This window comes from Klebsiella sp. 28, from assembly GCF_018223905.1.
In the GTDB taxonomy this organism is placed as follows: Bacteria; Pseudomonadota; Gammaproteobacteria; order Enterobacterales; family Enterobacteriaceae; genus Klebsiella; species Klebsiella pneumoniae.
This window is the reverse complement of record NZ_JAGRQY010000023.1, coordinates 1-56,239: the sequence shown is the minus strand read 5'-3', so window position 1 is coordinate 56,239 and position 56,239 is coordinate 1. Positions and strand designations below refer to the sequence as shown.

The following is a 56,239-nucleotide window of genomic DNA, read 5'->3' as shown; positions in this document are numbered from 1 at the left end:
GACAAAGGCATTCCGTTCACCCTCTCTACCGTTTCCGTCTGCCCGATCGAAGAGGTCGCCCCGACCATCAAGCGCCCGATGTGGTTCCAGCTGTATGTCCTGCGCGACCGCGGCTTTATGCGCAATGCGCTGGAGCGCGCCAAAGCCGCCGGCTGCTCGACGCTGGTCTTTACCGTCGATATGCCGACTCCCGGCGCCCGCTACCGCGACGCCCATTCAGGCATGAGCGGCCCGAACGCCGCCCTGCGCCGCTACTGGCAGGCCGTCACCCATCCGCAGTGGGCGTGGGACGTCGGCCTTAACGGTCGCCCGCACGATCTGGGCAATATCTCCGCCTATCTCGGCAAACCGACCGGGCTTGAGGATTACATTGGCTGGCTGGCGAATAACTTCGATCCGTCGATTTCATGGAAAGACCTGGAGTGGATCCGCGATTTCTGGGACGGTCCGATGGTGATCAAAGGGATCCTCGATCCGGAGGACGCCCGCGACGCGGTGCGCTTCGGCGCTGACGGCATTGTCGTCTCCAACCACGGCGGCCGCCAGCTCGATGGCGTGCTCTCCTCGGCCCGCGCCCTGCCGGCAATTGCCGACGCGGTGAAAGGCGACATCACTATTCTCGCAGACAGCGGCATCCGCAACGGGCTCGACGTGGTGCGGATGATCGCCCTGGGCGCCGACAGCGTGCTACTGGGCCGCGCTTACCTGTACGCCCTGGCGACCCACGGTAAGCAGGGCGTGGCGAATCTGCTGAACCTCATCGAGAAAGAGATGAAAGTGGCGATGACCCTCACCGGGGCGAAAAGTATCCGTGAAATCAGCCGTGATTCGCTGGTGCAGAACGCCGAAGCGCTGCAGACCTTCGATGCGCTGAAGCAGAATAACGCCGCGTAATTCTCCACGTTTTCCCTTACGCCGCCCCTCTCCCTCAGGGTGAGGGTTCAACAAATATCTGCTATTCTGCCCCCCGCAATTAAGGGGGCAGTATGCTGAACATCGTGTTATTCGAACCAGAGATCCCGCCGAATACCGGGAATATTATCCGCCTGTGCGCCAACACGGGCTTCAGTCTGCATATCATTGAGCCGATGGGCTTCACCTGGGACGATAAACGCCTGAGACGCGCCGGACTGGACTATCACGAGTTCACTGCCGTGCAGCGCTATGCGGATTACGCGGCGTTTGTCGCCAGCGCGCAGCCGCAACGGTTGTTCGCCCTCACGACTAAAGGCACGCCCGCCCACAGCGCGGTAAGCTATCAGGACGGTGATTTCTTGATGTTTGGTCCGGAAACGCGCGGCCTGCCGGCCAGCATCCTCGATGCCCTGCCGCCGGAGCAAAAAATCCGTATTCCGATGATGCCGGACAGCCGCAGCATGAACCTGTCAAACGCGGTGTCGGTGGTGGTGTATGAAGCCTGGCGCCAGCTGGGGTATCCTGGCGCGGTCTTGCGCAGCTAACCTGAGCGGTTCCCGGATTACGGCGCGTTGCGCCTTATCCGGGCTACATTTCTGTGCTTAGCTGCGGCAAATGGCAATACATCAAATCCCGTCGCCGTACTCGAAGGTGTGGTGGATGCCGTTGAAATGCTGATCCATATCCATCGCCGGCTTGTCGCTCTCCGGCTTGCCGACGATACGCGCCGGTACGCCCGCCGCGGTGGTGTGCGGCGGAACCGGCTGCAATACCACCGAACCGGCGCCAATCTTCGCGCCACGCCCGACTTCAATATTGCCGAGGATCTTCGCCCCGGCGCCAATCATCACGCCTTCGCGAATTTTCGGATGACGGTCGCCGCTGGTTTTACCGGTCCCGCCGAGGGTGACCGACTGCAGAATAGAGACGTCATCTTCAATCACCGCCGTCTCGCCGACCACAATGCCGGTGGCATGGTCGAGCATGATCCCGCGGCCGATTTTCGCCGCCGGGTGGATATCCACCTGGAAAGAGACGGAGACCTGATTTTGCAGGAAAATCGCCAGCGCGCGTCGCCCCTGAGTCCACAGCCAGTGGCCGATACGATAGGCCTGCAGGGCATGGAAACCCTTCAGATAGAGCAACGGCGTGGAGTATTTATCCACCGCCGGGTCGCGCGTGCGCACCGCCTGAATATCGCAGGCGGCGGAGGCGATCATTTCCGGATCGGCGGCGTAGGCCTCTTCCACCACTTCGCGAATGGCGATCGCCGGCATAATCGGGGAAGCCAGCTTGTTGGCCAGCATATAGCTCAGCGCGCTGCCGAGATTTTCATGCTTGAGTAGCGTTGCGTGGTAAAAACTGGCGAGCATCGGCTCACAGTCAGCCAAAGCCCGGGCTTCGGCTTTAATATTATTCCAGACGATATCCAGTTCTTCACACGGCATTGCATACTCCAGGCGATATAGTAATGACCTGCCAGTTCTGCGCTGGCAGGGTCATTCAGGTGACAAAGGAAAGCTAATTGCTGCTGCGCTCGTCCTTGCGGGCGCGACCCAATAAGGTCAATGCTGCCTCGCGCGCAATTTTTCCGCAATACAATACCTGATAAATTTCCTCGGTTATTGGCATTTCGACACCTAAACGCTGTGCCAGAACGCGAACTTCCTTGGTATTGCGGTAGCCTTCAACCACCTGGCCAATCTTGTCCTGGGCGCTCTGCACGTCCATACCCTGGCCGAGCATCATGCCGAAGCGACGGTTACGGGACTGGTTGTCGGTGCAGGTGAGCACCAGGTCACCGAGGCCGGCCATGCCCATAAAGGTTTCCGGATCGGCGCCCAGCGCCGCGCCGAGGCGGGACATTTCCACCAGCCCACGGGTAATCAGCGCCGTACGCGCATTGGCGCCGAAGCCGATGCCATCCGACATACCTGCCCCGATGGCAATGACGTTTTTCACCGCGCCGCCGAGCTGCACGCCGATAAAGTCCGGGTTGATGTAGACGCGGAAGCTTTTGCCGCAGTGCAGTAGGCGCTGAAGGTCTTCCGCAAACTGCGGATCCGTGGCCGCCAGCGAAATCGCCGTCGGCAGGCCGGCGGCCAGCTCTTTGGCGAAGGTTGGCCCCGAGATCACCGCCAGCGGAATATCATCGCCCAGCGCTTCACGCGCCACGTCCTGCAGCAGACGGCCAGTTTCGGCCTCCAGGCCTTTGGTGGCCCACACCAGCCGCGCGTCGGAACGCATCAACGGTTTAATCTGGCGTAACACCTGACCGAATACATGGCTCGGCACCACGATAAGGATGTCGCGGCTGGCGGCCAGCGCGGTGGCCAGGTCGCTCTCAAGATGCAGCGTATCCGGGAAAGGCACATCGGGAAGGAACGCGGCGTTGCAGCGATCGTGTTGCAGCGTCGCGATATGTTTCGGGTCATGGCCCCACAGCACAACGTGGTGGCCATTTCTTGCCAGGGTGATGGCAAGAGCGGTGCCGTAAGAGCCGGCACCGATCACAGTCATTGCAGCATTAAGTGCGTTCATCAGGCATCCTGATGTTGTTCAGCACCTTCGCCAGCCTGCTGCTGCAGATAGTTCATGAACAGCGCGTCGAAGTTCACTGGCGCAAGGTTAAGTTGCGGGAAGGTACCGCGGGAAACCAGGCTGGTGATGCACTCGCGCGCGTACGGGAACAGAATGTTCGGGCAGTATGCGCCGAGGCAGTGCGCCATCTGGGTGCCTTCGATGCCGTCGATGGAGAAAATACCGCCCTGCTGTACTTCACAGAGGAACGCGGTTTCTTCGCCCAGCGCAGCGGTCACGGTCACACGCAGCACCACTTCATAAACGCCTTCAGCCAGCTGGGTGGAGGCGGTATCCAGATCAAGTTTAACTTCCGGCTGCCAGTCTTTCTGGAAAACTTGCGGCGCGTTCGGCGCTTCAAAAGAGATATCTTTGGTATAGATACGCTGGATCTGGAAGGTCATTTCGGTGCTGTTTTGTTCTGACATAGTAAAACCCTTTCGTGTTGTCCTTAAATACGCGCTTCCGCCAGGGAAAGCGCGCAAAAATTAGCGCAAGAGGGGATCAAGTCCACCACGTGAATCAAGCGCATACAAGTCGTCACAGCCGCCAATGTGCTGCGCATCAATAAAAATCTGCGGAACCGTCGTCCGTCCGCTGCGCTGGATCATCTCCTCACGCTTCGCGGCATCGCCATCGATCGGCAACTCATGGAACGTTACGCCTTTGCTGTTCAGCAGCGCTTTCGCGCGGATGCAGAACGGGCAGGTCGCTTTGGTGTAGATCTCAATATTGGCCATGACTTCACTCCTGTTGTTACCCTGAGGGTTTTACGCCGCAGCCTGTGTTCCCTTCACGTCAGGCGTGAAGGAGAAAACGCGGCGGCATCACCACGCGAGGTAAGTTATTTGCCGCGTACCAGAGGGAGGTTTTCGCCGCTCCAGCCAGCAATGCCCTCTTTCAGTACAAAGACTTTTTCAAACCCGGCTTTGTTCAGCGCGCTGGCGGGCTCTTGCGCCTGCATGCCGGAACCGTCTACCACAATAATGGGTTGCGATTTGTGTTTTTCCAACTCGCCGACGTTATTGGCTTTGATATCGCTGGGCAGCAGGTTAATAGCGCCGGCAATATGGCCTTTACGGAAATCGTCACGCTGACGCAGGTCGACCACCACCGCATCTTCTTTATTGATAAGACGCGTCGCTTCACCACGGGTGATGACTTTAACTTTCGACATCAGCCCCTTGAAGGTGGTGAACACTACCGCACCCAGCAGCGCGATCCACGCGATGCTCAGGACCGGGTGACGGCCGATGAATTGCATAATTTCTTGCATGGGGGGTTACAACTCCCGACTAAGTGAGAAAAAAACCAGGAAAGGAGTATACCTGTGCCTTGCGGCAATTACAGCCAGTGAGCGCGATGTAATGTATTTTCTGCGGGCGGTGGCGAAAAAAAGCCGCTCTCGCTGACCCGGCGCGGCCCGGCCGCTCCCTTTCTTTGATCTTTCACGGGGATTTAAACGATTCAGCTGTAGTAAAATTACGCAAAATTTCTGTCTTTGAGCATGAGGTTGTCGCAATGTCGGTTTCTAAAAAACCTATGGTACTGGTGATTCTGGATGGCTACGGCTATCGCGAAGACCAACAGGATAACGCCATTTATAGCGCTAAAACGCCGGTAATGGACGCGCTGTGGGCCAAACGTCCACATACCCTGATCGATGCATCCGGCCTCGAAGTCGGCCTGCCGGACCGTCAGATGGGGAACTCCGAAGTAGGCCACGTCAACCTGGGCGCCGGTCGTATCGTCTATCAGGACCTGACCCGTCTCGATGTGGAAATTAAAGAACGCACCTTCTTCGCCAACCCGGTACTGACCGCCGCGGTCGATAAAGCGGTTGCCGCCGGCAAAGCAGTACATATCATGGGCCTGATGTCGCCAGGCGGCGTCCACAGCCACGAAGATCACATCATGGCGATGGTGGAGCTGGCGGCAGAGCGCGGCGCTGAGAAGATCTACCTGCACGCCTTCCTCGACGGCCGTGATACGCCGCCGCGCAGTGCGGAAAAAACGCTGGCGACATTCGAAGCCAAATTTGCCGCGCTGGGCAAAGGTCGCATCGCGTCGCTCATCGGCCGCTATTACGCCATGGACCGCGACAACCGCTGGGATCGCGTGGAACAAGCTTATGATCTGCTGACCCTGGCCAAAGGCGAATTCCAGGCCGATACCGCCGTCGCGGGTCTGCAGGCCGCCTACGCCCGTGACGAAAACGACGAATTCGTGAAAGCCACCGTTATCCGCGCCGCCGGCCAGGCCGATGCCGCGATGGAAGACGGCGACGCGCTGATCTTCATGAACTTCCGTGCCGACCGCGCGCGTGAAATCACCCGCGCCTTCGTCAACGCCGACTTCGACGGCTTTGCGCGTAAGAAAGTGGTTAATCTCGATTTCGTGATGCTCACCGAATACGCCGCCGACATCAAAGTCGCCTGCGCCTACCCGCCCGCCTCGCTGGCCAATACCTTCGGCGAGTGGATGGCGAAGCACGATAAAACCCAGCTGCGCATCTCCGAAACTGAAAAATACGCTCACGTCACCTTCTTCTTCAACGGCGGCGTAGAAGAGCCGTTTAAAGGCGAAGAGCGGATCCTGATTAACTCGCCGAAAGTGGCGACCTACGATCTGCAGCCGGAAATGAGCTCCGCCGAGCTGACCGAGAAACTGGTCGCCGCCATCAAAGGCGGAAAATACGACACCATCATCTGTAACTACCCGAACGGCGATATGGTTGGCCATACCGGGGTGATGGAAGCAGCCGTAAAAGCGGTTGAAGCGCTGGATCGCTGCATCGACCAGGTGGCTCAGGCGGTGGAATCCGTTGGCGGTCAGCTGCTGATCACCGCCGACCACGGTAACGCCGAGCAGATGCGCGACCCGGCCACCGGTCAGGCGCATACCGCCCACACCAACCTGCCGGTTCCGCTGATCTACGTCGGTAACAAAGCGGTTAAAGCGGTCAATGGCGGCAAACTTTCCGACATCGCCCCGACCATGCTGTCGCTGATGGGAATGGAAATCCCGCAAGAGATGACTGGCAAGCCGCTGTTCATCGTGGAATAATCCTTCCCCATGAGGGGAAAGGCGATGTATTCAACTACATGGATCGCAGCGGCAGTTCGATCCGTCCTTTACGCCAGCGCGCTCAGCGCTGGCGTATTGCTGTGCGCGTCATCTGCGCATGCCGACGATCGCGATCAGCTAAAGTCCATCCAGGCCGACATCGCCGCCAGGCAGCGGGCGATTAAGCAACAGCAGCAGCAGCGCGCAAGCCTGCTCGCCCAGCTCAAAGCGCAGGAAGAGGCGATCGCCGCCGCGGCCCGCAAACTGCGCGAAACCCAGGATAGCCTGAACCAGCTCAATAAGCAGATTGACGAGATGAACGCCGCTCTCGCGAAGCTGGAGCGCCAGCGCGCGTCTCAGGAGCGGAACCTCGCCGCGCAGCTCGATGCCGCTTTCCGCCAGGGGCCGCATACCGGCATCCAGATGGTGCTCAGCGGTGAAGAGGGCCAGCGCAATCAGCGGATGCAGGTCTATTTCAGCTATTTCAACCAGGCCCGCCAGGAGACTATCGCGGAACTGAAGAAAACGCGCGAAGAGATGGCGGTGCAAAAGTCGATGCTCGAAGAGAAGCAGAGCCAGCAGCAGACGCTGGTCTACGAGCAAAAAGCTCAGCAGGCGAAGCTGGAGCAGGCGCGTAACGAACGGAAAAAGACCCTTTCCGGACTGGAATCCTCCATTCAGCAAGGTCAGCAACAGTTAAGTGAATTGCGGGCTAACGAATCGCGCCTACGCGGTCGTATCGCCCAGGCGGAGGCTGCCGCCAAAGCCCGAGCCGATCGGGAAGCACGCGATGCGCAGGCGGTGCGCGACCGCCAGCAGGAAGCATCGCGCAAAGGCACCACCTATAAACCAACGGAAAGCGAGCGTTCGCTGATGTCACGCACCGGCGGACTGGGCTCGCCGCGCGGTCAGGCGTTCTGGCCGGTTCGCGGTCCGCTCCTTCATCGATATGGCGAACAGCTGCAAGGTGAACTACGTTGGAAAGGGATGGTTATCGCCGCGTCTGAAGGCACCGAAGTCAGAGCCATTGCCGATGGTCGGGTCATTCTGGCCGACTGGCTGCAGGGCTATGGTCTGGTGGTGGTGGTCGAACATGGCAAAGGCGACATGAGCCTGTATGGCTATAACCAAAGCGCGCTGGTCAGCGTTGGCACCCAGGTGCGTGCCGGCCAGCCTATCGCGCTCGTAGGCAGCAGCGGCGGTCAGGGCCGTCCGTCGCTCTATTTCGAAATTCGCCGCCAGGGTCAGGCGGTCAATCCACAGCCGTGGTTGGGAAGATAAGTTTTGCTTCAATTTCGCGCAATTGCTCTTGCCGTAGCCGGTTCGCTGGCTCTGGCGGCGCCAGCGTTCGCTGGCAAACTCTCCATCGTTATTGACGATTTTGGCTACCGCCCGCAGACCGAGAATCAGGTGCTGGCGCTGCCGGCAACTATCTCCGTCGCCGTGCTGCCGAACGCGCCGCACGCCCGGGAAATGGCCACTAAAGCGCATAATCAGGGCCATGAAGTGCTCATCCACCTGCCAATGGCGCCGCTCAGCAAACAGCCGCTGGAAAAAGACACCCTGCGTCCCGAAATGAGCAGCGAGGAGATCGAGCGCATTATTCGCGAGGCTTACGGCAAAGTCCCTTACGCCGTCGGGCTGAATAACCATATGGGCAGCGCGATGACCTCCAACCTGTTTGGCATGCAGAAGGTGATGCAGGCCCTGGAGCGCTACAATCTCTATTTTCTCGACAGCGTCACCATCGGCAACACCCAGGCCATGCGCGCCGCGCAGGGTACCGGCGTGAAGGTGATTAAGCGCAAGGTGTTTCTCGACGATACGCAGAATGAAGCCGATATCCGCAACCAGTTCAATCGCGCCATCGCCCTGGCGCGGCGCAACGGTTCGGCGATAGCCATTGGCCATCCGCATCCGACGACGGTGCGGGTGCTGCAGCAGATGGTCTATAACCTGCCGCCGGATATCACGCTGGTGCGCCCGAGCAGCCTGCTCAACGAGCCGCAGGTCGACAACTCGACGCCAAACTACGCCCAGCCGCCTGCGCAACAAACGCAGCAGAAGCCGCGTAATCCGTTCCATGGCGTGAAGTCTTGCAAACCGAAGCGCCCGCTGGAGCCTGTGAACGCCAGCCGCTTCTTCACTATCCTCAGCGATAGCATCAGCCAGAGCGCGCTGATCCAGTACTATCGCCTCAAATGGCAGGGCTGGGACAATCCCGGCAACTAGACCACTCAGGGGTCCGTTCGCTTTTGCGCGACGGGCGCCTGGTTATCTTCGTGGGCGTACCACGCCTTAAAATATTTCAGAAAGCTGTAAAACGTCGCGTACAGGCCGGTCACCACGCCGACCTTGCCATAGCGCCACGCTCCGCTAAACAGATACCACTTAAAGAAAGCGCCAATGGCGCTGATGATCCCCCGCGTCAGCGAAGGTTTGATCTGCTGGTACTTCACCAGCCGGGTGGTATAGCTGTTCAGCTTATTAAACACTTCATGCAGCGAATAAAAGGTATCGTGGCGAACGAAGCCCGGCAGCCTGACGGAGCTCGCGTGTCCGACCACCTGGTCATCCACCGGCCGATCGTTAAACCGCGCCTGCTGGCGGTTAAAGAGGCGCACCGGATAATCCGGTGAGGAAATGGGGTAGATAGTCCGTACCTGTTTGCCTAGCACAAACCAGTAGCGCGGCAGACGCCAGGCGCAGGTCGGGTCAGGCTCCTCCCCCGCTTTTAGCGCCTGAATGGCCGTCACCACGTCATTATCAAGAATTTCGTCGCTGTCCATGCACAGCACCCAGTCATGGCTGGCCAGCCCGATGGCATAGTTCATCTGCGCGCCGTGGGCTTTATAGGCATGGTGATGGACGGTGAGACCAAACTGCTGACAAATAGCGACGGTTTCGTCGGTACTGCCGGAGTCGACGACGATACATTCATCGGCTACCTTCAGCAGAGGCGGCAGCACCTCCATCAGCAGGCGCGCAGAGTTACAGGTCAGTAAGCATACGGAGAGTTTAAGCATGATAGTTACAAAGTTAAACTGCGACTAAACACACTGTATAAGCGAATAACCGTAAAATCGATGTAGAAATTGTGCGCTTAATATTAAGCAGGCTAAAAATGTTATCCAAATCTAAATTAAGGCGCCCGCAGGCGCCTTTTTTGCTGATTTTTACGCCAGCATGGGGGGTTAGTCCCAGCTCAAAACCACTTTACCGGACTGGCCGGAGCGCATCGCGTCAAAACCTTTCTGGAAGTCATCAATGCCGAAGCGGTGGGTGATGATCGGTGAGAGATCCAGACCAGACTGGATCAGCGCCGCCATCTTGTACCAGGTTTCGAACATTTCGCGACCATAGATACCTTTGATAAACAGCCCTTTGAAGATGACCTTGGTCCAGTCGATGGACATATCCGACGGCGGGATACCCAGCATCGCGATACGGCCGCCGTGGTTCATGGTATCCAGCATGCTGCGAAACGCCGGCGGCGCGCCGGACATCTCCAGACCCACATCGAAACCTTCGGTCATCCCCAGCTCGGCCATCACGTCATTAAGGTTCTCTTTGGCCACGTTCACCGCGCGGGTAACGCCCATTTTGCGCGCCAGCTCAAGACGGTACTCGTTGACGTCGGTGATCACCACGTTACGCGCGCCGACGTGTTTCGCTACCGCCGCCGCCATCACGCCGATCGGACCGGCGCCGGAAACCAGCACGTCTTCCCCGACCAGATCGAAGGAGAGCGCGGTGTGCACCGCGTTGCCGAACGGGTCGAAGATAGACGCCAGGTCATCAGAGATATTGTCGGGGATTTTAAAGGCGTTAAAGGCCGGGATCACCAGATACTCAGCAAAGCAGCCCGGGCGGTTGACGCCCACGCCAATGGTGTTGCGGCACAGATGGGTGCGGCCCGCGCGGCAGTTACGGCAGTGGCCGCAGGTGATATGCCCTTCGCCGGAGACGCGGTCGCCAATCTTAAAACCGCGCACTTCCTGACCAATCCCCACCACTTCGCCGACATATTCGTGACCGACCACCATCGGCACCGGAATGGTCTTCTGCGACCACTCATCCCAGTTGTAGATGTGCACGTCGGTCCCGCAAATGGCGGTCTTGCGGATTTTAATCAGCAGATCGTTATGGCCGACTTCCGGTTCCGGTACGTCGGTCATCCAGATGCCTTCTTCCGCTTTCAGTTTGGATAACGCTTTCATCTCATACCCTTATTAGGCGATGACGCCCAGTTGTTTGCCGATGCGGGTAAAGGCTTCCACCGCACGCTCAATTTGTTCAGGGGTATGCGCCGCCGACATCTGGGTGCGAATACGCGCCTGGCCTTTCGGTACCACCGGATAGAAGAAGCCGGTGACATAGATCCCTTCTTTCTGCAGCTCGCGGGCAAAGTTCTGCGCCACCACCGCCTCGCCCAGCATCACCGGAATGATGGCGTGGTCGGCGCCGGCCAGCGTGAAGCCTGCCGCGGTCATTTTTTCGCGGAACAGACGCGCGTTAGCCCACAGGCGATCGCGCAGGTCTGCCCCCTCTTCAACCATCTCCAGCACTTTGATGGAGGCGGCCACGATGGCCGGCGCCAGAGAGTTGGAGAACAGATACGGACGGGAGCGCTGGCGCAGCCACTCGACCACCTCTTTGCGTGCGGCGGTGTAGCCGCCGGAGGCGCCGCCCAGCGCTTTACCCAGCGTGCCGGTGATGATGTCGACACGCCCCATCACATCGCAGTATTCGTGGGAGCCGCGGCCGTTTTCGCCGACGAAGCCGACGGCGTGGGAGTCATCGACCATCACCAGCGCATCGTATTTATCCGCCAGGTCGCAAACGCCTTGCAGGTTGGCGATCACGCCATCCATCGAGAACACGCCGTCGGTGGCGATCAGCACGTGACGCGCGCCGGCCTCGCGAGCTTCTTTCAGACGCGCCTCCAGCTCTTGCATATCGTTGTTGGCATAGCGGAAGCGCTTCGCTTTACACAGACGCACGCCGTCGATGATCGAGGCATGGTTCAGGGCGTCGGAGATAATGGCGTCTTCCGGGCCGAGCAGCGTTTCAAACAGGCCGCCGTTGGCGTCGAAGCAGGAAGAGTAGAGGATCGCGTCTTCCATACCGAGGAAATCGGCCAGCTTCTTCTCCAGCTGCTTATGCGTATCCTGGGTGCCGCAGATGAAGCGTACCGAGGCCATCCCGAAACCGTGGCTGTCCATGCCGGATTTCGCCGCGGCAATCAGTTCCGGGTGGTTCGCCAGACCCAGATAGTTATTGGCGCAGAAGTTAATCACGTGGCTGTCGCCGACGGTAATGTCCGCCTGCTGCGCCGAGGTGATGATGCGCTCTTCTTTGAACAACCCTTCGGCCCGAGCGGTCTCCAGATTGCTAGTTAACTGTTTGTAGAAATCACCACGCATTGCAACTCTCCAGATTCGGCAAAATTTGGCACATATTACCCAAAGCTATACGCTGATACGAGATGATGCAGGCCTGAATGAATTATTTGCAGCATAAATCACGTCAGCCCAGCACCTTATTCTGCGAATGGCTGTAGGCTTGCTCATGTGGTGATATGATAAGAGCATTCATGTCCGGATTGTCTCCGGGCTCCCAACTTCAAAGGTACAGTTATGATCATCGTTACCGGCGGCGCAGGCTTTATCGGCAGCAACATCGTTAAAGCGCTGAATGACAAAGGCATCACCGACATTCTGGTTGTCGACAATCTGAAAGACGGCACCAAGTTTGTAAACCTGGTTGACCTGAACATCGCTGACTACATGGATAAAGAAGACTTTCTGATCCAGATTATGGCGGGTGAAGAGTTCGGTGAAATCGAAGCTATCTTCCACGAAGGCGCGTGCTCTTCCACTACCGAGTGGGATGGCAAGTACATGATGGACAACAACTATCAGTACTCCAAAGAGCTGCTGCACTACTGCCTGGAGCGCGAAATCCCGTTCCTGTACGCCTCCTCCGCGGCCACCTATGGCGGACGCACCAGCGACTTCATCGAGTCCCGCGAGTACGAACAGCCGCTGAACGTTTACGGCTACTCCAAATTCCTGTTCGACGAATACGTCCGCCAGATCCTGCCGGAAGCCAATTCGCAGATCGTCGGCTTCCGCTACTTCAACGTCTACGGGCCGCGCGAAGGCCACAAAGGCAGCATGGCGAGCGTCGCTTTCCACCTCAATACCCAGCTGAATAATGGCGAAAGCCCGAAACTGTTCGAAGGCAGCGACGGCTTCAAGCGCGACTTCGTCTACGTGGGCGACGTGGCTGACGTCAACCTGTGGTTCTGGGAAAACGGCGTTTCCGGCATCTTTAACCTCGGCACCGGCCGTGCGGAATCCTTCCAGGCCGTCGCCGATGCGACCCTGGCGTACCACAAAAAAGGCAGCATCGAGTACATCCCGTTCCCGGACAAACTGAAAGGCCGCTACCAGGCGTTCACTCAGGCGGATCTGACTAACCTGCGCAAAGCGGGCTATGACAAACCGTTCAAAACCGTTGCCGAAGGCGTAACGGAATATATGGCCTGGCTAAACCGCGACGCGTAAGAAACAAGCATGAAAATATTGGTGGTAGGCCCGTCTTGGGTGGGCGACATGATGATGTCGCAAAGTCTTTATCGTACGCTCAGGGCGCGCTATCCCCAGGCGATTATCGACGTGATGGCGCCAGCCTGGTGCCGTCCGTTGCTTTCGCGCATGCCGGAAGTGAACGAAGCGATCCCGATGCCGCTGGGTCACGGCGCGCTGGCTATCGGCGAACGCCGTAAGCTCGGCCACAGCCTGCGCGAACGTCGCTACGATCGCGCTTACGTGCTGCCGAACTCGTTTAAATCGGCATTAGTCCCTTTCTTTGCCAATATCCCGCTGCGCACCGGCTGGCGCGGCGAGATGCGCTACGGACTGCTCAACGACGCCCGGGTGCTGGACAAAGACGCCTGGCCGCTGATGGTGGAACGCTACGTGGCGCTGGCCTACGACAACGGCGTGATGCGCTGCGCCAAAGATCTGCCGCAGCCGCTGCTGTGGCCGCAGCTGCAGGTCAACGAAGGGGAAAAGTCGCAGGCCTGCAGCGCTTTTAACCTGTCCAACGATCGGCCGATCGTCGGCTTCTGCCCCGGCGCGGAGTTCGGCCCGGCCAAACGCTGGCCGCACTATCACTATGCTGCGCTGGCGAAAAAGCTTATCGACGATGGCTATCAGATTGCGCTTTTCGGCTCGGCGAAAGATAACGAGGCCGGCAAAGAGATCATCGCCGCCCTCAGCAGCGAGCAGCAGGCCTGGTGCCGTAATCTGGCGGGTGAAACCCAGCTGGAGCAGGCGGTCATTCTGATCGCCGCCTGTAAAGCTGTAGTGACTAACGATTCGGGGCTGATGCACGTCGCCGCAGCGCTGGACCGCCCGCTGGTGGCGCTATATGGCCCGAGCAGTCCGGACTTTACCCCGCCGCTGTCGCATAAAGCGCGGGTTATCCGTCTGATTACCGGCTACCACAAGGTGCGCAAAGGCGATGCCGCCGAAGGCTATCATCAGAGCCTGATCGACATCACCCCAGAACGCGTCCTGCAAGAGCTAAACGAACTGTTAGCGGAAAAAACCGAGCACGAGGAAGCGTAACGGATGCGGGTATTGATCGTTAAAACCTCCTCCATGGGCGACGTGCTGCACACGCTGCCCGCGCTAACCGACGCCGCGCAGGCTATCCCCGGCATCCGCTTCGACTGGGTGGTTGAAGAGGGTTTCGCGCAGATCCCCTCCTGGCATGAAAGCGTCGAGCGGGTGATCCCGGTGGCGATCCGCCGCTGGCGCAAAGCCTGGTTCTCCGCGCCGATCAAAGCCGAGCGTCAAGCCTTTCGCGAGGCCGTTCAGGCGGTAAAGTATGACGCCATCATCGACGCCCAGGGGCTGGTGAAAAGCGCCGCGCTGGTTACTCGCCTGGCGCACGGCGTCAAGCACGGTATGGACTGGCAATCGGCCCGCGAGCCGCTGGCGAGCCTGTTTTACAACCGCCGCCACCATATCGCGAAACAGCAGCACGCGGTGGAGCGTACCCGTGAGCTGTTCGCCAAAAGCCTTGGCTACGCGAAACCCCAGACCCAGGGGGATTACGCCATTGCGCGCCATTTCCTGCTGCACGAGGCTAGCGCTGCCGCGCCCTATCTGGTGTTTCTGCACGCCACCACCCGCGACGATAAGCACTGGCCGGAAACCCGCTGGCAGGAGCTTCTCGACCTGCTGGCCGACAGCGGCGTCCACATTAAGCTGCCGTGGGGCGCCCCGCACGAAGAGGCGCGGGCGAAGCGGCTGGCGGAAGGCCGGGAGTATGTTGAAGTGCTGCCGCGCATGAGCCTTGAGCAGGTAGCGCAGGTTCTGGCCGGCGCCCGGGCCGTCGTCTCGGTCGATACCGGGCTGAGCCATCTGACCGCCGCGCTGGATAAACCGAACTTTACGCTCTACGGCCCGACCGACCCGGGGCTGATTGGCGGATACGGTAAAAACCAGCATATCGTGCGGCCGGAAAACAGCGCCAGCACCGGCGATATTGCGGCCAGCCGGATTCATCTTCTCCTGCAAAATCAGGGGCTGCTCTGATGGGATCCCTGTTTAAGCAGATCTACCGCTATACGCGCCCTCGCGCGTATCGCCACAATGAAAATCTGTGGCCTTTTACCCGTATTACGCGCGCGCCAAGCGGCGAAATCAGCGCGTTACGCTATAAAGGGAAAACGGTGCCGCTGGTCAGCCTGAGCGCGCTGAAAAACAGTATGCAGGGCGAAGTCCTGCTGACCGCCACCGGCCCCTCAACCCGCAATATCGATTTTTCCCTGTTGTCGAAAACGATCCCGGTGATGGGCGTCAATGGCGCCTGGCATCTTGCCGACCGGCTGCACTTTTCACTCTATACCATCGTCGACATGGAATTTTTCGATAAGAAGCCGGACATTATCCGCGCCATTGTCAGCCAGCCGGATATTTTGCTGTTCACCACCATGCACGGGATCGCCAAAATCGTCGATCGCTATGGGGACGCGCTGCGCTGCCGTTTGGCGTTGATTGAGGACGGTTGCTATAAGATTTACCAGCCGAAAGTCGCCAGCGAAGCGATAAAGCGCACTTACCAGCAGAATGCGGCGATGTGCTTTCATCCTCAGCGCCCGGATATCTGTTTTAGCACCGATATTCGCCAGGGCATCTTTGATGCCGGCACGGTGGTCTACTGGGCGCTGCAAATTCTCGCCTGGCTGGGCTTCAATACTATCCTGGTGAGCGGCCTGGATATGACCAACTTTAACCAGCCGCGATTCTACGAAACACAACAAGAAAAATTGCCTTCTTACCTGGCAACAAAAGTGGATACCCTCGTCATGCCCTCCTTTGCGCATGCCGCGCAGGTACTGCAGCAACGCCAGATTCGGGTGATTAATTTTTCCCCAGAAAGCGCTGTGCCGGATACTATCTTCGAAAAGGTTGCGTTTAATGAGTACTTTAAAAGTGAGTAACTTCGCCAGACAGGGTTACTCGATTGTCTTTCCTTTGTTTTTATTTTTCAGCGCGATTTTTTGCATGTCCACCCGGACCAATAATCTGCTGCATTTATCGATCCTGCTGCTATTGCTGTCGCTGGTACGCCAGGAAAACCGCCAGGCGCTGGCCGGGGTGTTACGCGAGCAGTGGCAGACCTGGACGCTGCTGGCGGCTTTCTTTATCTATTACGCCCTCAGTAATGTGTGGGGCCATACGCCGCAGCATATTGACTCGCCGATCACCCACGGCGTGTATCTGACCGGGTATCTGTTGCTGATGACGATGCTGCTCAGGGACGGACGAACCCGCCGACTGGCGATGCTGGCGGTGGTCGGCGGGATCACCGTGCTCTCCCTGTGGACGCTGATTATCGACCATACGCTGGTTCTCACCGAACGAGCGGTCTCCCCCGAGAACCCCGGACCAACGAACGTTATCGACCTTGCCGGTTACTGCGGCATCGGCATTTTAATTTGCGGCATGCTACTGAAAGAAAAAGCCAGCCACTGGCTCTATCTGCCGGTGGTCATCATGCTGGTGATGCTGCTGCTCACCCAAAGCCGCGGGCCGATCATCGCCCTGGTGCTGGCGGTCGGCTGTACGCTGCACCTGCACGTCTTCACCCGCCGCAACCTGCTGATCGCCGCGGCGCTGGCCGTGCTGGTAGCGCTGCTTTTGGTCATGACGCCGGTGGGCGACATGCTGCTCGCCCGTTTCGAGGAGCTGGGCACCCAAAGCGGGCTGCGCCTGAGCATCTGGCACCATACGCTGTCGGAGATGGCCAGCCAGCCGTGGCTGGGGCGCGGTTTCAGCTATGAACTGGATTTCATCAACTACAGCGGCGAGCACATCACCACCACCCACAGTGTGTATATGGGCGCCCTGCTGAAAGGCGGCATCGTGGGGTTACTGCTGCTGTTGGCGATCATTGCCTGCGGGCTATGGCAGGCGTGGCGCAAGCGCCATACCGACAGCCGCTACAGTCTGGCGATCCTGTTTTACGCGCTGGTGTTTATGGCCTCGCAGGGGATGTTTATCATCAGCAATCCCCGGGAAACCTGGGTGCTGTTCTGGCTGCCGCTGGGCATTGCGCTCAGCAAAGGGTTGGCGGAAAAACGCTAACAAAAAGGGCCGTCAGCGGCCCTTTTTATATTAACTTTTTAAATCAACTGCGGGCGGCGACCAGCCGGTCGGCCTGCTCTTTAATCACGGGCCACACCGACTCAATCGCCACATCGGCGACATTCGCTTCTTCACAGACTATCTGCTTCGCCTTGTCATAGCCCGGCGCCCAGATGTGATAGCCGGGCAGCCCGGTATTCTTGAGTTTGCGTTTGTTATAGACCGCCACCATCGGCTTATCGAAAGCCCGGGCAATATGCACGATCGAGGTGTCCGGCGTAATGACTAAATCACAGCTGCGGATCACTTCTACGGCGGAGTTGATGGTGCTGTCGGCGATGTACAGCGCCATATCCAGCCCCAGCTGGCGGATTTTTTCACTGCGCCCCACCATCACGATACAGACCCGGTAAGGCAGAGCATGTAGCCGCTCGACCAGGGTCGCTACCTGGTGACGACAGAAGTCTTTATCCTCAGAGGCGGTAAAAGGGTTAATGGCGATACGCAGTTCGACCTCTCCGGCCTGAGAAAGCAAGCGGGCCACTTTCTCCCGCTCATGGCGGCAGCCGGGGAGATGATAGTGATACGGGCGGTCGTCAACGATGCCAAACAGCTTCACCACCTGCTTATAGCGCAGGGAAATATGGCTGTTGCCGTCAAAAAAAGCGATTGAGTGATCGTAAAGTTTATAGGGCTCTTTATTAAAACCAATCACGCTGGTCGCCCGTAAATCGGCGAGTAATTTAAAGCGTTCATAGCTGGTCACGTCATCAAAATCGATAACCGCATCAAAACCCGCCGCCCGCAACGTATTTAAGGACATGCGGGGCCGATATAAATATACTTGCTGAATGAATTCTGAGCCTGCTAATATTTCGCTGCATATTGGTCCGGTTAACACCGAAACCTGATATCCCCGTTCGGCCAGTATTCTGGCGCAGCCGGTCGTGACCACCATATCACCGACTTTATCATCCAGACGCAATAGCAGCACGCGGCGCACAGCCGCTGGGTCGAAGGCTTTACGCGCCGGCTTATTTCTGTATCGATAGTTAATTAAATTAAATTTAATGCCGCGGAAAAAAGCATTCTTTTTCCGCGTTAATTGTTTAAGGATACGCATACGGTACCTTGAGCTGTGTTAGCGCTGTGTAATTTTCCGCTGGTAATATTCTGCCAGCGTCATGCCCTTCACCTGCGGCGCCAGCCAGCTAAAAAAGGCTTCGAGGTCAGCGTATAAACGCTCAATATCCCGTTCATTCTGGAACGTGGGGCTGCCGCCGGGCATATACTCTGAAGAGTGGAGCATATATTCCACGTAGTCATTGCCCTGCGTCAACGTTTGTTCGACGACTTTTTTCATCGTTTCCACATTGCCGCCCATCGGTCGCAGCCAGTGTACGGAGGGGGATCGCACTTTGCCGCGCAGGCGGTCGTAGCCCTGCTTCACGCTGTTCATCCACGCTGAGTGCTTGTACTGGATGCTCATCGGCACTTCCAGCAGCGGCGAGTGGCCCTCGCGGCTGATGTCATTTTCATCGAGGAAATAGGCATGCTGCGGAAAGCGGCGATAATCGGTCCCGCCATCGCCCTGCGGCGCCCCCTTGGCGGTCTTCCAGTTCACCCGCGGGGTCACCGAGCAATCCACCTGATACCCGTATTCCACCAGCAGACGCGCATAGCGCTCGTCAAAAGCCCAGCGCCCGGCGCGATGGCTAACCATTTTGGTCTGGAAGGTATCCTCCAGCAGACGCGTCATATAGTCGACCTTCTCACGCATCATAGCGTCGCTGTATTCAATAAGATAAGGCTTATGGCGCCAGTCATCTGCAGTCAGCGGCTCGGTCGGCGGGCTGTTCCACGCATGCAGATGCATGCCGACTTCCGCGGTGCCGCGGGCAATCACGTCTCTGGCGAATTCGATATAAAAGGGGTCGATGGCCATTTCATAGTTGGTCAAATAGACCGGTTTAAAGCCATACTTTTCGCAAAGCTGCTGAAAACGCGGAAGATAACGCGCATTCTCGGTGGTGATGCTGTCATGTTTTTGCCAGAGGTTATCGCCCTCTGTATCAATCGTGATGAGAAATGCGGGATTGTGCACGAAAACGTCCTCAGGCCATACGTATCGGGTCATGGTAGAGCAATACAACGCTTCTCTCAATCTGTCTGATCCCCTAGAATCGGAACCCTTATCCTGGATGAAGAACAGAGTATGACGCCTGAAACCCTCTCCCGCGGCCCGTTGAACCCGGCGCGGATCCTGGTCATTAAGCTGCGCCATCATGGCGACATGCTGCTGATCACGCCGCTTATTCACGCGCTGAAACAGCAGTACCCCGCCGCCAGCGTGGATGTCCTGTTGTATGAAGAGACCCGGGATATGCTCGCAGCCAACCCCGATATCCACCATATTTATGGTCTCGATCGCCGCTGGAAAAAGCAGGGAAAAAGGTATCAGCTGAAGATGCAATGGCAGCTCATTCAGACGCTGCGCCAGCAGCGGTACGATATGGTGCTTAACCTGGCCGACCAGTGGCCGAGCGCGGTTATCAGCAAACTGACCGGCGCCGCGACGCGGATTGGTTTTGATTTTCCGAAGCGCCGCCACCCGGTCTGGCGCTATTGCCACACCGCGCTGGCCTCCACCCAACAGCACAACCAGCTGCATACGGTACAGCAGAATCTCTCTATTCTCGCTCCGCTCGGTCTCCAGTTGAACGATGCGCCGGCGCGGATGGGCTACAGCGAAGCAGACTGGGCCGCCAGCCGCGCCCTGCTGCCGGAGGACTTCCGGGAACACTACATCGTCATCCAGCCGACGTCGCGCTGGTTCTTTAAATGCTGGCGCGAAGATCGGATGAGCGCCCTGATCAACGCGCTGTCCGCCGAAGGATACGCGGTGGTGCTCACCTCCGGCCCCGATGCTAGAGAGAAGAAGATGGTGGATACCATCATCGCCGGCTGCCCGCAGGCGCGACTACACTCTTTAGCCGGCCAGTTAACGCTGCGCCAGCTGGCGGCGGTGATCGATCATGCCCGGTTGTTTATCGGCGTCGACTCGGTGCCGATGCATATGGCTGCAGCCCTTGGCACTCCGCTGGTCGCCCTGTTCGGCCCCTCGAAGCTGACCTTCTGGCGTCCGTGGCAGGCGAAAGGCGAGGTGATCTGGGCCGGCGACTTCGGTCCGCTGCCCGATCCGGACGCTATCAACACCAACACCGACGAACGTTATCTTGATTTAATTCCTACCGACGCCGTGATCGCGGCGGCGAAAAAGGTACTGGCATGAGTAAATTCAGGCTGGCTCTGGTGCGGCAGAAGTACCGCCCGGACGGCGGCGCAGAACGGTTTGTCTCCCGCGCGCTGGAAGCCCTCGACAGCAGTCATCTGCAACTGAACGTCATCACCCGCGAATGGCAGGGGCCGGTGAAACCGGACTGGCAGATCCATATCTGTAACCCCCGCAAATGGGGGCGCATCAGCCGCGAGCGCGGCTTTGCCAACGCCGCGCGCGCGCTCTGGCAGCGCGAGTCCTTCGACCTGGTGCAGAGCCATGAACGTATTCCCGGCTGCGATCTCTACCGCGCTGGCGATGGCGTTCATCGCCGCTGGCTGCAGCAGCGCTCGCGCATTTTACCGGCCTGGAAAAGCCGCCTGCTGTTCGCCGACCGTTACCACCGCTACGTCATGCAGGCGGAACGCGAGATGTATGAAGACTCACACCTGCGCGGGGTGATCTGCAACGCCGAGATGATCAAGCGCGAGATTATCGAAGACTTTGGCCTGCCGGCGGAGAAGATCCACGTTATTTACAACGCCATTGACAACCAGCGCTTCCTGCCGCCGGACGAAGAGACCTTTGCCGCCTTACGCGCCAAATGGCAGCTACCGCTGCAGGCGACCTGCCTGATCTACGTCGGCTCCGGCTTTGAGCGCAAGGGACTGGCGGCGGCGATCCGCGCCATCGCTCCCACCGATCGCTACCTGCTGGTGGTCGGCAAAGATAAGGATCAGCCTCGCTATCAGGCGCTGGCGAAGAGCCTGAACTGTGAAGCGCGGGTGCGCTTCTTCGGCATGCAGTCGGAGACATTGCCCTTCTATCAAATGGCCGATGGTCTGCTGCTGCCGACCCTCTACGATCCGTTCCCCAACGTCATCCTCGAGGCAATGGCCTGCGGTCTGCCGGTGATCACCACTACCGGCTGCGGCGGGGCGGAGTTTATCGTCGACGGCCACAATGGTTACGTCTGCGACGCTCTGGATATCCCGGCGCTACAGCAGGCGGTAATGGCCCTGCCCGCGCGCGCGCTGGGCTCCGCGCAAGGCGGTCACGCCCGCGAGCGCATTATGGCCTGCACCAGCGAGCGACTCTCAACCCAGCTGCTTTCTCTTTATCAGGATCTGGTGAAATAACGATGCGCATCTTATTTGTGATTGACGGTTTACCCGGCGGCGGCGCGGAAAAAGTGGTCCTGACCCTGGCGGCACAGTTCCTGCGCGACGGCGATCGGGTGTCGCTCATTTCGCTGCGCGATGTCTGCGAGTACCCATTGCCCGAGGGGCTCGACTACCAGGTAGTTGCCGATCGCTGCCGTAAACCGTGGCGCAAGCTGACCGAGCTGTCCCGCCGCGCCCGCCAGCTGGATGCCGCAGTCGTGCGGGCCGAACAGCAGGGGCAATTTGACCTTGTGCTCTCCAACCTGCACAAAACCGACCGCATCGTCGCCCGCAGCCGGGCGCTGCGCGAGCGTAACGTCTGGTTCTGTCTGCACGGCGTATTCTCTGCCTCCTATCTCGGGCACCGCACCGGCTTTGACCGCTGGATGAAGCAGCAGAAAATTAAGCGAATTTATCAGGGTCGCAACGTGGTGACGGTTTCCGACGCGGTGGGGCGAGATCTGGTGGAAGAGTTTGCCCTGCGCCCGGCACAGCTGAAAACCATCTACAATCCCTTCGATATCACTGCCCTGCGCGCCGAGGCGGAAGCCGATAGCGAGCGCCCGGACGGTGACTACCTGATTCACGTCGGTCGCTTCCATCCGGGCAAACGCCATGACCGCCTGCTTGAAGCCTATGCGCAGAGCGGCATCGACGCACCGCTGGTGCTGCTAGGCCAGGGAAAACCGGAGCAAGAGCAGCGCCTGCGCCAGCTGGCAAAAACGCTGCACATTGACGATCGGGTGTGGTTCAAAGGTTTTCAGAAAAACCCCTTACCGTGGATCAAAGGCGCACGGATGCTGGTTTTGAGCTCCGATAGCGAAGGATTCGGCAATGTGGTGGTGGAGGCGCTGCTGTTACATACCCCTGTCGCCAGCACCCGCTGCCCCGGCGGCGTCACCGAGATCCTCACCGGCGAACTTGCCCGCGGTCTGGCGGATCTGACCAGTCCGGCGCTGGCTCAGACGATGCAAAGCATTTACCATAACCCGCCGGCCATCGACGATGCCGCGCTGGAAAAATTCAGCGTCATATCCATTTGTCAGCAGTACCGTCAGCTGCAGCGCACCTGACGCCGTTAGTTAACCAGGATCGAAGATTTATGAGTCAAACGCCTTTATTGAGCATCGTGGCTGCCGTCTACAACGGTGAGAAATTTCTAGCGCAATTCTTTGAGTGCATTGAACAGCAGCAGCTGGACAGCTATGAACTGATCCTGGTGAACGATGGTTCGACAGACAACAGCCTGGCGGTGATCGCCGAATGGCAGGAGCGGCTGCAGAACGTCCAGGTGCTGGAGCAGGAAAACCAGGGCGTCTCGGTCGCGCGCAATACCGGCCTCGCCGCCGCCAGCGGCAAATATCTCGCGTTTCCGGATATCGACGACAAACTCTATCCGGGCATGTATCGCACGCTGCTGGAGATGGCCGAGAAAGAACATCTCGATATCGCTACCTGCAACGGCACCTATGTGTACGAAAAGCGCCGCGAGAGCCACCCGATCTTCCCACTGGATCGCCTGCCCTCGACGGATGTGCTGCCGGGCCATGTCTGGCTTAAGCAGGCCCTGGACTCGCGGAAGTTTCTGCACGTCACCTGGCTTAATATTTATCGTCACGACTTTATCCGCCAGCATCACTTCCATTTCGAGCCTGGCCTGCGCCATCAGGATATCCCATGGACCACAGAAGCCCTGCTGGCCGCGGAGCGCGTGCAGTACACCAGTCAGCAGTTCTATGATTACTACATTCACTCTGAGTCGGTGTCGCATAAGCCGGACAACGACGACACGCTGATGCGTTCGGCGCGCCACTATATGAAGATTCTGGAGATGCTGGAGGCGATTAACCAGCGCTACCCGGATAAAGTACGCCATATCGCCGCCTGTCGCTGGCAGATAGCCAAAGAAGGCCTGGGAATCATCCATACCTTCGATAGCATGAAAGATGAGTCCAAAAAGCATGTTATTATTAACGAATTCTTCGACCGCGGTATCTGGCGGTTAATCTGGAAAAACGCCTGTACTTTCCGTTTACGCTGGCGCCTGGGACGCCGTTATCTGCGTATTAAGCGTTATCGCCACGCGGGATAGACCAAAAACCCGCTGTTTCCGCCAAAGAGATAGCTTTACGCGGGCTAAATGCTTAGAATTTGCCCGCCAAAACAGAGAACGGATAAATAGTTTGGAATTGCTTTATACCACCCTACTTTACCTTATTCAGCCGCTGGTGTGGCTGCGGCTGCTGCTGCGCAGTCGTAAGGCTCCTGCCTATCGCAAACGCTGGGCGGAACGCTATGGCTTCTGTCAGAACAAGGTAGAGCCGGATGGCATTCTGCTGCACTCCGTTTCCGTCGGCGAGACCTTAGCCGCCATTCCGCTGGTCCGCGCCCTGCGCCACCGCTACCCTTCTCTGCCGATCACCGTCACCACCATGACGCCGACCGGCTCCGAGCGCGCCATGTCGGCGTTTGGCAAAGATGTTCATCACGTCTATCTGCCCTACGATCTGCCCGGTGCCATGAACCGCTTCCTGAACACCGTTCAGCCGAAGCTGGTGATCGTTATGGAGACCGAGCTGTGGCCGAATATGGTGGCCGCGCTGCATAAGCGTAAGATCCCGCTGGTGATCGCCAACGCGCGCCTGTCCGAACGTTCCGCCAAAGGCTATGCCAAACTGGGCGGCTTTATGCGCCGCCTGTTGAGCCGCATTACGCTTATCGCCGCGCAGAATGAAGAAGATGGTAACCGCTTCCTCTCCCTGGGGCTGAAGCGCAACCAGCTGGCGGTCACCGGCAGCCTGAAATTCGATATCTCCGTCACGCCAGAGCTGGCGGCCCGGGCGGTGACGCTGCGTCGGCAATGGGCACCGCACCGCAAGGTCTGGATTGCCACCAGCACCCACGACGGTGAAGAACAAATCATCCTCCAGGCGCATAAAAAACTGCTGGAGGCTTTCCCGAACCTGCTGCTGATCCTTGTTCCCCGCCATCCGGAGCGCTTCCCTGACGCCCGTGAGATGGTACAAAAGGCTGGGATGAGCTTTACTCTGCGCAGCACCGGCGAGATCCCCTCCTCCAGTACCCAGGTAGTCATTGGCGATACCATGGGCGAGCTGATGCTGCTCTACGGCATTGCCGACCTCGCCTTCGTCGGCGGCAGCCTGGTGGAGCGCGGCGGCCATAACCCGCTCGAGCCGGCGGCGCACGCCATTCCGGTGCTGATGGGGCCGCATACCTTCAATTTCAAAGATATCTGCGCCAAGCTGCAGCAGGACGATGGCCTGATCACCGTCACCGACGCGAACTCGCTGGTCAAAGAGGTTTCCACGCTCCTGACCGATGAAGATTACCGCCTGTGGTATGGCCGTCACGCGGTGGAAGTGCTGCACCAGAACCAGGGCGCGCTGTCGCGTCTGCTACAGTTACTGCAACCTTACCTGCCGCAGCGGAGTCATTAATGTCGAACCGGCTTTCCGTGGTGATGATCGCTAAAAACGCCGCCGACCTGCTGCCGGATTGTCTGGGCTCCGTTAGCTGGGCGGATGAAATTATCGTCCTCGACTCCGGCAGCACCGACAACACCGTTGAGCTGGCCCGCCGCCTCGGCGCCCAGGTCTATACCCATACCGACTGGCGAGGCTATGGCATTCAGCGCCAGCGCGCGCAGGATTACGCCACCGGTGACTGGGTGTTGATGATCGATACCGATGAGCGCGTCACGCCAGAACTCAGGCAGGCTATTCTTAAGGTACTGGACGCCCCCCAGCGCGGCGCCATCTACAGCATCGCCCGCCGTAACTATTTTCTCGGACGCTTTATGCGCCACAGCGGTTGGTATCCCGATCGCGTCCTGCGCCTGTACGAACGCGCCCGTTACCGCTATAACGATAATCTGGTCCATGAATCGCTGGATAGCCTGGGCGCCGAGGTTATTCCGCTGACCGGCGATCTCCTGCACCTGACCTGCCGCGACTTCGCTGGCTTCCAGCAAAAACAGCTGGCGTATGCCGCCGCATGGGCGCTTGAGCGTCACCAGAAGGGCAAGAAGACCTCGATGGCAGGGATTTTCAGCCATACGCTGGGCGCGTTCCTCAAGACGTTGCTATTGCGCGGTGGGGTGCTGGACGGTAAACAGGGATGGTTACTGGCGATGGTCAACGCGCAGTATACGTTTACGAAATATACCGAGCTGTGGGCGCTGAGCCACGGCTACTCGGAGAAAGAGTCATCATGAGCACAAAAGCGATCTATCCGGGTACCTTCGACCCCATCACCAACGGTCATATCGATATTGTCACCCGCGCGGCAAGTATGTTCGATAAAGTGGTGCTGGCTATCGCCGCCAGCCCGAGTAAAAAGCCGATGTTCAGCCTTGATGAGCGCATTGCGCTGGCAGAGCAGGCGACGGCCCACCTGGTGAACGTGGAGGTTATCGGCTTCAGTGATTTAATGGCCAATTTCGCGCGCGCGCAGCAGGCCAATATCCTGATCCGCGGCCTGCGGGCGGTGGCGGATTTCGAGTATGAGATGCAGCTGGCTCATATGAACCGCCACCTGATGCCCACCCTTGAGAGCGTGTTTCTGATGCCGTGCAAAGAGTGGTCGTTTATCTCTTCCTCACTGGTGAAGGAAGTGGCGCGCCACCAGGGCGACGTTTCTCACTTTCTGCCAGCTAATGTGCATCAGGCGCTGTTGAATAAGCTGAAGTAACGCATCTGCCGGGACATGAGCCACGTCGGCTGGCGCAGCACTACGCCGCTGGGCCATTCACACCGGCTCTGTCCCGGTCTTTGTGCCAGATGGCGCTACGCTGACCTGGCCTACAAACGCCCCCGGCCCACCAGATGCGCACCCGCAGGCCCGCTGACCTGGCCGACAAACATTCCTGTTCCTGAGACTACTTCTGGCACTGACGGCAATAAAAGGTCGCCCGCTGGGCATGTTTGGTCCCGACGACCGGCGTGCCGCAGATCCGGCAGGGTTCGCCCTTGCGGCCATAGACCTGTAGCTCCTGGGCGAAATAGCCCGGCTTGCCATCGCTTTGCAGGAAATCCTTTAACGTGGTGCCGCCCTGCTCTATCGAACGCAGCAGGACCAGCTTAATCACCTTCACCAGCTGCTCACACTCTTCCCGCGACAGCGAGGACGCCAGCCGGTCAGGATGGATCCCGGCGGAGAACAGCGATTCACTGGCGTAGATATTCCCCACGCCCACCACCAGCTTGTTATCCATCAGCCAGGGTTTGATCGCGGTTTTCTTCTTCGCGCATTTTTGCTGGAGATAGTCGGCGTTGAACGCGTCGCTGAGCGGCTCCGGGCCAAGATGGGCCAGTACCGGATGGCCTTCCAGCGTTCTGGTCCACAACCAGGCGCCAAAGCGGCGTGGATCGGTGTAGCGCAACACTTTGCCGTTACTCATGACCAGGTCAACGTGATCGTGTTTTTCAGCAGGCAGCTCTTCGCTCAGGATGCGCAGGCTCCCCGACATCCCAAGATGGACGATGATCCAGCCGTCCGGCAGCTCCAGAAGCAGGTATTTGGCGCGGCGACGCACGCTGAGAACCGGAACGTCGCTCAGGCGATAAATCTCTTCGGAAACCGGCCAGCGCAGCCGTCCGTTGCGCACGACAGCGTGCAGAATGGTTGCGCCAACCAGGTGCGGCTCGATGCCGCGGCGGCTGGTTTCAACCTCTGGTAATTCAGGCATGATTTTCCTCCGTTTACCCGACGTATTGTGCTTCACGGACAGGTGACTGAAAAGGGAGTATGTGAAAGCAATATGGGGGAGTTTTAAAAACAAAAAACCCCGCCGAAGCGGGGTTTTTATACAAGGAGGCTAAAATTATTTGATTTTAGCTTCTTTGTAGATAACGTGCTGACGTACAACCGGATCGTACTTTTTCAGTTCCATTTTTTCCGGTTTGGTACGTTTGTTCTTCGTGGTGGTGTAGAAGTGACCAGTACCAGCGGAAGAAACCAGCTTGATTTTCTCACGAATACCTTTAGCCATGATTTATTTCCTCTAAGTACTTAGTACTTTTCGCCACGGGCACGCAGTTCAGCCAGAACTGTATCGATGCCTTTCTTATCGATTACACGCATACCTTTAGCAGATACGCGCAGGGTGACAAAACGCTTCTCGCTCTCAACCCAGAAACGGTGAGAGTGCAGGTTCGGCAGGAAACGGCGTTTAGTCGCGTTCAGTGCGTGGGAACGGTTGTTACCGGTCACCGGACGCTTGCCAGTAACTTGGCAGACTCGGGACATGTCTATTCTCCAAAAATCAAATTAGCTCGAGCTTCGTATGGGGTATTGGCGCCTCGTCAGGCTTTACAGCCTGGTCATCGCAGTTCAATGTGAACTCTCGACTGCCAGGCCCAAATGCCAAACCCGAGATTCTCAAAGGTGGCGTAGTATACGCTGACTCGGCGATGTGCTCAAGTCCCGAACAGACAAAGATCCCGAAGGATCGCCAGTTCGGGGCTAAATCCAGCCACGTTCGGCAAAAGATACATACGCACCGCGGCCGATAACCAGATGGTCAAGCACGCGTATCTCCATGAATCTACAACATTTTATCACCCTTTCGGTAATCAGTCTGTCGGCCTGACTTGGCTCCGGGCTACCGGAGGGATGATTATGCGCAAGGATCACGGCGGCGGCATTCACTTTGATGGCTTCGCGTACAATTTCTCGCGGATGCACCTCAACGTGGCTAAGAGTACCAGAAAAAAGACGACTATGTTTCAACACCCGGTTCTGATTATCTAAAAAGATCACCATAAAGATCTCGCGCTCCTCTTCCGTCAGCTGGCTTTGTAAAAACTCGCGCGTCATCGAGGGGGTGACCAGCGCGGCCTCCTCGACCAGCTGCGAGCTAAAATAGCGTCGCGCCAGCTCGGCAATGCCCTTCAGTTGCGCATATTTCGCCAGCCCCAGTCCGTCCACAGCAATCAGTTGCGCTTTATCAGCGGAAAGCAGAGCGTAGAGTGAGCCAAAACGCTGTAGTAACGCCTGGGCATAGCTGAGCACATCCTGACGACGCGTGCCGACGCGCAGAAACAGCGCCAGCAGCTCAACATCCGTTAGCGTTTCGATGCCGTATTGCAGCATCTTCTCCCGTGGCATCAGATTTTCCATTCCGTCCATGCGCCCTCCTGGGTGAATCAGCCTATCCTGGCACAGCCTGACGGCGCTGCCGACCCGCCGATTTTCACCCTGCGTAGCCGCTCGCAAAGTGAATGCCCGGCAGAGGCACGACGGCGGCAGGATTGTGATAAGATGCGCGGATTCTGGTCTACGGCAACAGGAAGACATCATGATGACTCTGGCGGGTAAAAAAATCGTCCTGGGCGTCAGCGGCGGCATCGCGGCGTATAAAACCCCGGAACTGGTGCGCCGGCTGCGTGAACGCGGCGCGGAAGTGCGTGTCGCGATGACGGAGGCGGCAAAAGCGTTCATCACCCCACTCAGCCTGCAGGCGGTATCCGGCTATCCGGTTTCCGACAGCCTGCTCGATCCGGCGGCGGAAGCGGCAATGGGCCATATTGAGCTCGGTAAATGGGCCGACCTGGTGATCCTCGCCCCAGCGACCGCCGATTTAATCGCTCGCGTGGCGGCCGGCATGGCCAACGATCTGGTGTCGACGATCTGTCTTGCCACCCCATCCCCGGTTGCCGTGGTGCCCGCCATGAACCAGCAGATGTATCGCGCGCAGGCCACCCAGCATAATCTGCAGACGCTCGCTACCCGCGGGCTGCTGCTATGGGGACCAGACAGCGGTAGCCAGGCCTGCGGCGACGTCGGCCCGGGGAGAATGCTCGATCCGCTAACTATCGTAGACATGGCCGCGCAGCATTTCGCCTCCCCTGTCAAAGATTTGCAACATCTCAACCTCATGATTACCGCGGGCCCGACCCGTGAGCCATTGGATCCGGTGCGTTATATCACCAACCACAGCTCTGGCAAGATGGGCTTCGCGATTGCCGCCGCCGCAGCGCAGCGGGGCGCGAACGTGACCTTGATCAGCGGGCCGGTATCGCTACCGACCCCGCCGTTTGTGCAGCGCATTGATGTCACTACCGCGCTGGAGATGGAAGCGGCCGTCCAGGCTGGCGCCCAGCAGCAGCACATTTTTATTGGCTGCGCCGCGGTAGCGGATTACCGCGCCGCCGTCATCGCCGAAGATAAAATAAAAAAACAAGGTGATGAATTAACAATAAAAATGGTTAAAAACCCGGATATCGTGGCCGGGGTCGCGGCGCTAAAATCACATCGCCCCTACGTCGTTGGGTTTGCCGCCGAAACGAATAATGTGGAAGAATATGCGCGGCAAAAACGTGCCCGCAAGAACCTCGACCTGATTTGCGCCAACGATGTTTCCCAGCCTAATCAGGGCTTTAACAGCGACAGCAACGCACTACACCTTTTCTGGCAGGATGGGGAAAAGCGCTTACCACTTGAGCGCAAGGAACTCCTGGGCCAATTATTACTCGACGAGATCGTGACCCGTTATGATGAAAAAAATCGACGTTAAGATTCTGGACCCGCGTGTCGGCCAGCAATTTCCGCTGCCGACCTATGCCACCTCCGGCTCCGCCGGACTTGACCTGCGAGCCTGTCTCGACGACGCCGTAGAGCTGGCGCCGGGCGCAACCACGCTGTTGCCGACCGGCCTTGCGATTCATATCGCCGATCCCTCTCTGGCGGCGGTGATCCTGCCGCGCTCCGGCCTGGGTCATAAGCATGGCGTAGTCCTGGGCAACCTGGTGGGCCTTATCGACTCCGATTACCAGGGGCAGCTGATGGTGTCCGTCTGGAACCGCGGTCAGCAGAGCTTTATTATCGAGCCGGGCGAACGCATCGCACAGATGGTCTTTGTGCCGGTCGTTCAGGCGGAATTTAACCTGGTGGAATCCTTCGATGCCACCGACCGCGGCGAAGGCGGCTTCGGTCACTCAGGGCGTAAATAAGCCCAGCAACACGGAATCTGCATCCCAACGCGCATAACGCAATAACATTACCGCAAGCCCTGGTTTGCGGTCGCGTTGTGGATGTCTGCCTGACAAGTGCTTATTTTCAGGGGTATTTTAAAACATGGCAGAAAAGCAAACTGCGAAACGGAATCGTCGCGAAGAAATACTTCAATCTCTGGCGCTGATGCTGGAATCCAGCGATGGTAGTCAGCGTATTACCACCGCGAAACTGGCGGCTTCCGTCGGCGTCTCTGAAGCCGCGCTGTATCGCCATTTTCCCAGCAAAACCCGCATGTTTGACAGCCTGATCGAGTTCATTGAAGACAGTCTGATTACGCGCATCAATTTGATTTTGAAAGATGAAAAGGACACCACCGCGCGCCTGCGCCTGATCGTTCTGTTGATTCTTGGCTTTGGCGAGCGTAATCCTGGGCTGACGCGTATCCTCACTGGGCACGCGCTGATGTTCGAACAGGACCGGCTTCAGGGTCGCATCAACCAGCTTTTTGAGCGCATCGAAGCGCAGCTACGCCAGGTAATGCGCGAGAAAAAAATGCGCGAAGGCGAAGGCTACACCCTCGACGAAACCCTGCTGGCCAGCCAGCTGCTGGCTTTCTGCGAGGGCATGCTGTCGCGCTTTGTGCGCAGCGAGTTCAAATATCGTCCGACGGATGATTTCGACGCCCGCTGGCCGCTGGTCGCCGCACAGCTGCAGTAAATCCTCACATGCAGCCGCCAGGCTGCATGATTCTCCTCGCAATCTGCGTAAGTTTGTCGCAAATCCCAAGGCCATTGGTTGAATTGCCCAATGCGCGTTTCCGCTTTCCTTTCCTACTATCCAGCTTGCTGAACATTTCACCCTCCCCCAACACCACCCGACAAGGAGAGATTTGATGGCGACGTCACGGCGGGATTTACTGAAGATAGGCGGGTTGGCAACCGCATCGCTACTGGTCAGTCAAAAAAGCTTCGCAGCATGGGCCCCCTCTGAACGCTATCCGGACCCACGCATCGTGGCCGTCGATGATAGCTTTCGTCGCTATATGCTTGCCAGCGCAAAGGTCGAACGCATCGCCAGCGGCTTCCGCTGGGCGGAAGGCCCGGTCTGGTTCGGCGACATGCGAATGCTGCTGTGGAGCGACATTCCGAATAACGCCATCATGCGCTGGGATGAAGTCAGCGGAGAAACCAGCATCTTTCGCTACCCGGCCAATTATAGCAATGGTCACGCCCGCGACAGACAGGGGCGCTTAATCAGTTGCGAGCACGACACCCGCCGCATTACGCGTACCGAATACGATGGGTCTGTTACCGTACTGGCCGATAGCTACCAGGGTCATCGCCTCAATTCTCCAAACGATATCGTTGTGAAGTCAGACGGCACCATCTGGTTTACCGAACCGCCATTTGGCATCAGTGGTTTTTACGAAGGCCACAAAGCAACATCAGAATTGCCGCAAAACGTCTATTGTCTGGAGCCGGAAAGCCGCAAACTGAGCGTGGTACTGGGCGACGTAAAAGGGCCAAATGGTTTGTGTTTCTCGCCGGACGAAAAGACCTTATACGTGGTGGAAAGCCGGGCGACACCGAACCGCTTAATTCTGGCGTGGGATGTGGAAGGCAATACGCTGAAAAATAAACGGGTATATCTCGACTGTGGGAACGGTACCGCCGATGGGATCGCCTGCGACGCAGACGGCAATCTGTGGTGCGGATGGGGAAGCGGAAACGAAGAACTCGACGGCGTGCGGATCTTCAACCCACAGGGTAAGCATATCGGCACCATTAAACTGCCAGAGCGCTGCGCGAACTTGTGCTTTGGCGGCGAACAGCGCAATCGTCTGTTTATGGCGTCCAGCACGTCAATCTATTCGCTGTACGTCAATGCGCAGGGCGCTAAGCTGATATAGCGGAAATCCGGCAGCCGAGGCTGCCGGGCGCATCATCAGACGCCGTAGGCTTCACGATAGGCGCGAACTGACGCCAGGTGTTCCGCCATCTCCGGCTTTTCTTCCAGGTAAGCGATCAGCTCTTTCAGAGTGATGATTGAGATAACCTGGCAGCCGTAATCCCGCTCCACTTCCTGAATGGCGGAGATCTCGCCGCGGCCGCGTTCCTGACGATCCAGGGAGATCAGAACGCCCGCCAGCTGCGCGCCCTGGGCCTGGATAATCTCCATGGATTCGCGAATCGCCGTACCGGCGGTGATCACGTCATCCACCAGCATTACCCGGCCCTGCAGCGGGCTACCGACCAGATTGCCGCCTTCGCCATGGGTTTTTGCCTCTTTGCGGTTAAAGCAGTAAGGCAGATCGCGGTCATGATGCTCGGCTAACGCCACCGCGGTGGTGGTGGCGATTGGGATTCCTTTGTAGGCCGGGCCAAACAGCAGGTCAAACTCAATTCCGGAATCCACCAGCGCCTCGGCATAAAAACGGCCCAGCAGAGCCAGATCGCGCCCGGTGTTAAACAGGCCGGCGTTGAAGAAATAGGGGCTCTTGCGCCCGGATTTCAGCGTGAATTCGCCAAACTTAAGAACCTGCTTGCTAAGCGCAAACTCAATAAACTGGCGCTGATACGGCTTCATGGATTCGCTCCTTTGGTACTTTTCATCATTGTCAGACTGCGCGCTCCCCTTCGCAGGTGTGATGAAGGATAAAGCGCAAAAAAAAGGCGACTTCTCAGTCGCCTTAATCATTAATTTTCTAACGCCGCCTTCTGCGTCGTGATAATGGACTCGATCCCCCCTCGGGCTAACGCCAGGAGAGTGAGGAGTTCTTCATGGGTAAACGGCTCACCTTCCGCAGTGCCCTGCACCTCAATAATACGGCCATCTTCGGTCATCACCACGTTCATGTCGGTCTCCGCGGCGGAGTCTTCGATGTACTCCAGATCGCAGATGGCTTCGCCATTTACGATACCGACGGAGACCGCGGCCACCATCCCTTTCATCGGATTGGTTTTCAGCTTGCCGGCGGCGACCAGCTTATTCAGCGCATCGGCCAGCGCCACGCAGGCACCGGTAATGGAGGCGGTGCGGGTGCCGCCGTCGGCCTGCAGTACATCGCAGTCGAGAGTAATCGTGAATTCGCCCAGCGCTTTCAGGTCAACCGCTGCGCGCAGCGCACGGGCAATCAGGCGCTGAATTTCCATCGTCCGGCCGCCCTGCTTGCCTTTTGCCGCTTCACGCGCGTTACGCGTGTGCGTAGAACGCGGCAGCATGCCGTATTCAGCGGTGATCCAGCCCTGGCCCTGGCCTTTCAGGAAACGCGGAACGCCTTCGTCAATAGAGGCAGTGCACAGCACTTTGGTATCACCGAATTCGACCAGCACGGAGCCTTCAGCGTGTTTTGTGTAATTACGGGTCAGGGTGACGGGACGCACCTGATTAGCGCTACGGCCTGCTGGACGCATGATAGAAATCTCCGGCTTGAAACGAATGTGAGGGCGCATTATACGAATTTCATGGCAAAAAGCCTATGCCCACTCCAGCCGGACGCGCCGATAATGTCAGTCCAGCGTTTTACGATAAGATTTCAACCCCACGCCAATGACAATCACCGCCAGGCCTATCAGCGGCAAGAGGTCAGGCAACAATGCCGTTGCTGAATAGCCTTTCAGCATAATGCCCTTAACCAGGCGGATGAAGTAGGTCAGCGGTAAACAGGAGCCAATGGCTTTCGCCCAGTCTGGCATACTAATAAAGGGGCTGACAAATCCGGACAGCATAAGTGAAGGGATGAAATAAAATGACGACATTTGCAGCGCCTGCAGCTGGTTTTGTGCTAAGCCAGAAATACCGATACCAATTGACAGACAAAGAAAGACATAAATTAACAGCACAAAAAATAGTAGGAAGACGCTACCGTGAAGGGGGATATCGAACAACAAAACGGCGGCAATCAGGATTAACGTCGCCTGAAACAGACCAATGATAACAAAAGGCGTTATTTTCCCAATAATGACCTCAAGCCCGGACAACGGAGAGACCAGTAAATTTTCTAACGCCCCGTTTTCTCGCTCGCGGGTAATAGACAGGGCGGTCATCAGGATTAACGTTGTACTGAGTATAGACCCCATAATACCGGGAATAGTATTAAACTGGGTTATCCCCTCAGGGTTAAACATGCGATGAATGATAAGCTCGAAATCATCCTCTTTTTGCACCACACGCATGTCGCCCGGCAAATCGTGCTGAAACATCGACTTCACCACCTGCACAAGGGCGCTGAGCGCATTCCCCGTGGTGATCGGATCGATGGCATCCCCCTGAATTAATAGTTGTGGCTTTTCTCCACGCAGTAACTTGCGCGTAAACCCCTCAGGGATCGTCACGATAAAAGTGACATCCCCCCGCACAAAGGCTTTCTGCGCCGCCTCTTCTGAATCGACAGGAATCATCGAAAAATACCCGGTATTTTGCGCTTCCGTCACAAAGATTTGACTCATGCGTTCGGTATCATAATTTAGTAAGGCGGTCGGAAGATTATGCGGATCCATATTGATGGCATAGCCAAGAATGATCAGCTGAAAAAGAGGTGTCAGGAGCACCATACTGATGCTGACTTTATCACGGCGTAGCTCGTGAATTTCCTTAATAACCACGCCAATCCACCGCGTAATGGAGAAGCTAAAATTAATTTTTTTCACAATTATTTTTCATCAAGTAGGTAAATGCATCTTCCAGATTGGTATCCACCTTACAGAACTCATAACCCTGTTGCGTAAAGGCAAAAAGCGCGGATTTTAACTTCGCTTCATCTCTGGATGTAATATAAAGCTGATTGCCAAAAATGACCGTTTGCTCAATATCCGGCAAGCGCTGTAGCTGGCTTTCAAGCAGCGTCAGACCGGCGCCGCTGGTTCGCATGGTGATCAAATTCTGGGAGGCGATAATCGACGCAATAGTGCCATTCGCCAGCAGCCGACCATAAGATAGATAGGCAACCTTATGGCAGCGCTCAGCCTCATCCATATAATGCGTGCTCACCAGTATCGAGATCCCCCGGTCAGAGAGCTGGTGCAGCATTTGCCAGAACTCTCGCCGCGCCTTGGGATCCACGCCAGCAGTCGGCTCATCCAGAAATAGCAAAACAGGTTCATGCAACATACAGGCGGCGAGGGCCATTCTTTGCTTCCAGCCCCCAGAAAGCTCCTTAGCCAGCTGGTGCTGTCGGGCAGTGAGGCCTAACTCAGAAAGCGCACGTTCAACCCGCTCTCTACGCCGATCGAGGCTATATAACCGCGCAATAAAAAGTAAGTTTTCCCGAATAGTTAAATTTCCCCACATTGAGAAATACTGGGTCATGTAGCCTATCTTTTTTTTTATTTTTTCCCGCTGCGTAAAGATATCCATACCCAGACAAGTACCTTCACCGGAATCCGGCGTAATCAAACCACACATCATTCGAATCGATGTCGTTTTTCCGCTACCGTTCGGACCGAGAAAACCATAGATCTCGCCTTTTGCTACCTGTAAAGAGAAATCCTTTACGACGTGATGCTCGCCAAAATGTTTATTGAGATTTTTTACATCAATACAAAGATTATTCATCGCCAATAATCTCCACATCAAACGGTTGGCCGATTTTCATCCGCCCTGCCTGCTGCAGCGCAGGGATAGCCTCCGCCATAAAAATGAGCTTCTCACGACGTTTCGTACTATAAATAACTGGAGGCGTAAACTCGGCCTCAGGGCTGATATAGTTAATAACGCCAGCAATGGGCTCAGCGCAACCATCGCATATAAGTTTTACCTTAGATCCGATTTTAAATTTACCGAGCTTCGCTTCGGGTATAAAGAAGCGTACTTTTATATTCTCAGGAGGTAACAGACTGATTATTGGTTTACCAGCAGAAGGGCGCTCCCCGGCACGATAAATAATATCGAAGACTTTAGCATTGACCGGAGAAACAATCGTCGTTTGCTGGACATCCCACAGCGCCTTATCCCGTTCGAGTTTTGCCGCGGCCACCATTGAGCGCTGCTTGCTAATCTCATCCTGCCGGGCAGGGAGTTGCCGTGCTTTGAGTTGATTAATTAACTCTTCAACCTGTGCGCCTTTTTGAGTTAATTCATCCCGGATATCCTCCCATTCCGCAAGCGATATGGCATGATTGGCGTAAAGATTACGATATCGCCCAAGCTGCCGCTTTACCTGGGATTCTGCCGATTGTGCTTTTTTAATCTGCGAACGTATAATATCCAGCTCTTCAGGCCGTTCTCCAGATTCCAGATTTCGTAATAGAGCGCTCTCTGCTGATAGTTTTTCCTCAGCGCGTAGGAAAATATTTTGCGCATCGAAGGACTCAATCTTCACTAACTCCTGTCCTGCGGCGACGTTATCTCCTTTATTGATCAAGATCCGTTCTATTTTTTCATTACCAGAATATGAAAGGTATACAAATTCTCCATGTGAATAACCGGATAACATGTTATCTGGTTTGTTATCACACCCGGTGAGTATCAGCACCGATATCAGTATAATAAATACATTTATTGGCTTTCGCATTAAAACGCATCCATACGCATATCATTTCCCTTATCACTACGGTCTGGATTGAGGCACGCTCGCTCCAGGACCGGACAATCATCGTCAGTTTAATCTCTTAAATAATGCTTAACGTAGCTTTCATTCAATTTATCTATAGAGCTCAGATTTAACCCAGCTATCGAATTAAAAGAATCATCTTTTGTGAATGCAAGAATCGACGATCCGCCCGGGGAGAACCATTTAGCACTCTGTTTAAAAGGCCAGGGAAGTTCATAACCTTCTTCTCTCAGCAGGTGATTAAGCATGCTCCAGTCTGCTCTAAAATCTTCGCCACAAAATGGAGTATCATCCTGTACATTTTCGGCAGTGAACAATGCTATCGGCGTACAAAAATCAGCTGTCGAGGAAAAGTATATATTATAGAAACTGATGATGAGTTTCTGTACTTTTTCAGGAAAAGTTCCAGGAATGGTCAGCACACCCAGCAAGTATTTATAGTCCGGATATCTTTTTATAAAGTCAAATATCCCTTGCCATAAATAATCAAGCACCTTACTTTTTTGATAAGGTTTCTGAATAAAGCCGCGGCCAATTTCCACACACTTCTCTAAACAGGAATAGGCATTATCATGGTATTTAAACAAGCTGTTGCTATAGAGGCCTGTTACACCATGTTGGGCCAGCTGCTCGCCAACGGGCATAACACGATATGCTCCCAGGATTTCCACATCAGAAGGATCCCACAAAATGATATGATAATAACTTTCATCAAAAACATCGTTATCTCGGTCGTTACCAGTTCCGGCACCAATATCGCGATAACAGCGTTCGCGTAAGCGCCCTAACTCATCAATAATAGGTGAGGTTCGGTTAGTATTACAGCGATATATCACTAGTTTTCTACCGTCTTCAAACTGCCTTAATATTTCGCACTCCTCTATTGCGCTAATTAGCTCCTTTTTACCTGGTTCTAATTCTTGCGGCGCAATCGTATCTAACATAGCCGGGCCATTCTTCGCTATACTCTGGAGGTGCGTCAAACATACATTTGCCGCGGCAGAAAGATCTTTATTGTATTCTTTAAACGAGGATAAGGCTATTTGCTGTCCTATATTGATTTTCATGGTCTTGCCATGATGGCGGAGAGCTTCACGAATAACCATCATATTCGACAGTTGCCGCCAGAATGTTGCAGTAAGATAATAAATCTTACTGTTTGCTCCCGTAATATGAATTGGTACCAATGCTGCATTATTTCTCATAGCAAGCTGTAAAAAACCGGGGTTCCACTTATGCTCCTGTAACCCGGAAAGAGACCAGTTAGCCAGCTTACCCGCAGGACATATAATCAATACGCCTCCTTTTCGCAGGTGATCGTTCATCTCGCGGAATTTTTTATGGCTCATCTTACCGGCCATATTCTCAATTCCAATGGTAAGTTCCGATACCTGGGGGAATATAATTGGCAAAACGTGATTAGCTATTATTTTTATATCACTCCTGACTCGGGAGACCGTATGTATTAAGCTAAGTCCATCGATAACCGTCGGATGATTTGAAATAACAACCGTAGCCCCATGCCCAGGTATGTTGTTAAGTTGGTGGTGTTCGCTTTCACATTTCAACTCAAGGAGTTCAACAACTGCATTAACCCACTCGACCCCACTTTTATTAACGAGTCGCTCGTTATATATTAAGCGAGAAAATACCTTATTGCCAAATGCCGTCCTGAACAGCCATTTTTTCCAAAAAGGTATGGTTGTATTTGGAAAAAATTCCCTTACGACTCTGTCAAAGATAGCGTCCATATTAAAATCCTTTTTATAGAACTCATCTTAAACGACTATACTAGCGTTCTTTCAGTCGGACAATACCGCATAAAACTTAAAAAGGCCAAAACAAAACAATTAGATATAATTAATACAACAGTATTCTCACCATAAATACAACCACCAAAGTTTTAATAAATTTATAGTAATCAATGCAAAAAAAACATACATAATGCTTAAAGGTAATACCCTATCTCATTTCTGGTGGTTATACTTCCTAAAACTCACAGAATAGTTTTTCTGGCGGTATATGCATTTGTACAAAGGCATCCGAATTCCATGCCCGCATCTAATATCAGAAAATATTAACTACGGATTCCCATAATATATAACCCCACCTACAGCCCCTGGCGAAAATAACTTTGCGGCTATATCCGTTAAAACAATCGTCCTTGAAGTATTTCATCACTATTCCTGTTAAGTCACCGCCCGCACGGCTATAATCCTTGCATTCATTATTACGAAAACAGGAACGCCTATGATCCGCAGTATGACCGCCTATGCCCGCCGTGAAATCAAGGGTGACTGGGGTAGCGCCGCATGGGAGCTGCGCTCGGTAAACCAGCGCTATCTGGAAACGTACTTCCGCCTGCCGGAGCAGTTCCGTAGTCTGGAGCCCGTGGTACGCGAGCGCATTCGCGCCCGCTTGACTCGCGGTAAAGTCGAATGCACCTTGCGTTTTGAACAAGATCCCAGCGCTCAGGGTGAACTCATCCTCAACGAAAAGCTGGCTAAACAGCTGGTAAACGCTGCCAACTGGGTGAAAATGCAGAGCGATGAAGGGGAAATCAACCCGGTTGATATCCTGCGCTGGCCGGGCGTGATGGCCGCCAAAGAGCAGGATCTCGACGCCATCGCCGCCGACATTCTGGCCGCTCTTGACGGCGCGCTGGACGACTTCATCGTCGCCCGCGAAACGGAAGGCCAGGCCCTGAAAGCGCTTATCGAGCAGCGGCTTGAAGGCGTGAGCGGCGAAGTGGCGAAAGTTCGCGCTCATATGCCGGAAATTCTCCAGTGGCAGCGCGAGCGCCTGGTCGCGAAGCTGGAAGATGCCGAAGTACAGCTGGAAAATAACCGCCTTGAGCAAGAGCTGGTGCTGATGGCGCAGCGTATCGACGTTGCCGAAGAACTGGACCGTCTCGAAGCGCACGTTAAAGAGACCTATAACATTCTGAAGAAGAAAGAAGCTGTGGGTCGCCGTCTCGACTTTATGATGCAGGAGTTCAACCGTGAATCGAACACCCTGGCGTCAAAATCGATTAACGCCGAGGTGACCAACTCCGCGATTGAGCTGAAGGTACTCATCGAGCAAATGCGCGAGCAAATCCAGAATATCGAGTAACGCTTTCTCGTTTGTTAATGTATTTCGGTATCCAGGGCCATGATAAATCATGGCCTTTTTATTTATCTCTCTCACGGGCGAATGATAAGAATCTACTTATAAAAAATAGTCGTCCAGTTTTCGGTTGTGGCAAATAAGCACAACGCGGCACAGTCAGGAAAACACTACCGCGAGAGAAAAGAATGGACTTTAATGCGCTTCACCAGCAAAACCAACCTTTGTTGCTTGCCAATGTCTGGGATGCCAGCAGCGCTCAGGCTGCTCAGCAGGCTGGTTATCAGGCGCTGGGATCCTCCAGCGCTGCTATCGCCGCAATGTTAGGGTATGAAGATGGCGAAGAGATGAGTTTTGACGAGCTGTTTTATGTCGTCTCACGCATCAAAACCGTTAGCGAACTGCCGTTAAGCGTCGATTTAGAGGCGGGCTACGGCGCGACAACCAGCCACATCATTGACAATATCCGGCGTCTGGCGCATCTCGGCGTGAGTGGAATAAATCTCGAGGATAGTCATGTGGTGGATGGTACGCGTCGTCTTGACGATGCGGAGCGCTTTGCCGTCAAACTGCAGGAAATAACCCGCGCCTGTCCCGGTCTGTTTGTTAATGTCCGCACCGATACCTTTCTTCTCAACGTACAAGATGCGCTGGTTCAGACGCTCTATCGCGGTCAACTCTACGCCAAACACGGCGCATGCGGTTTTTTTGTGCCTTGCGTCACCCGCGCGGAGGATATTATCGCCATCGTTCACCACGTGCGTTTACCCTTAAACGTAATGTGTATGCCTGAGCTGGCTGACTTCAGCACCTTATCGACACTGGGCGTAAAACGAATTTCGATGGGCAATTTTATTTATGCTGCGACGCAGGCCAGACTGAAAGACTTATTATGTCAGGTGCAAACCCAACACTCTTTCTCAGGTGTTTTTTGACCATGAAAATTACCGACAGCATGCAGTGCGATATCTGGTATCAGGCGCTGCTTGAACGCGCGGTGGAATTCACCGGCGTTTTTTTCGTCGGCGTGAAAACCACCGGCGTATTTTGTATCTCGGTCTGTCGGGCGCGAAAACCCCGGCGGGAAAACGTCGAATTTTATAATGACTTTAAATCCGCGCTGGATGCCGGCTTCCGGCCATGCAAAGTCTGTCGCCCGACGGAGAATGCCCGGACGGCCCCCGCCTTTGTTGAACAAGCGCTCCGCCTGCTGCGAGAAGCTCCAAAGGTCCGCCTCAGCGATAGCGAGCTACGTCAACACGATATTAGCCCGGAACGCGTTCGCCGCTGGTTCCTGCAAAACCACGGGATCACCTTTCAGGCTTTTCAACGGATGCAGCGTTTGAATATGGCGCTTCAGGAATTAAAAGCAGGCCGCTCAACTACCGATGTCGCTTTCGATAGCGGTTACGAGTCCTTAAGCGGCTTCGGCTATACCTGCAAAAAATTGACCGGTTTCGCACCCAGCGCACAACGCCAGGTTGTTTTAATTCATCGTTTTACCACCCCGTTAGGGCCAATGTTTGTTTGTGCAACGCAACGGGGAATTTGTCTGCTGGAGTTTGTCGACAGACGAGCGCTGGAGTCAGAATTCAGCGACCTGCAGCGGCGGTTCAACGCCAGCATCATCGCAGGTGAAAATGCCCACACCAGGCAGGCGCAACAGGAAATAACGGAGTATTTCGCCGGACAGCGTCAATCGTTCGAGGTGGCGCTTGATGCCCCTGGCAGCGAGTTCCAGCGAGCGGTCTGGCGCCGTTTACAGCACGTTAGCTTCGGTGAGACGACGCATTATCAATCGATTGCGATGGAGATAGGTAAACCAACGGCCACGCGCGCGGTGGCTGCTGCAAACGGCGCTAACCGCGTCGCGATTATCATCCCGTGCCATCGAATTATCGGCAAAGATGGTTCGATGACCGGTTACGGCGGCGGCATTGCACGAAAAATATGGCTTATTAACCATGAGGCAACCATCAGGAAAAAACGCGGCTGATTTTACTTTCAGGATCAACGGGCCCCTCCCTGGCTTTCACCGCGGCTCGGTAAGCCTATTTTTTATCCAGCACCCGGCAGGTTAAAAACGCCCCTGCCGCGCACAGCAGCGCCGGAGCCAGATAGCTGTGATCCATGTGGGTAAACTCCATCACCAGCGCCACTGCGGTCAACGGCATCTGCATGGAGGCGGCGAGAAACGCGGCCGCCCCCACCACAGCGAAGCTGCTTTTATCTCCGCCAGGGAAGCCGAGCTGCCAGAGCGCGCAGAGCAGCAGGCTGACCAATCCGCCCACCGCCAGCCCTGGGGTTAACAATCCACCCTCCGCGCCGCCGCGCAGCACCGCCAGAATCACCACCATCTTCAATACTAACAGGACAGCGACCATGGAGAGAGGCAGCCCGTCGCTGAGCGCCAGCTGCATTGGACCCTTGCCATTGCCCGGAAGCTCGGGGAAATAAAGACTCAGGATGGCAAGAAGAGAAAACCCCAGCAGACAGAACACCGGCATCTGCCAGTTACTTCGCGCGCGTGAACGCGCCGCGCTGGTCGCTTTGCGAAAGAGCCAGGCGCCGGTGCCAAGAATCGGGCCCGCCAGAATCGCCCACCAGAGAAAGGTGTGCGGAAGTGCGCTGGAAACAAAATGGTATTGCGATTCATCCCCTAACCCCAGGGTGGCCGTCCAGGCGGCAATCGCCGAGGTCATCATCGCCGCCAGCGTTTTTTCCCAGCTAAACGACAGCAGCATGACCTCAAGGCTGAACAACGCCCCGGCCAGCGGGACGTTATAGACCGCCGCCAGACCTGCGCCCGCCCCACAGGCAATCAGCGTGCGGGTTTCATCTTCCAGCAGGCGCAGCTTACGCGCCACCATCCCCGCCCCCAGCGCGCCCATTTCCCGGGGCGCCACCTCGCGGCCAAGCGGGGAGCCCAGCGCTACGGTGACGATCTGCAGCAGCGCGTGGATCGTCGTGGTGCCCGCGGGCATGGGTGCGCAGGGGTTGGCCACCGCCGCCGCAATAGAAACCCGCCTCCGCCCGTAGCGACCAAGCAGCCACCAGCCAAATCCGGCGACGGCGCCGCCGGCCACGATTGCCACGATGCGGCGTGGCCAGGACGACTCCGTGACGCCCTGTAAAAATGACACCGAACCGACGATCTGCCCGTAACTGTAACCAAAAGCCAGGTGCTGAATCGCGTGTAAAATTAGTGCCAAAACCATGCCGGACAGACCGGCCAGAATCCCGGTTAATACCACGGCTATCAGGCGGATCAGATGATTTTTATTCCCGGCGGCGACGCTCATTTTCTCAGGCCTTGAAAAGGAAAAATAAAAGAATAAAGGACGAGACTTAAACATTGCGTAATCATAGTGTTTTCGATAGTGATACCCATCGCTTCACTTAGCATTACTTTTTCTAATCAATAAAAATCCCTAAAAAATCAATAAACCTTTAAATCAAGCCATCACAGATACTATTTCCATTAATTTTTCCTGGCGTAAATGATTCGCTTTAGAAAATCTCAATCGTGATCCTGCGCACAAATCGTTAACCTGCCCGCCATTACCTGGGGGGATCTATGCTGCTTCATGTTCTGTATTTAATCGGTATCACCGCGGAAGCCATGACCGGCGCACTGGCTGCCGGGCGCCGGCGGATGGATACGTTTGGCGTCATCATTATCGCCACTGCGACCGCGCTGGGCGGGGGTTCCGTTCGCGATATCCTGCTGGGGCACTATCCTCTTGGTTGGGTGAAGCATCCCGAATATGTCATCATTGTCGCCGTCGCCGCCGTCCTCACGACCATTGCCGCTCCGGTGATGCCGCACCTTCGTCGGCTGTTTCTGGTGCTGGACGCGCTGGGGCTGATCGTGTTTTCTATCATCGGCGCGCAGATCGCCCTGGACATGGGCGAAGGCCCGGTTATCGCCTCTATTGCCGCCGTGATCACCGGTGTCTTCGGCGGCGTACTGCGCGATATGTTCTGCAAACGCATTCCGCTGGTCTTCCAGAAAGAGCTGTATGCCGGGATCTCCTTTGCCGCAGCCGTACTCTATATTGCTCTGCAACATTACGTCAGCAGCCACGATGTGGTGGTGCTGGCTACACTGCTGTTCGGCTTTACCGCCCGCATGCTGGCGCTGCGCTGGAAACTGGGGCTACCGGTCTTCCACTACACCCATGACGCCCACTAACCGCCTTAAAATCCGGGGATGCGCTGCCCGCTAAGCCATTGCGCCAGCGCCACCACGTCCTGATGGTGCAGGAAAGCCACCAGCTGGCGGGCTCTGATCTCCCCCACGCCCGGCAGCGTGCGCCATTGCGCTTCACTTTTTGCCGCCAGCAAATGCCAGTTCTCGCTTTCGAGCTGCGCCAGCGCCCCCTGCGGCACCGGGATCCCCATCGCCAGCACCCAGCGGATAAAAGGTCGTTTGCGAACGAGATCAAACTGATGCCAGAGGTGCTGCCCGCGGGCGGCGGAAATCCCTGGCACCGCCTGCAGCTGCTCAACGGTAAGCGCCAGCCAGGAAAAGATATGCGTCATTGGGTTTTGCTGCTGAATGACGCGCCATAAATTTTCCCCCACGCCATCGACATTCAGGGCGGACTTTGATGACAACCAGATCAGCCTGGAAAGAAACTGTTCGCTGCACTCAGGGGTGGCGAAATAGCAGGTTAGCGCATTAAATTTCGCCGGCGGCGGCGTCGGTTTATGGCGCTCGGCCGTCCGCCAGACGACGGCGTCGACCCGAGGAATACCCTGCCCTGCCAGACTGATCTGCAGCTGATCGCCAACCCCAATATCCAGCATCTGCCAGCGGGACACAGAGCCAACGTTAACCCGCTGCACGCGTTTATCATCCAGCCGCTGGGGCTCAAGCTCGGCCACCACGTTGAGTCTGCCGCTGCGGCCGGTACTGAAACGGATCGCCCGTACCTGCATCACCCGCGATGCCGGAGGATATTTCCAGGCTGCCAGCCACTCGCCCTTTCCGGGCGACCAGACTCGCCCCGGCGGCTCGCGTCCTTCGCGCACAATCACACCGTCGCTGACGAAGGGCAGCGGCGAGCGATACCAGCGCTGGCGCCACTGCGCCACCTGCTCGATGCGCGACACCGGATGGGTATATTGTCCGCTGTACTTAAACCCCGCCTGCGCCAGCAGCTGCTGACGACGGCGCATATCGGACGGACCGTCTGGCCAGGCCCAGATAAAGACGTCCAGTTGGCTGAGCGCCGCCGCCGCGTCGGCTCGCATCATCAACCCGGCGACTTTCGCCCGCGCATTCATCCCCCCGGCCTGCTGCTGGACATGGCCGTCCCGGCGCAGAAACAGTTCCCCCTGCAGTACGCTGTCGGCCAGTTCACCGGTCATCACTTTCGCCAGCGCCGGGATCTGCCGCGCTCGGGCGGTCCATGCCTCACCGCGTAGACCATCGCCGCGGCTAATGGCCTGAACCAGACGCCCCTGGCGATAAACGAGAGTCACCGCCACGCCGTCCACTTTAGGCTGTATCCACAGGTCGGATTTATTTTTCATCCAGCGGGCAACGCTGTCCTCATCCGCCAGCTTGCGCACGCCGGTATGGGCCACCGGATGACGCGCATCGCCGGTGGGCGGAGGCAGATCGTCATCCTCAGGCGTCGCGCCCGGAAAGCATTGTCGCCACTGCGCCAGGCGCAGGGTGAGCTGGTCGTAAACGTCATCGCTCACTCCGCTGGCGCCCTGCCGCCAGTAAGCCTCTTTCCAGGCGACAATTTGCTGATGAAGGCGTGATGTCTCCTGCCTTCCTCTGGCCGGCGGCCAGTCCGGACACGTCGCCAGCACGCTGGCAGAGAACATCCCTAACGCCAGCCACCACCCTCCTTTACGCATTGCAGTCCCCTCCTCCATCACCTCGCGGAGAGTCTGCTGCAGAATGCCGCGAGCCGCGACGGAAGCTTTTTCGCCTTGCGAAGCGCCTTCCAGGATTTACGCCTCATTGCAGCAACGGCTGGCGAATTCAGGAAAACGGCAGGCAAAATGAAAGAAACAGCGGCAAAAAGTGTGACAATGACTGCGTCACGCCGCGGCGACGTGTATAATAGGCTCGTATGTAGGACCTCTTTCGATAACCACATACAAAAGACACTCATGGCTCAAGGCACGCTTTATATTGTTTCCGCCCCTAGCGGCGCGGGTAAATCCAGCCTGATTCAGGCTTTATTAAAAACCCAACCGTTGTATGACACCCAGGTATCGGTCTCCCATACCACGCGGGCGCCGCGTCCGGGTGAAGTGCACGGCGAACACTATTTCTTCGTGAATCACGACGAATTCCGCTCGATGATTGGCGAAAACGCGTTTCTGGAACATGCAGAGGTCTTTGGCAACTATTACGGCACGTCGCGTAAAGCGATCGAGCAGGTGCTGGCGACCGGCGTCGATGTCTTCCTCGATATCGACTGGCAAGGCGCGCAGCAGATCCGTAAAAGCATGCCCGGCGCGCGCAGTATTTTTATTCTGCCGCCGTCAAAAGATGAACTGGACCGTCGCCTGCGCGGCCGCGGCCAGGACAGCGAAGAGGTGATCGCGAAACGGATGGCCCAGGCCGTTGCGGAAATGAGCCATTACGCGGAATATGATTACCTGATTGTGAACGATGATTTTGACACCGCCCTGAGCGACCTGAAAAATATCATCCGCGCTGAACGTCTGCGCATGAGCCGCCAAAAGCAGCGACATGGCGCTTTAATCACCAAACTATTGGCAGACTGAACCCACATTCAGTATCATGCCCAGTCATTTCTTCACCTGTGGAGCATTTTAAGTATGGCACGCGTAACTGTTCAGGACGCTGTAGAGAAAATTGGTAACCGTTTTGACCTGGTACTGGTCGCCGCGCGTCGCGCTCGTCAGATGCAGGTTGGCGGAAAGGATCCGCTGGTACCGGAAGAAAACGATAAAACCACCGTTATCGCACTGCGCGAAATCGAAGAAGGTCTGATCAACAACCAGATCCTCGACGTACGTGAGCGCCAGGAACAGCAAGAGCAGGAAGCCGCTGAATTACAAGCCGTTACCGCGATTGCTGAAGGTCGTCGTTAATCACACAGCGGGTCGCCCTTGTATCTGTTTGAAAGCCTGAATCAGCTGATTCAAAACTACCTGCCGGAAGACCAGATTAAGCGTCTGCGGCAGGCGTATCTCGTTGCACGTGACGCTCACGAGGGTCAGACACGTTCAAGCGGTGAACCCTATATCACGCACCCGGTCGCGGTAGCCTGCATTCTGGCCGAGATGAAGCTCGACTATGAAACGCTGATGGCCGCGCTGCTGCATGATGTGATTGAAGATACCCCCGCCACCTACCAGGACATGGAACAGCTTTTTGGTAAAAGCGTCGCCGAGCTGGTAGAGGGGGTGTCGAAACTTGATAAGCTCAAGTTCCGCGATAAGAAAGAGGCGCAGGCCGAAAACTTTCGCAAAATGATCATGGCGATGGTGCAGGACATCCGCGTCATCCTCATCAAACTTGCCGACCGCACCCACAACATGCGTACTCTGGGCTCGCTGCGCCCGGATAAACGCCGCCGCATCGCCCGCGAAACGCTGGAAATTTACAGCCCGCTGGCGCACCGTTTAGGTATCCATCACATCAAAACCGAGCTCGAAGAGCTGGGCTTTGAAGCGCTGTACCCTAACCGCTACCGCGTCATTAAAGAGGTGGTCAAAGCGGCGCGCGGCAACCGTAAGGAGATGATTCAAAAGATCCTCTCCGAAATCGAAGGGCGTTTACAGGAAGCGGGGATCCCCTGCCGCGTCAGCGGTCGCGAGAAGCATCTATACTCCATCTACTGTAAAATGGTGCTCAAAGAGCAACGTTTTCACTCGATCATGGATATCTACGCCTTCCGCGTTATCGTCCATGATGCTGATATCTGCTATCGCGTGCTCGGCCAGATGCACAGCCTCTACAAACCGCGTCCGGGTCGTTTTAAAGACTATATCGCCATTCCGAAAGCTAACGGCTATCAGTCTTTGCACACCTCGATGATCGGCCCCCACGGCGTCCCGGTCGAGGTACAAATTCGTACCGAAGACATGGACCAGATGGCGGAGATGGGGGTAGCGGCGCACTGGGCTTATAAAGAGCACGGCGGCGAAAGCAGCACCACCGCGCAGATCCGCGCTCAGCGCTGGATGCAAAGCCTGCTGGAGCTGCAGCAGAGCGCCGGTAGCTCGTTTGAATTTATCGAGAGCGTAAAATCCGATCTGTTCCCCGATGAGATTTACGTTTTCACCCCGGAAGGGCGCATTGTCGAACTGCCTGCCGGCGCCACGCCGGTGGACTTCGCCTACGCGGTGCATACCGATATCGGTCATGCCTGCGTCGGCGCGCGCGTCGACCGTCAGCCCTATCCGCTGTCGCAGCCGCTCTCCAGCGGTCAGACTGTCGAAATTATCACCGCGCCGGGCGCTCGCCCGAACGCCGCCTGGCTGAACTTTGTCGTCAGCTCGAAAGCGCGCGCCAAGATCCGTCAGCTGCTGAAAAACCTTAAGCGCGACGATTCGGTCAGCCTTGGCCGTCGTCTGCTCAATCACGCGCTGGGCGGAAGCCGCAAACTTGCCGAGATCCCACCGGAGAATATCCAGCGCGAACTCGATCGCATGAAGCTGGCCTCGCTTGACGATCTGCTGGCAGAGATCGGTCTGGGCAACGCCATGAGCGTCGTGGTGGCAAAAAACCTGCAGCAGGGCGAAGCCGCTGCGGCGCCGGTACCGGCTAACGCGTCGAACCACGGTCATCTGCCAATCAAAGGCGCCGATGGCGTGTTGATCACCTTCGCCAAGTGCTGTCGTCCAATTCCAGGTGACCCGATTATCGCCCACGTCAGCCCGGGTAAAGGGTTGGTTATCCACCATGAATCCTGTCGTAACATTCGCGGCTACCAGAAAGAGCCGGAGAAATTTATGGCGGTTGAGTGGGATAAAGAGACCGCTCAGGAGTTCATCACCGAAATCAAGGTGGACATGTTTAACCACCAGGGCGCGCTGGCTAACCTGACGGCGGCGATCAACACCGCGTCTTCCAATATCCAGAGCCTGAATACGGAAGAGAAAGATGGCCGCGTATACAGCGCCTTTATCCGCCTGACCGCGCGCGACCGCGTGCATCTGGCGAATATCATGCGCAAAATCCGCGTCATGCCGGACGTGATTAAAGTCACCCGTAACCGAAACTAGCTTTATGAACTCAAAGCGCTACGAGCGTATCTGCGAGATGCTCGCCAGGCGTCAGCCTGACCTGACGGTCTGCATGGAGCAGGTCCATAAGCCTCATAACGTCTCTGCGGTCATCCGGACCGCAGATGCCGTTGGCGTACACGAAGTGCATGCCGTCTGGCCGAGCAGCCGGATGCGTACCATGGCCTCCGCCGCCGCGGGCAGCAACAGCTGGGTGCAGGTTAAAACCCACCGCACTATCGCAGATGCCGTCGGCCACCTGAAAGGTCAGGGCATGCAAATTCTCGCCACTCACCTTTCCGACAAAGCCATCGATTTTCGTGAAATCGACTATACGCGTCCAACCTGCATCCTGATGGGCCAGGAGAAAACCGGCATCACCCAGGAAGCGCTGGCGCTGGCCGATCAGGACATCATTATCCCGATGATCGGCATGGTGCAGTCGCTGAACGTTTCCGTCGCCTCGGCGCTGATCCTCTACGAGGCGCAGCGCCAGCGGCAGAATGCCGGGATGTACCAACGCGCCAACAGCATGCTGCCGCCGCAAGAGCAGCAGCGCCTGCTGTTCGAAGGCGGCTATCCGGTGCTGGCCCGCGTCGCCAGACAAAAAGGTCTGCCTTACCCCCACGTTAACGAGCAGGGCGAAGTGGAAGCCGATGCCGCGTGGTGGGCTACCATGCAGGCTGCGAGGTAAACCCAATGTCAGGCCGCCTGTTAGATGCCGTTCCGCTCAGTTCACTCACCGGTGTGGGCGCTGCGCAGAGCAGCAAACTGGCGAAGATTGGCCTGCATACGGTACAGGATCTGCTGCTGCACCTGCCTTTACGCTACGAAGATCGCACCCATCTTTACCCGATAGCCGAGCTACTTCCCGGAGTTTATGCCACCGTGGAAGGTGAAGTGCTCAACAGCAATATCACCTTCGGCGGCCGGCGGATGATGACCTGCCAGATCAGCGATGGCACCGGCATCCTCACCATGCGCTTTTTCAACTTCAACGCGGCGATGAAAAACAGCCTCGCGACCGGTCGTCGGGTGCTGGCCTACGGTGAAGCCAAACGCGGGAAGTACGGCGCCGAGATGATCCACCCGGAATATCGCGTCCAGGGCGATATGAGCACCCCGGAGCTGCAGGAAACGTTAACCCCAGTCTATCCGACCACCGAAGGCATCAAGCAGGCGACCCTGCGCAAGCTCACCGATCAGGCGCTTGAGCTCCTGGAAACCTGCGCGATTAGCGAACTCCTGCCGCCGGAGCTGGCGCAGGGGATGATGAGCCTGCCGGAGGCGCTGCGTACGCTGCACCGCCCGCCTCCCTCCTTGCAACTTAGCGAGCTGGAAAGCGGCAAGCACCCGGCGCAGCAGCGTCTGATTCTGGAAGAGCTGCTGGCGCATAACCTCAGCATGCTGGCGCTGCGGGCAGGCGCCCAGCGCTATCACGCCCTGCCGCTCGGCGCCAACGATACCCTGAAAAACCAACTGCTGGCCTCCCTGCCCTTTAAGCCCACCGGCGCGCAGGCGCGGGTTACCGCCGAGATTGAACACGATATGGCGCTGGACGTGCCGATGATGCGCCTGGTGCAGGGCGACGTTGGCTCCGGTAAAACGCTGGTCGCTGCCCTGGCCGCCTTGCGCGCTATCGTCCACGGCAAACAGGTGGCGCTGATGGCGCCCACCGAACTGCTTGCCGAGCAGCACGCCAATAACTTCCGCAGCTGGTTTGAACCGCTGGGCATAGAAGTCGGCTGGCTGGCGGGCAAACAGAAAGGCAAAGCCCGTCAGGCGCAGCAGGAGGCTATCGCCAGCGGCGAAGTGCAGATGATTGTCGGCACTCACGCCATCTTCCAGGAGCAGGTGCAGTTTAACGGCCTGGCGCTGGTGATTATCGACGAACAGCACCGCTTCGGCGTGCATCAGCGGCTGGCGCTGTGGGAAAAAGGTCAGCAGCAGGGGTTCCACCCGCATCAGCTGATCATGACCGCCACGCCTATCCCCCGCACCCTGGCGATGACCGCCTACGCCGATCTGGACACCTCGATTATCGACGAGCTTCCGCCGGGCCGAACCCCGGTGACCACCGTCGCCATCCCGGACACCCGGCGCAGCGATATTATCGACCGCGTACGCAACGCCTGCACCCACGAAGGGCGCCAGGCCTATTGGGTTTGTACGCTAATTGAAGAGTCCGATCTGCTGGAAGCCCAGGCGGCGGAAGCGACCTGGGAAGAGCTCAAACTGGCGCTGCCGGAGCTCAATATCGGCCTCGTCCACGGGCGGATGAAACCGGCGGAGAAGCAGGCGGTGATGCAGGCCTTCAAGCAGGGCGAGATGCATCTGCTGGTAGCCACCACGGTGATTGAAGTCGGCGTCGACGTGCCTAACTCAAGCCTGATGATTATCGAAAACCCGGAACGTCTGGGTCTGGCGCAGCTGCATCAGCTCAGAGGGCGCGTCGGGCGCGGCGCGGTCGCTTCCCACTGCGTGCTACTCTATAAATCGCCGCTCTCCAAAACGGCGCAGAAACGTCTGCAGGTCCTGCGCGACAGCAACGATGGTTTCGTCATTGCCCAGAAAGACCTCGAAATTCGCGGTCCCGGCGAGCTGCTCGGCACCCGCCAGACCGGCAACGCCGAATTTAAAGTGGCGGACTTACTGCGCGATCAGGCGATGATCCCCGATGTCCAGCGCATTGCTCGCCACATTCATGAACGCTATCCGCTGCAGGCCCAGGCGCTTATCGAGCGCTGGATGCCGGAAACCGAACGCTATTCCAACGCGTAGCGCGCTTCTGCCGCGCTGCGGGCAACTTTTCTACACAACGAGTGGATTATGAAACGAGAACTGGCCATCGAATTTTCGCGTGTCACCGAAGCCGCCGCGCTGGCGGGCTATAAATGGCTGGGCCGCGGCGATAAGAATACCGCCGACGGCGCAGCGGTTAACGCCATGCGCATTATGCTTAACCTCGTCAATATCGACGGCACCATCGTCATCGGCGAGGGCGAAATCGATGAAGCGCCGATGCTCTATATCGGCGAAAAAGTGGGTACCGGCAAGGGCGATGCGGTAGATATCGCCGTCGATCCCATCGAAGGCACCCGCATGACGGCGATGGGCCAGGCCAACGCCCTGGCGGTGATGGCGGTCGGCGATAAGGGCAGCTTCCTTAACGCGCCGGATATGTATATGGAAAAGCTGATCGTCGGCCCGGGCGCTAAAGGCGCTATCGACCTTAATCTGCCGCTGGAAGAGAACCTGCACAATATCGCCCGCGCCCTGAACAAGCCGCTGGGCGAGCTGACCGTCACCGTGCTGGCGAAACCGCGCCACGACGCGGTCATTGCCCAGCTGCAGCAGCTGGGCGTGCGCGTGTTCGCTATTCCCGATGGCGACGTCGCGGCCTCTATTCTCACCTGCATGCCGGATAGCGAAGTCGACGTACTGTACGGCATCGGCGGCGCGCCGGAAGGGGTGGTTTCCGCCGCGGTGATCCGCGCCCTCGACGGGGATATGCAGGGGCGCCTGCTGGCTCGCCACCACGTGAAGGGCGATAACGAAGAGAACCGCCGCATCGGTGAAAATGAGCTGGCGCGCTGCAAAACCATGGGCATTGAAGCGGGCAAAGTGCTGCGTCTGGATGAAATGGCGCGCAGCGATAACGTCGTCTTCTCCGCCACCGGGATCACCAAAGGCGATCTGCTGGACGGAATCACCCGCAAGGGCAATATGGCCACCACCGAGACGCTGCTGATCCGCGGCAAGTCGCGCACTATCCGTCGTATCCAGTCGATTCATTACCTCGACCGTAAAGATCCGGACATTCAGCAGCACATCCTGTAATACCGCTTTTTCTCTCCCAGGCAACCGTCCGCAGGCGGTTGCCCTGTTCTTCGTTTATATTTGATCAATAGAGCTTTCTTGCGCCTTCGGGGTGGAAATCTGGCTCGTCTGGACCGAAGATAAGGCATCGCTTGGCAACAGGAGAAGACGATGGCGGACTGGGTTAGCGGCAAAGTGACAAAAGTGGAGTACTGGACGGACGCCTTGTTCAGTTTATACGTGCGGGCGCCTGTTCATCCGTTTACCGCCGGGCAATTTACCAAGCTCGGGCTGGAAATCGACGGCGAACGCGTGCAGCGCGCCTACTCCTACGTCAACGCCCCCGGCAATCCCGATCTTGAGTTCTATTTGGTCACCGTCCCGGAAGGCAAGCTGAGCCCGCGTCTGGCGGCGCTGAAGCCGGGCGATGAAGTCCTGGTGGTGAGTGAAGCGGCAGGTTTCTTCGTCCTCGAGGAAGTACCGGATTGCGATACCCTGTGGATGCTGGCGACCGGCACTGCCCTCGGGCCGTACCTGTCAATTTTGCAGGAAGGCAAGGACCTTGAGCGCTTTAATAACCTGGTGCTGGTCCACGCCGTCCGCTACGCCGCGGACCTGAGCTATCTGCCGCTAATGCGCGAACTGGAGCAGCGCTATGCCGGTAAATTACGCATCCAGACGGTGGTCAGCCGCGAAACCGTGGAAGGCTCGCTGACCGGCCGGGTGCCGTTTCTGATTGAAACCGGCGCGCTGGAAGAGGCCGTCGGCCTACCGATGACCACTGACACCAGCCATGTGATGCTGTGCGGCAACCCGCAAATGGTGCGCGATACCCAACAGCTGTTAAAAGAGACCCGGCAGATGACCAAACATCTGCGTCGCCGGCCGGGCCATATGACGGCGGAGCACTACTGGTAATCAGGCGTCCGCTTTCCAGCGCACGTCCTGGGTCTCCTTGCCGAACTTATTCTCGCCCTGGGTGCCGACAAACGCCCCCAGGTCGATCAGCATCATGACGATAATCAGCGTCGGCACAAAGCGCCCGACGCCCCACTGCCAGACCTGCGGCAACATCGCCCAGTTCCCCGCCAGCAGCATCCACGCCAGAACCATCAGCAGCGCCCACAGCCCGGATTTGCCGCGATCGTGCAGCCGCTTGACCACCACCGCCGCCGTCGGCCACAGCAGGCAGACGATAATAAACGCCGCCGTCTGCAGGTTGAGCAGATTGCTGCCTGCCAGGGTAAACAGGGCGCTCATGGTCACCAGCCAGATGGCAATCCAGATCCAGAAATCGCGGCGGCCAATGCGCCCTTTAATTGAGAATAACCACTGCTGTAGGGTCATGCGTTTTTCCTTATCATCATCGTCTGCGTAGTTTACCCTGGCGTCGTGACTTTTTGACAAGCGCCGCGCTTCCCGATTTAATCGTCAGCAGGCAAAAAAAGGAACGACGGGCATGAAGAAGTGGACAATTTTGTGGTTAAGTGGGCTGATGGGCCTTGCCGTCGGCCCGCACGCGTTGTCCGCAGAGAGCGAATCGACGACCGCGGCAGCGCCCTACCTGCTCGCCGGCGCGCCGAGCTTTGACCAGTCGATCAGTCAGTTCCGCGAGAAATTCAACGCCGATAACCCAAAGCTGCCTCTGAACGAATTCCGTTCCATCGCCACCAGTCGCGATCGGGCTAACCTGACCCGCGCCGCCAGCAAAATTAACGAAAATCTCTATGCCTCCACCGCGCTGGAGCGCGGCACGCTGAAGATCAAATCCATGCAGATCACCTGGCTGCCGATCCAGGGGCCGGAGCAAAAGGCGGCCAGGACCAAAGCGCTGGAGTATATGAGCGCCATGATCCGCGCCTTCGTGCCGACTTTTAGCCAGGCGCAAAGCCAGCAAAAACTGCAGAAACTGCTGGCCGCCGGCAAGGGCAAGCGCTACTTCGCCGATACCGAAGGCGCCGTGCGCTATGTGGTGGCAGATCATGGGGAAAAGGGCCTGACCTTCGCCATTGAACCGATTAAGCTGGCGCTATCTGAAACGCTGGAAGGTAACAATAAATGACAAAAAGCAAAGCCTTTCCAGTGACGAGTCTCTATACTGTTTCACAGACCATGCTGCCCTCTGGGGCGGCTATATTCCTTAATTCGCTTAAGTAGCGTGGAGAATTAAAATGCGACATCCTTTAGTGATGGGTAACTGGAAACTGAACGGCAGCCGCCACATGGTAAACGAACTGGTTGCGAACCTGCGTACCGAGCTGGCTGGCGTAAGCGGCTGTGCAGTTGCCATCGCCCCGCCGGAAATGTATCTGGACCTGGCTAAGCGCGCGGCAGAAGGCAGCCACATTCACCTGGGCGCGCAGAACGTTGACGTGAATCTGTCCGGCGCATTCACCGGTGAAACCTCCGCCGAAATGCTGAAAGATATCGGCGCGCAGTACATCATCATCGGCCACTCCGAGCGTCGTACCTACCACAAAGAATCCGACGAGCTGATCGCGAAGAAATTCGCCGTGCTGAAAGAGCAGGGTCTGACCCCGGTTCTGTGCATCGGTGAAACCGAAGCCGAAAACGAAGCGGGCAAAACGGAAGAAGTTTGCGCGCGTCAGATCGACGCCGTGCTGAAAACCCAGGGCGCTGCCGCTTTCGAAGGCGTGGTTATCGCTTACGAACCAGTATGGGCTATCGGTACCGGCAAATCAGCGACCCCGGCTCAGGCGCAGGCGGTGCACAAATTCATCCGTGACCACATTGCTAAAGCTGACGCCAAAATCGCTGAGCAAGTGATCATCCAGTACGGCGGTTCCGTTAACGCTGGCAACGCCGCAGAGCTGTTCACCCAGCCGGACATCGACGGCGCGCTGGTTGGCGGCGCCTCCCTGAAAGC

General features: G+C 56.8%; 58 protein-coding genes (1 of these 58 cut by a window edge). 35 read left to right on the top strand and 23 right to left on the bottom strand.

Annotation, left to right across the window (positions count from 1 at the left end; genetic code table 11):
* Positions 1-894: the 3' portion of an FMN-dependent L-lactate dehydrogenase LldD gene (gene lldD / locus KHQ28_RS04660; RefSeq protein ID WP_002922420.1), read on the top strand. 291 nt of this gene lie to the left of the window's left edge; the window shows 894 of its 1,185 coding nt (coding positions 292-1,185); the start codon falls outside the window, past its left edge; its stop codon occupies positions 892-894.
* Positions 895-986: 92 nt separating this feature from the next.
* On the top strand, positions 987-1,460 hold the full coding sequence (trmL, locus tag KHQ28_RS04655; RefSeq protein WP_004181521.1) for a tRNA (uridine(34)/cytosine(34)/5-carboxymethylaminomethyluridine(34)-2'-O)-methyltransferase TrmL: 474 nt from the start codon (positions 987-989) through the stop codon (positions 1,458-1,460).
* Positions 1,461-1,541: 81 nt separating this feature from the next.
* Here trmL and cysE read toward each other — a convergent pair whose 3' ends face one another.
* The 5 genes from cysE to KHQ28_RS04630 all read right to left on the bottom strand — a co-directional run bounded on the left by cysE (position 1,542) and on the right by KHQ28_RS04630 (position 4,771).
* A complete protein-coding gene (gene cysE, locus KHQ28_RS04650) occupies positions 1,542-2,363 on the bottom strand; it encodes a serine O-acetyltransferase (protein ID WP_002922426.1) in 822 nt (273 codons plus the stop codon).
* Between the two features lie 73 nt (positions 2,364-2,436).
* Entirely contained in the window at positions 2,437-3,456 is a 1,020-nt protein-coding gene (gene gpsA / locus KHQ28_RS04645) for an NAD(P)H-dependent glycerol-3-phosphate dehydrogenase (protein ID WP_032103607.1), read from the bottom strand.
* Entirely contained in the window at positions 3,456-3,923 is a 468-nt protein-coding gene (gene secB, locus KHQ28_RS04640; protein WP_002922428.1) for a protein-export chaperone SecB, read from the bottom strand. The genes gpsA and secB overlap by 1 nt, the downstream gene beginning before the upstream one ends.
* A 60-nt stretch (positions 3,924-3,983) precedes the next feature.
* Positions 3,984-4,235 (bottom strand): glutaredoxin 3, encoded by a 252-nt coding sequence (grxC, locus tag KHQ28_RS04635; protein ID WP_002922429.1) that lies wholly within the window; start codon positions 4,233-4,235, stop codon positions 3,984-3,986.
* Between the two features lie 104 nt (positions 4,236-4,339).
* The gene (locus tag KHQ28_RS04630) at positions 4,340-4,771 is read right to left on the bottom strand and encodes a rhodanese-like domain-containing protein (protein WP_002922436.1); all 432 of its coding nucleotides are present in this window, start codon (positions 4,769-4,771) and stop codon (positions 4,340-4,342) included.
* 245 nt (positions 4,772-5,016) lie between these two features.
* On the opposite strand from KHQ28_RS04630, the gene gpmM reads away from it, so the two are divergent.
* The 3 genes from gpmM to KHQ28_RS04615 are packed head-to-tail and all read left to right on the top strand — an operon-like array spanning position 5,017 to position 8,793.
* A complete protein-coding gene (gene gpmM, locus KHQ28_RS04625) occupies positions 5,017-6,561 on the top strand; it encodes a 2,3-bisphosphoglycerate-independent phosphoglycerate mutase (RefSeq protein ID WP_004152046.1) in 1,545 nt (514 codons plus the stop codon).
* Positions 6,562-6,570: 9 nt separating this feature from the next.
* Positions 6,571-7,842, top strand: a complete 1,272-nt coding sequence (envC, locus tag KHQ28_RS04620) for a murein hydrolase activator EnvC (protein ID WP_002922458.1) — start codon at positions 6,571-6,573, stop codon at positions 7,840-7,842.
* A 3-nt stretch (positions 7,843-7,845) separates the two neighbouring features.
* Complete coding sequence (locus KHQ28_RS04615) at positions 7,846-8,793, top strand: divergent polysaccharide deacetylase family protein (protein ID WP_002922459.1); 948 nt, start codon at positions 7,846-7,848, stop codon at positions 8,791-8,793.
* A 5-nt stretch (positions 8,794-8,798) separates the two neighbouring features.
* On the opposite strand, the gene KHQ28_RS04610 is transcribed toward KHQ28_RS04615, so the two are convergent.
* From KHQ28_RS04610 to kbl, 3 genes are all read right to left on the bottom strand, one after another.
* Positions 8,799-9,587 carry a glycosyltransferase family 2 protein gene (locus tag KHQ28_RS04610; protein WP_004188137.1) on the bottom strand — a complete coding sequence of 263 codons (789 nt, stop codon included), beginning with the start codon at positions 9,585-9,587 and terminating at the stop codon, positions 8,799-8,801.
* A 168-nt stretch (positions 9,588-9,755) separates the two neighbouring features.
* Complete coding sequence (tdh, locus tag KHQ28_RS04605; protein WP_002922461.1) at positions 9,756-10,781, bottom strand: L-threonine 3-dehydrogenase; 1,026 nt, start codon at positions 10,779-10,781, stop codon at positions 9,756-9,758.
* A gap of 12 nt (positions 10,782-10,793) precedes the next feature.
* Complete coding sequence (kbl, locus tag KHQ28_RS04600; RefSeq protein WP_002922462.1) at positions 10,794-11,987, bottom strand: glycine C-acetyltransferase; 1,194 nt, start codon at positions 11,985-11,987, stop codon at positions 10,794-10,796.
* A gap of 213 nt (positions 11,988-12,200) precedes the next feature.
* Between kbl and rfaD the strand changes: the two genes are divergently transcribed.
* Genes rfaD through KHQ28_RS04575 form a run of 5 tightly spaced genes read left to right on the top strand, consistent with a single transcriptional unit; the run spans position 12,201 to position 17,231 of the window.
* Positions 12,201-13,133: an ADP-glyceromanno-heptose 6-epimerase gene (rfaD, locus tag KHQ28_RS04595; protein ID WP_002922463.1), complete on the top strand. Its 933-nt coding sequence runs from the start codon at positions 12,201-12,203 to the stop codon at positions 13,131-13,133.
* A gap of 9 nt (positions 13,134-13,142) precedes the next feature.
* On the top strand, positions 13,143-14,201 hold the full coding sequence (rfaF, locus tag KHQ28_RS04590; protein WP_002922465.1) for an ADP-heptose--LPS heptosyltransferase RfaF: 1,059 nt from the start codon (positions 13,143-13,145) through the stop codon (positions 14,199-14,201).
* Positions 14,202-14,204: 3 nt separating this feature from the next.
* Entirely contained in the window at positions 14,205-15,176 is a 972-nt protein-coding gene (gene rfaC / locus KHQ28_RS04585; RefSeq protein WP_032418273.1) for a lipopolysaccharide heptosyltransferase RfaC, read from the top strand.
* The gene (locus KHQ28_RS04580) at positions 15,176-16,084 is read left to right on the top strand and encodes a sugar glycosyltransferase (RefSeq protein ID WP_002922468.1); all 909 of its coding nucleotides are present in this window, start codon (positions 15,176-15,178) and stop codon (positions 16,082-16,084) included. Before rfaC ends, KHQ28_RS04580 begins: the two co-directional genes overlap by 1 nt.
* Positions 16,062-17,231 (top strand): O-antigen ligase family protein, encoded by a 1,170-nt coding sequence (locus tag KHQ28_RS04575; protein ID WP_004164973.1) that lies wholly within the window; start codon positions 16,062-16,064, stop codon positions 17,229-17,231. The genes KHQ28_RS04580 and KHQ28_RS04575 overlap by 23 nt, the downstream gene beginning before the upstream one ends.
* Positions 17,232-17,274: 43 nt before the next feature.
* Here the strand turns inward: KHQ28_RS04575 and KHQ28_RS04570 are convergent, their stop codons facing one another.
* Both KHQ28_RS04570 and KHQ28_RS04565 read right to left on the bottom strand, forming a co-directional pair.
* Complete coding sequence (locus tag KHQ28_RS04570; RefSeq protein ID WP_002922472.1) at positions 17,275-18,354, bottom strand: glycosyltransferase family 9 protein; 1,080 nt, start codon at positions 18,352-18,354, stop codon at positions 17,275-17,277.
* An 18-nt stretch (positions 18,355-18,372) separates the two neighbouring features.
* The gene (locus KHQ28_RS04565; RefSeq protein WP_002922494.1) at positions 18,373-19,335 is read right to left on the bottom strand and encodes a polysaccharide deacetylase family protein; all 963 of its coding nucleotides are present in this window, start codon (positions 19,333-19,335) and stop codon (positions 18,373-18,375) included.
* Positions 19,336-19,446: 111 nt separating this feature from the next.
* Between KHQ28_RS04565 and rfaQ the strand changes: the two genes are divergently transcribed.
* The 7 genes from rfaQ to coaD all read left to right on the top strand — a co-directional run bounded on the left by rfaQ (position 19,447) and on the right by coaD (position 26,381).
* Positions 19,447-20,523 carry a putative lipopolysaccharide heptosyltransferase III gene (gene rfaQ / locus KHQ28_RS04560; RefSeq protein ID WP_004181527.1) on the top strand — a complete coding sequence of 359 codons (1,077 nt, stop codon included), beginning with the start codon at positions 19,447-19,449 and terminating at the stop codon, positions 20,521-20,523.
* Positions 20,520-21,647, top strand: a complete 1,128-nt coding sequence (locus KHQ28_RS04555; protein WP_002922496.1) for a glycosyltransferase family 4 protein — start codon at positions 20,520-20,522, stop codon at positions 21,645-21,647. The genes rfaQ and KHQ28_RS04555 overlap by 4 nt, the downstream gene beginning before the upstream one ends.
* A gap of 2 nt (positions 21,648-21,649) precedes the next feature.
* Positions 21,650-22,744, top strand: a complete 1,095-nt coding sequence (locus tag KHQ28_RS04550) for a glycosyltransferase (RefSeq protein ID WP_004150194.1) — start codon at positions 21,650-21,652, stop codon at positions 22,742-22,744.
* Positions 22,745-22,773: 29 nt separating this feature from the next.
* Positions 22,774-23,763 (top strand): glycosyltransferase, encoded by a 990-nt coding sequence (locus KHQ28_RS04545; RefSeq protein WP_004173909.1) that lies wholly within the window; start codon positions 22,774-22,776, stop codon positions 23,761-23,763.
* A gap of 91 nt (positions 23,764-23,854) precedes the next feature.
* Positions 23,855-25,129, top strand: a complete 1,275-nt coding sequence (waaA, locus tag KHQ28_RS04540; protein WP_032418272.1) for a lipid IV(A) 3-deoxy-D-manno-octulosonic acid transferase — start codon at positions 23,855-23,857, stop codon at positions 25,127-25,129.
* The gene (locus tag KHQ28_RS04535) at positions 25,129-25,905 is read left to right on the top strand and encodes a glycosyltransferase family 2 protein (RefSeq protein ID WP_004145264.1); all 777 of its coding nucleotides are present in this window, start codon (positions 25,129-25,131) and stop codon (positions 25,903-25,905) included. Before waaA ends, KHQ28_RS04535 begins: the two co-directional genes overlap by 1 nt.
* Positions 25,902-26,381, top strand: coding sequence for a pantetheine-phosphate adenylyltransferase (coaD, locus tag KHQ28_RS04530; protein ID WP_002922501.1), 480 nt, complete (start codon positions 25,902-25,904; stop codon positions 26,379-26,381). Before KHQ28_RS04535 ends, coaD begins: the two co-directional genes overlap by 4 nt.
* Before the next feature lie 187 nt (positions 26,382-26,568).
* On the opposite strand, the gene mutM is transcribed toward coaD, so the two are convergent.
* The 4 genes from mutM to radC all read right to left on the bottom strand — a co-directional run bounded on the left by mutM (position 26,569) and on the right by radC (position 28,820).
* Complete coding sequence (gene mutM / locus KHQ28_RS04525) at positions 26,569-27,378, bottom strand: bifunctional DNA-formamidopyrimidine glycosylase/DNA-(apurinic or apyrimidinic site) lyase (protein ID WP_004173907.1); 810 nt, start codon at positions 27,376-27,378, stop codon at positions 26,569-26,571.
* 135 nt (positions 27,379-27,513) lie between these two features.
* Positions 27,514-27,681, bottom strand: a complete 168-nt coding sequence (gene rpmG, locus KHQ28_RS04520) for a 50S ribosomal protein L33 (protein WP_002922510.1) — start codon at positions 27,679-27,681, stop codon at positions 27,514-27,516.
* A gap of 20 nt (positions 27,682-27,701) precedes the next feature.
* Complete coding sequence (gene rpmB, locus KHQ28_RS04515) at positions 27,702-27,938, bottom strand: 50S ribosomal protein L28 (protein WP_000091955.1); 237 nt, start codon at positions 27,936-27,938, stop codon at positions 27,702-27,704.
* A 216-nt stretch (positions 27,939-28,154) separates the two neighbouring features.
* On the bottom strand, positions 28,155-28,820 hold the full coding sequence (gene radC / locus KHQ28_RS04510) for a DNA repair protein RadC (RefSeq protein ID WP_002922589.1): 666 nt from the start codon (positions 28,818-28,820) through the stop codon (positions 28,155-28,157).
* Positions 28,821-28,992: 172 nt separating this feature from the next.
* Between radC and coaBC the strand changes: the two genes are divergently transcribed.
* The 4 genes from coaBC to KHQ28_RS04490 all read left to right on the top strand — a co-directional run bounded on the left by coaBC (position 28,993) and on the right by KHQ28_RS04490 (position 32,556).
* Positions 28,993-30,207 (top strand): bifunctional phosphopantothenoylcysteine decarboxylase/phosphopantothenate--cysteine ligase CoaBC, encoded by a 1,215-nt coding sequence (gene coaBC, locus KHQ28_RS04505; RefSeq protein WP_004188117.1) that lies wholly within the window; start codon positions 28,993-28,995, stop codon positions 30,205-30,207.
* Positions 30,185-30,643, top strand: coding sequence for a dUTP diphosphatase (gene dut, locus KHQ28_RS04500; RefSeq protein WP_004145270.1), 459 nt, complete (start codon positions 30,185-30,187; stop codon positions 30,641-30,643). The genes coaBC and dut overlap by 23 nt, the downstream gene beginning before the upstream one ends.
* 124 nt (positions 30,644-30,767) lie before the next feature.
* Positions 30,768-31,364, top strand: coding sequence for a nucleoid occlusion factor SlmA (gene slmA / locus KHQ28_RS04495; RefSeq protein WP_002922598.1), 597 nt, complete (start codon positions 30,768-30,770; stop codon positions 31,362-31,364).
* Between the two features lie 175 nt (positions 31,365-31,539).
* Positions 31,540-32,556: an SMP-30/gluconolactonase/LRE family protein gene (locus KHQ28_RS04490; protein ID WP_077261137.1), complete on the top strand. Its 1,017-nt coding sequence runs from the start codon at positions 31,540-31,542 to the stop codon at positions 32,554-32,556.
* A 35-nt stretch (positions 32,557-32,591) separates the two neighbouring features.
* Here the strand turns inward: KHQ28_RS04490 and pyrE are convergent, their stop codons facing one another.
* The 5 genes from pyrE to KHQ28_RS04465 all read right to left on the bottom strand — a co-directional run bounded on the left by pyrE (position 32,592) and on the right by KHQ28_RS04465 (position 37,119).
* Positions 32,592-33,233 carry an orotate phosphoribosyltransferase gene (gene pyrE / locus KHQ28_RS04485; protein WP_004173904.1) on the bottom strand — a complete coding sequence of 214 codons (642 nt, stop codon included), beginning with the start codon at positions 33,231-33,233 and terminating at the stop codon, positions 32,592-32,594.
* Positions 33,234-33,343: 110 nt separating this feature from the next.
* Positions 33,344-34,060 carry a ribonuclease PH gene (rph, locus tag KHQ28_RS04480; protein WP_002922602.1) on the bottom strand — a complete coding sequence of 239 codons (717 nt, stop codon included), beginning with the start codon at positions 34,058-34,060 and terminating at the stop codon, positions 33,344-33,346.
* Positions 34,061-34,156: 96 nt separating this feature from the next.
* Positions 34,157-35,296: an ABC transporter permease gene (locus tag KHQ28_RS04475; RefSeq protein WP_032418271.1), complete on the bottom strand. Its 1,140-nt coding sequence runs from the start codon at positions 35,294-35,296 to the stop codon at positions 34,157-34,159.
* Positions 35,283-36,200 carry an ABC transporter ATP-binding protein gene (locus KHQ28_RS04470; protein ID WP_004181533.1) on the bottom strand — a complete coding sequence of 306 codons (918 nt, stop codon included), beginning with the start codon at positions 36,198-36,200 and terminating at the stop codon, positions 35,283-35,285. The genes KHQ28_RS04475 and KHQ28_RS04470 overlap by 14 nt, the downstream gene beginning before the upstream one ends.
* On the bottom strand, positions 36,193-37,119 hold the full coding sequence (locus tag KHQ28_RS04465) for an HlyD family secretion protein (RefSeq protein WP_269465041.1): 927 nt from the start codon (positions 37,117-37,119) through the stop codon (positions 36,193-36,195). The genes KHQ28_RS04470 and KHQ28_RS04465 overlap by 8 nt, the downstream gene beginning before the upstream one ends.
* Here KHQ28_RS04465 and KHQ28_RS04460 point away from each other — a divergent pair.
* Entirely contained in the window at positions 37,079-37,210 is a 132-nt protein-coding gene (locus KHQ28_RS04460) for a hypothetical protein (protein ID WP_004216995.1), read from the top strand. The genes KHQ28_RS04465 and KHQ28_RS04460 overlap by 41 nt on opposite strands.
* A 37-nt stretch (positions 37,211-37,247) precedes the next feature.
* Here the strand turns inward: KHQ28_RS04460 and KHQ28_RS04455 are convergent, their stop codons facing one another.
* The gene (locus tag KHQ28_RS04455; RefSeq protein ID WP_032418270.1) at positions 37,248-38,948 is read right to left on the bottom strand and encodes a lysophospholipid acyltransferase family protein; all 1,701 of its coding nucleotides are present in this window, start codon (positions 38,946-38,948) and stop codon (positions 37,248-37,250) included.
* Between the two features lie 499 nt (positions 38,949-39,447).
* Here KHQ28_RS04455 and KHQ28_RS04450 point away from each other — a divergent pair, with 499 nt between their 5' ends.
* From KHQ28_RS04450 to KHQ28_RS04440, 3 genes are all read left to right on the top strand, one after another.
* On the top strand, positions 39,448-40,311 hold the full coding sequence (locus KHQ28_RS04450; protein ID WP_002922636.1) for a YicC/YloC family endoribonuclease: 864 nt from the start codon (positions 39,448-39,450) through the stop codon (positions 40,309-40,311).
* Between the two features lie 182 nt (positions 40,312-40,493).
* Positions 40,494-41,240, top strand: a complete 747-nt coding sequence (locus tag KHQ28_RS04445; RefSeq protein WP_016946589.1) for an isocitrate lyase/phosphoenolpyruvate mutase family protein — start codon at positions 40,494-40,496, stop codon at positions 41,238-41,240.
* A gap of 2 nt (positions 41,241-41,242) precedes the next feature.
* On the top strand, positions 41,243-42,301 hold the full coding sequence (locus KHQ28_RS04440) for a bifunctional transcriptional activator/DNA repair enzyme AdaA (protein WP_032418269.1): 1,059 nt from the start codon (positions 41,243-41,245) through the stop codon (positions 42,299-42,301).
* A 55-nt stretch (positions 42,302-42,356) separates the two neighbouring features.
* Here KHQ28_RS04440 and KHQ28_RS04435 read toward each other — a convergent pair whose 3' ends face one another.
* Complete coding sequence (locus KHQ28_RS04435) at positions 42,357-43,607, bottom strand: chloride channel protein (protein WP_032418268.1); 1,251 nt, start codon at positions 43,605-43,607, stop codon at positions 42,357-42,359.
* A 275-nt stretch (positions 43,608-43,882) separates the two neighbouring features.
* Here KHQ28_RS04435 and KHQ28_RS04430 point away from each other — a divergent pair, with 275 nt between their 5' ends.
* Positions 43,883-44,500 carry a trimeric intracellular cation channel family protein gene (locus tag KHQ28_RS04430; protein WP_002922654.1) on the top strand — a complete coding sequence of 206 codons (618 nt, stop codon included), beginning with the start codon at positions 43,883-43,885 and terminating at the stop codon, positions 44,498-44,500.
* A 5-nt stretch (positions 44,501-44,505) separates the two neighbouring features.
* Here KHQ28_RS04430 and ligB read toward each other — a convergent pair whose 3' ends face one another.
* On the bottom strand, positions 44,506-46,182 hold the full coding sequence (gene ligB / locus KHQ28_RS04425) for an NAD-dependent DNA ligase LigB (protein ID WP_032418267.1): 1,677 nt from the start codon (positions 46,180-46,182) through the stop codon (positions 44,506-44,508).
* 258 nt (positions 46,183-46,440) lie between these two features.
* Here ligB and gmk point away from each other — a divergent pair, with 258 nt between their 5' ends.
* The 7 genes from gmk to fpr all read left to right on the top strand — a co-directional run bounded on the left by gmk (position 46,441) and on the right by fpr (position 54,270).
* Positions 46,441-47,064, top strand: coding sequence for a guanylate kinase (gene gmk, locus KHQ28_RS04420; protein WP_002922664.1), 624 nt, complete (start codon positions 46,441-46,443; stop codon positions 47,062-47,064).
* Positions 47,065-47,118: 54 nt separating this feature from the next.
* The gene (rpoZ, locus tag KHQ28_RS04415) at positions 47,119-47,394 is read left to right on the top strand and encodes a DNA-directed RNA polymerase subunit omega (RefSeq protein WP_000135058.1); all 276 of its coding nucleotides are present in this window, start codon (positions 47,119-47,121) and stop codon (positions 47,392-47,394) included.
* An 18-nt stretch (positions 47,395-47,412) separates the two neighbouring features.
* A complete protein-coding gene (spoT, locus tag KHQ28_RS04410) occupies positions 47,413-49,533 on the top strand; it encodes a bifunctional GTP diphosphokinase/guanosine-3',5'-bis pyrophosphate 3'-pyrophosphohydrolase (protein ID WP_004150214.1) in 2,121 nt (706 codons plus the stop codon).
* A gap of 4 nt (positions 49,534-49,537) precedes the next feature.
* Positions 49,538-50,227 carry a tRNA (guanosine(18)-2'-O)-methyltransferase TrmH gene (trmH, locus tag KHQ28_RS04405; protein WP_004181538.1) on the top strand — a complete coding sequence of 230 codons (690 nt, stop codon included), beginning with the start codon at positions 49,538-49,540 and terminating at the stop codon, positions 50,225-50,227.
* Between the two features lie 5 nt (positions 50,228-50,232).
* Entirely contained in the window at positions 50,233-52,314 is a 2,082-nt protein-coding gene (gene recG / locus KHQ28_RS04400; protein WP_004889209.1) for an ATP-dependent DNA helicase RecG, read from the top strand.
* Between the two features lie 48 nt (positions 52,315-52,362).
* Complete coding sequence (glpX, locus tag KHQ28_RS04395) at positions 52,363-53,373, top strand: class II fructose-bisphosphatase (RefSeq protein ID WP_004181540.1); 1,011 nt, start codon at positions 52,363-52,365, stop codon at positions 53,371-53,373.
* Positions 53,374-53,523: 150 nt separating this feature from the next.
* Positions 53,524-54,270: a ferredoxin--NADP(+) reductase gene (gene fpr / locus KHQ28_RS04390; protein ID WP_004173895.1), complete on the top strand. Its 747-nt coding sequence runs from the start codon at positions 53,524-53,526 to the stop codon at positions 54,268-54,270.
* Here fpr and KHQ28_RS04385 read toward each other — a convergent pair whose 3' ends face one another.
* Positions 54,271-54,699 (bottom strand): DUF805 domain-containing protein, encoded by a 429-nt coding sequence (locus KHQ28_RS04385; protein ID WP_002922907.1) that lies wholly within the window; start codon positions 54,697-54,699, stop codon positions 54,271-54,273. It abuts the gene before it with no gap.
* Between the two features lie 112 nt (positions 54,700-54,811).
* On the opposite strand from KHQ28_RS04385, the gene KHQ28_RS04380 reads away from it, so the two are divergent.
* Both KHQ28_RS04380 and tpiA read left to right on the top strand, forming a co-directional pair.
* Positions 54,812-55,414, top strand: coding sequence for a YiiQ family protein (locus tag KHQ28_RS04380; protein WP_002922908.1), 603 nt, complete (start codon positions 54,812-54,814; stop codon positions 55,412-55,414).
* A gap of 109 nt (positions 55,415-55,523) precedes the next feature.
* The coding region (tpiA, locus tag KHQ28_RS04375; protein ID WP_211777568.1) for a triose-phosphate isomerase at positions 55,524-56,239 on the top strand (716 nt) is incomplete at its 3' end.

Coding starts and splice junctions, on each gene's coding strand:
- trmL (WP_004181521.1), top strand. CDS start 987: ATGCTGAACATCGTGTTATTCGAACCAGAGATCCCGCCGAATACCGGG.
- cysE (WP_002922426.1), bottom strand. CDS start 2,363: ATGCCGTGTGAAGAACTGGATATCGTCTGGAATAATATTAAAGCCGAA.
- gpsA (WP_032103607.1), bottom strand. CDS start 3,456: ATGAACGCACTTAATGCTGCAATGACTGTGATCGGTGCCGGCTCTTAC.
- secB (WP_002922428.1), bottom strand. CDS start 3,923: ATGTCAGAACAAAACAGCACCGAAATGACCTTCCAGATCCAGCGTATC.
- grxC (WP_002922429.1), bottom strand. CDS start 4,235: ATGGCCAATATTGAGATCTACACCAAAGCGACCTGCCCGTTCTGCATC.
- KHQ28_RS04630 (WP_002922436.1), bottom strand. CDS start 4,771: ATGCAAGAAATTATGCAATTCATCGGCCGTCACCCGGTCCTGAGCATC.
- gpmM (WP_004152046.1), top strand. CDS start 5,017: ATGTCGGTTTCTAAAAAACCTATGGTACTGGTGATTCTGGATGGCTAC.
- envC (WP_002922458.1), top strand. CDS start 6,571: ATGAGGGGAAAGGCGATGTATTCAACTACATGGATCGCAGCGGCAGTT.
- KHQ28_RS04610 (WP_004188137.1), bottom strand. CDS start 9,587: ATGCTTAAACTCTCCGTATGCTTACTGACCTGTAACTCTGCGCGCCTG.
- tdh (WP_002922461.1), bottom strand. CDS start 10,781: ATGAAAGCGTTATCCAAACTGAAAGCGGAAGAAGGCATCTGGATGACC.
- kbl (WP_002922462.1), bottom strand. CDS start 11,987: ATGCGTGGTGATTTCTACAAACAGTTAACTAGCAATCTGGAGACCGCT.
- rfaD (WP_002922463.1), top strand. CDS start 12,201: ATGATCATCGTTACCGGCGGCGCAGGCTTTATCGGCAGCAACATCGTT.
- rfaF (WP_002922465.1), top strand. CDS start 13,143: ATGAAAATATTGGTGGTAGGCCCGTCTTGGGTGGGCGACATGATGATG.
- rfaC (WP_032418273.1), top strand. CDS start 14,205: ATGCGGGTATTGATCGTTAAAACCTCCTCCATGGGCGACGTGCTGCAC.
- KHQ28_RS04580 (WP_002922468.1), top strand. CDS start 15,176: ATGGGATCCCTGTTTAAGCAGATCTACCGCTATACGCGCCCTCGCGCG.
- KHQ28_RS04575 (WP_004164973.1), top strand. CDS start 16,062: ATGAGTACTTTAAAAGTGAGTAACTTCGCCAGACAGGGTTACTCGATT.
- KHQ28_RS04570 (WP_002922472.1), bottom strand. CDS start 18,354: ATGCGTATCCTTAAACAATTAACGCGGAAAAAGAATGCTTTTTTCCGC.
- rfaQ (WP_004181527.1), top strand. CDS start 19,447: ATGACGCCTGAAACCCTCTCCCGCGGCCCGTTGAACCCGGCGCGGATC.
- KHQ28_RS04555 (WP_002922496.1), top strand. CDS start 20,520: ATGAGTAAATTCAGGCTGGCTCTGGTGCGGCAGAAGTACCGCCCGGAC.
- KHQ28_RS04550 (WP_004150194.1), top strand. CDS start 21,650: ATGCGCATCTTATTTGTGATTGACGGTTTACCCGGCGGCGGCGCGGAA.
- KHQ28_RS04545 (WP_004173909.1), top strand. CDS start 22,774: ATGAGTCAAACGCCTTTATTGAGCATCGTGGCTGCCGTCTACAACGGT.
- KHQ28_RS04535 (WP_004145264.1), top strand. CDS start 25,129: ATGTCGAACCGGCTTTCCGTGGTGATGATCGCTAAAAACGCCGCCGAC.
- coaD (WP_002922501.1), top strand. CDS start 25,902: ATGAGCACAAAAGCGATCTATCCGGGTACCTTCGACCCCATCACCAAC.
- mutM (WP_004173907.1), bottom strand. CDS start 27,378: ATGCCTGAATTACCAGAGGTTGAAACCAGCCGCCGCGGCATCGAGCCG.
- rpmG (WP_002922510.1), bottom strand. CDS start 27,681: ATGGCTAAAGGTATTCGTGAGAAAATCAAGCTGGTTTCTTCCGCTGGT.
- rpmB (WP_000091955.1), bottom strand. CDS start 27,938: ATGTCCCGAGTCTGCCAAGTTACTGGCAAGCGTCCGGTGACCGGTAAC.
- radC (WP_002922589.1), bottom strand. CDS start 28,820: ATGGACGGAATGGAAAATCTGATGCCACGGGAGAAGATGCTGCAATAC.
- coaBC (WP_004188117.1), top strand. CDS start 28,993: ATGACTCTGGCGGGTAAAAAAATCGTCCTGGGCGTCAGCGGCGGCATC.
- dut (WP_004145270.1), top strand. CDS start 30,185: ATGATGAAAAAAATCGACGTTAAGATTCTGGACCCGCGTGTCGGCCAG.
- slmA (WP_002922598.1), top strand. CDS start 30,768: ATGGCAGAAAAGCAAACTGCGAAACGGAATCGTCGCGAAGAAATACTT.
- KHQ28_RS04490 (WP_077261137.1), top strand. CDS start 31,540: ATGGCGACGTCACGGCGGGATTTACTGAAGATAGGCGGGTTGGCAACC.
- pyrE (WP_004173904.1), bottom strand. CDS start 33,233: ATGAAGCCGTATCAGCGCCAGTTTATTGAGTTTGCGCTTAGCAAGCAG.
- rph (WP_002922602.1), bottom strand. CDS start 34,060: ATGCGTCCAGCAGGCCGTAGCGCTAATCAGGTGCGTCCCGTCACCCTG.
- KHQ28_RS04470 (WP_004181533.1), bottom strand. CDS start 36,200: ATGAATAATCTTTGTATTGATGTAAAAAATCTCAATAAACATTTTGGC.
- KHQ28_RS04460 (WP_004216995.1), top strand. CDS start 37,079: ATGTTATCTGGTTTGTTATCACACCCGGTGAGTATCAGCACCGATATC.
- KHQ28_RS04455 (WP_032418270.1), bottom strand. CDS start 38,948: ATGGACGCTATCTTTGACAGAGTCGTAAGGGAATTTTTTCCAAATACA.
- KHQ28_RS04450 (WP_002922636.1), top strand. CDS start 39,448: ATGATCCGCAGTATGACCGCCTATGCCCGCCGTGAAATCAAGGGTGAC.
- KHQ28_RS04445 (WP_016946589.1), top strand. CDS start 40,494: ATGGACTTTAATGCGCTTCACCAGCAAAACCAACCTTTGTTGCTTGCC.
- KHQ28_RS04440 (WP_032418269.1), top strand. CDS start 41,243: ATGAAAATTACCGACAGCATGCAGTGCGATATCTGGTATCAGGCGCTG.
- KHQ28_RS04435 (WP_032418268.1), bottom strand. CDS start 43,607: ATGAGCGTCGCCGCCGGGAATAAAAATCATCTGATCCGCCTGATAGCC.
- KHQ28_RS04430 (WP_002922654.1), top strand. CDS start 43,883: ATGCTGCTTCATGTTCTGTATTTAATCGGTATCACCGCGGAAGCCATG.
- ligB (WP_032418267.1), bottom strand. CDS start 46,182: ATGCGTAAAGGAGGGTGGTGGCTGGCGTTAGGGATGTTCTCTGCCAGC.
- gmk (WP_002922664.1), top strand. CDS start 46,441: ATGGCTCAAGGCACGCTTTATATTGTTTCCGCCCCTAGCGGCGCGGGT.
- rpoZ (WP_000135058.1), top strand. CDS start 47,119: ATGGCACGCGTAACTGTTCAGGACGCTGTAGAGAAAATTGGTAACCGT.
- trmH (WP_004181538.1), top strand. CDS start 49,538: ATGAACTCAAAGCGCTACGAGCGTATCTGCGAGATGCTCGCCAGGCGT.
- recG (WP_004889209.1), top strand. CDS start 50,233: ATGTCAGGCCGCCTGTTAGATGCCGTTCCGCTCAGTTCACTCACCGGT.
- glpX (WP_004181540.1), top strand. CDS start 52,363: ATGAAACGAGAACTGGCCATCGAATTTTCGCGTGTCACCGAAGCCGCC.
- fpr (WP_004173895.1), top strand. CDS start 53,524: ATGGCGGACTGGGTTAGCGGCAAAGTGACAAAAGTGGAGTACTGGACG.
- KHQ28_RS04385 (WP_002922907.1), bottom strand. CDS start 54,699: ATGACCCTACAGCAGTGGTTATTCTCAATTAAAGGGCGCATTGGCCGC.
- KHQ28_RS04380 (WP_002922908.1), top strand. CDS start 54,812: ATGAAGAAGTGGACAATTTTGTGGTTAAGTGGGCTGATGGGCCTTGCC.